Origin of the sequence: Vibrio sp. N418 (genome assembly GCF_000222565.1) — a bacterium.
Taxonomy (GTDB): domain Bacteria; phylum Pseudomonadota; class Gammaproteobacteria; order Enterobacterales; family Vibrionaceae; genus Vibrio; species Vibrio scophthalmi.
The window spans coordinates 1-57671 of record NZ_AFWD01000016.1 but is presented as its reverse complement, the minus strand read 5'-3'; the positions used below and the strand labels follow the sequence as shown (position 1 = coordinate 57671).

Here is a 57671-nt window from a genome sequence, read left to right as displayed (position 1 = left end):
TTGCTGCAAGCTGGCTTTAAATTTGATATGCAAGAACACCTCAACAGCGACAACAACCGTTCATGGTTAGTCGTCAGCGTTGAACATAGAGGCACACAGCCTCAAGCCCTAGAGGAGGATGGCGGAAGCGGCGCAACAACCTACAGCAATACCTTTAAAACCGTTCCTGCAACCGTAACCTGGCAGGCACAACCGACACCAAAACCACAAGTGGATGGCCCCTGTATAGCCGTCGTCGTTGGCCCTCAAGGTGAAGAGATATTTTGTGATGAGCATGGCCGTGTAAAACTGCATTTCCCGTGGGATCGCTATTCAAACGGTGAAGACAAAAGCTCTTGCTGGGTACGCGTATCTCAAGGTTGGGCGGGCAGCCAATATGGCATGATGACCATTCCCCGCATTGGTCATGAGGTTATCGTCTCTTTCTTAAATGGCGATCCTGATCAGCCCATCATTACTGGCCGCACCTATCATGCGAGTAATGTACCGCCCTATTCGTTACCAGATAACAAAACCAAGACCATTCTTCGCAGTGAAACCCATCAGGGTGAGGGCTTTAACGAGCTGAGTTTTGAAGACCAAAGTCAGTCAGAAAAAGTCTACCTACACGCGCAAAAAGACTTTGAGGCCGACGTACTCAATGACCACACCACGCATATCAAACGCGATAAACACCTAACAGTGGATAACGACCGTTTTACCCAAATCAAAAACAATCATCACTTAACCGTTGAAGGTGAAAGCCGAACCAAAATCAGCAAAGACAAGACTGATATCGTCGATGGCAGTACACATCATAAAGTCGCCAACAAACACGCGTTAAGTGCCGGTAGCGAAGTACATATCAAAGCCGGAGCCAAAGTCGTGCTAGATGCTGGTACGGAAATTACGCTTAAAGCTGGCGGAAGTTTTATTAAAGTCGACCCCGCGGGCGTGCACATTGTCGGCGCCGCGATAAACCTCAACTCCGGAGGCAGCGCAAGCAGCGGCAGCGGCTTTGGCGGGCAAATGGCGGTGTTGCCAAATAAAATCAATGCCGCACCTGCAGATCCAAGCCTTCATTCTCTGGATAACATTGACGCCTCACTCTCGGCGTTGGATCCAAAATTACAAAGTTCATCTTCGCCAAGAACGATCGTCAGCGCCCAGCAGAAAAGCGCATTAAAGGCGAGTTCGGCTGGGGTGAAAGGTGTTTGTGAAATATGTAAAAAGGCAAACCAATGATGCACGTTGACTTGCCAAACTTTAAACCCGCGGATGATGAACTTCTCTATCTTATTCTCGACGGGAACTCGATAGACGATATTGGCGTAAACCTCTATTCGCTCGAAAATGGGGTTAGTGCAGTATCTTTATATGCCAATACTGCGCTCACTAACCTCAATGAGATTTCCCCATGGGTACTTGAATTCCAGCCAGACAAGCAACCAAAAATTGTTGAATGGGTGATAGAAAATCAGTATTTCGATAAAGGTTTTGCTTGGTTATTATCATCGCAAGCCACGCTCTACGATGTTGCACAACACTTTCAGCAGTTAGCGGTTGTGAACTCTCCTTATTTGGGAGAACTCATTTTCCGGCTACCAGATGCTAGAATTGCTTACCCGTTACTAAAAGAACACATTGCCAGCGGTCAAACACGCTTAGTCGGCCCTATCAGAACTATGTACTTTCGCCAAGAACAACAATGGGCTTCGCTTACAGCGCCAAAACAATCTGACAATACCAGTCTTTATACATTAACCGATTCTGATGTAACCATTTTAGAGAACATCGCAACAAAAGCGTTTGCCACTAAGCTTGAAGCCCACATCAACACTTATTTCCCCAATAGCTTTGAAAACACTCTTCAGCCCAAGGCTGAAACATTGATCGTAAAAGCAAAGGAACTTGGTTTTACCACCGAGCGCGCTGTGTATTATTACGCCAATGTCATAGGGCACCTTGGCGCTGATTTTCAACAAAATCCACAGCATAAAACCATCACTCAATTGGTCAATAACCCAAGCACACAAACACCAGAACAAAGAATCGAAAAAGCGGCAGCTTTAGCGAAAGCATTCACACTAGGAGTCAACCATGTCTGATGAAAATGCAAGTGCATCACAGCAACCTTCAACAGAGGTCGGCTCCATCGCGGGTCAATGTCCGATGCAAGCAATGGGTATTGATATTATTCCGGTGCGTTATGCCATCGATGAATCGCTAGAAGACGGTTCAGGGCGCTTTGGTTTACCTGAAAAATGGCAAGGCAACGGCATTTACGCTGATGACTTAACTCGTTCAAACTACACACTACGTCAGCTAAGAGACGGCTGGCTCTACGTCATTAGCGATCACGATAAAACCTTTCACGAATATGAAGTTTGTGGAACACAACTCAAAAAGTATAACCTCGATAGTTGGGAAAAAGAGCAAGGTAAAGCAGAGCGAGGTGAAGCTGGTGAAAACAAGCCATTTTTAACCTATAACCAAGAAAATACGTTGTACATTGCTTGGTCAAAACAACGCTGGACGTGGCGTCTGTTTAATTACGTGCTTACCAATAAAAGCAAATGTAAGCAATGGATGCGAAAAGTCGATCTTAGCAAACATTGCCAAACGTTAAATGAACCACATATGGGGTTAGCCACCGACATAGCAGAAGCCGTATCGGACATTAGCCATACCGACAGTTCAGAGGCGTATTTTACAGGCACGAGCGTGCCAACCACCTTAGCTGAAGATGGCGATGCCGCGAATACAGAAATAAAACCCATCGCGCAATATGGCGCGATAACCAACGGTATAAAAAAAGGCGCGGCTATTTTTGTCGCGTTGGACGACCCGCTGGTGGATTTACAAGATCTCAGTTTAATACTGGGTGAAAAGGTACTGGACCATGCAGACTTACAAGAAAAAAATAGCCATAAGTGGGCGCTGCTAGAAACCACCGCGCAAGTCACTGCACTGAGTCAGCCAGAAGGCTTAAATTACCCCGACACAGTAAAAACCGAAGAAGAAAAGCAACAGTACTACCAAGACCTCACGCCATATATGGAATACAAGCGTCAAGCCGAAAACGCGCTAAAGCAAGGGGGGAACTTCGGTGCAGGAAGAGGCTATCTCGTTGACCAACAAGCGGAAATGGCGAAAAATGTGTTATTCGATAAATATGGAAAACACGACATAGACAATGCCGCGCTGCTTGAACGCTGGTCGGCAACCCAAAAATGGCGAGAAGAAGTCGACGCAAAAAAAATCTATCAAGCAATTGACGATTTTAACGCCAATGAGAAACCCGTATTAGAAGCACTTGTCGACACACTCAATATATTCCGCGACCAGTTAGTGGCTGCTACTCAACGGTTTGGCTGGGAGCCAGAAAAAGGCTTTGTCGATATTGAAGAACAGCAAGGGCAAGACTACCTTTCTGAAGTGCACTTCTTCATCAATGAAGTCGTCACTAAAGTACTGGATGAGAAAACCACTGCATGGATAGAAAAAGAGTTCGAAAGCCCTACGACTCTGCTCCCATTATATTTATCGGGATACAGCAAAGCTCTGTATGAAAAGATTGGCGATGAATTAATCCCTGCAGAATCTGATTATGTCAGCTTTAATGACACGGGTAATTTCACTTCCCGCATCAACGAAATGAATGCATTTCTCGGCACAGAAGAAGTACAAGATTCCCGCATTTATGCAGCGCTATCAAAACCATTGCAACAAGTGATGAAAGCCTTTCAAGCATCAATATCTGAAATGGTTGATGGGGGGGTGTCTATTATTGCACGCAAATCGGCTGCATTGGCGGTAATGTTCCCTAAGATGCATTTTATCGATCGTACAACAGTCGTTGAGCGCATAGCGATAGACAAAAAGATCACCTTACAAGAGGACTTTCTTAACCAACGTCGCAACTGGATGGCCGAGCGCCAGCGCGTTGCAAAAGAACTGAACCAAGCGTATCACGAGTTTAATGCCAACAAACTAGCCTCACATATAGATATTGTTGGTTACGATTCACAAAGCGCCAAGCAGAATATCGCCGCGCAATCAGACGCACTCGAACGCGAGATAGATGCTCTCTCTCAAAAACAACAAAGCTTCGATGAGCTTCACCAAGCAGAGGCAGAATACAAAAACAACGCGACACCAGAAACTGCCGCTCGCTACCAAAAAGCCTTAAACCAAATGGGCGAACTCTATTACGGTATGCCATCGATGTATCTTCTGGCCGAGCAAGACATCGCCAAAGAATTCAGAACCAACATCAAACAACAAATGGCGCGCGGGTTAAAAGTGACAGCAAGCACTTATAATAGCCTTGGTGGACTTGGCTTTATGGTTTTCTTGCTCAACGCCAAAGATCTCTACACCGGCTATGGTGACTTACAAAAAAACAGTGTCACCACCTCACGTGAGAAAGCCGAGCTGGCGCAAAAATTCTTTTACTCCTTAAATGCGCTGGGTTCGATTTTCCAAAGTAAAGCGTGGGCCAAGGTAGATAAGGGCACTGCAAGATTTTTAAGACAATCAATACAAGATGCAAGCGCACAACAAGCAGGACGAGTAGCTAAATTTGTCAACTTAACCCGCGTCACAGCAACCTTGGGGGCAATAGCTGTGGGAATAGAGTTGTTTTACGTGCTTGATGATTACTCTAAAGCAGAATCTAAAGAAGAAAAATTCTGCCTCGGAGTCAAAGCGGCTTCCTTATTTGGTATGGGTACCACATTCATACTTCAGCGTGCCGCCATAGCATTAGGTTCAAGGCTCGCTATGAGCGTGCTATTAGCGATTGCTAGCCCCGTTGTGGCGTTAATCATTGGCGGCGTGTATCTGATTTCTAGTCTTGTCTTAAATAGCTTAAAGAAAGATGATTATCAAAAATGGCTCAGCCGTTTACCGTGGAGTGCAGACAATGATTCAACTAAATTCACTGATACGCCAGAGGGGGTTGCCGAAGCGCTATTAGCCTTATATCAATTTACCATGCAGCCCAAGCTTTCAGCCCAACTGATGGTTGAAAGAGTCGAAAACAAAATATCGAGTTACCCAGCGGCTATCGCCACAACAACTGGCTTTAAACTCATTGTCGACTTGCCAGGTACACTTAACCAAGTGGGAAATATCGTCAAGGTAGGGATAAACAGCCCGTGTACCAACTTAAACCCAGCGACTGTAGTGTGGTCGCAAATGGGAGATGCATTACGCTACGAGCACAACCAAACCTTAAACAAAAAAACATCATTGGCGTTTGATATTGAAGTCAGCTTTTACATGCAACCAGAGAAAAGCAGCCACTTACATAAAAAGATAACCTATCACTATACGTTTAGTGGCGGGCAACTGTCAGACATACAATTAACGCCGATTCAGCCTTTAACAGCGGATGAAGTCAACACAAAATCACAAACACAAGTGTATGACCCGTCTTACTATACTGATCGCAAAGCCATCTGGGCAGGTGCTGATACGCCTTGGTCTAATTATGCATTACTGATTTAGGGATAATCATGAACCCCAACTTTCAAAAACAACAGCTCACTGACGAATTGATTAAAGCGATACGGGTGAATTCAAACAGAGTCGAATGGAACGCTTACGAAAAAAAACGTTTTGATGACGTAGAAAAGACGGCGACTAAAAAATGGTATGCGGAATTTTCGATGATTCACAGTATTCCCTACTTTCGTCAGGGTATGGGGATTTCGATGTTTTTACTTACTTATATGCTATTTTCATATCTAGAAGGCTCATTGCTTACTATTACCGATTATACATTCCCCGCAGCGCTCTTCATGTCCATTTTATTGGGGGTTGGATTTTGGTTTGCTGTGCCTGAAATTTGCAATCACTATAAATTTGGCCCTATAGCTTTTGCCGCTCACCAACATCAAAACTTATCGGATCAATACTTTTCAGCCGTGCGAAAAATAGCGTGGATTGGCGTAATATTCTGTATTGCCATTACCATCTGGGTTGGCCCAATGGCATTTGTCGGTGCCGGGGCCTCTGCGCTAATGGCGTTTAAAATGATTGATGCTAAGCGTGTCGACCTGTATTGGATTATTCCCTACGATTCAGTGCTGTTTATTGATGTCATTAGAAAAGATAATTACATCGCGATCTGGTTTAAAGATGTCGATTTTGATCTCGGCACGGAATCTCCACAAATATTTGAAAATGTTACAATCTACGGCTTGTTTTGTAAGCCCGAGCAATTTGGTGACATCCTAACCACCCTAAAATCCAAACTTCATCCAGAAGTGCAATTCTTTGAAAGCCCAAGTGTAGATAAAAAAATTAACTTCTTCGAAGAAGCAAAAAAGCACGACATTTCATTAATAAGCGTCCCTTTACACGAAAAAGAACAACAAAAAAACGAGTTCGATTCGACAGAAGACTCATGGTGATTTAGCAAATTTAGATTACCGGCCTATAATCAAGCGCCGCAGCAATGCTGACTTCATGTCGCTTACATACGGACGTATAATACTGAGATTAAACAGGCAAAGAGCGCATCGCTGCGTATGAACGATTATGGCAAACCCCGAATATAAAGAGACATTAGACAAACTGGATCAGGTGAGCGTCTGTTTGTATCGCGTGGGGATCAGTTGCTTTTCACTATCACTACTCGCTCTATCAGCGGTTCTAAGTGGTCTTTTTACCCACTTGTCAGAGTACTACTCATTAACCTTGCTGACTATCTGCATATCATCGGTATTAACTGCCGCAAACCTTCATGTGTACAGTAAACATGTTCGAGCGGTGATTTGCTGGTCGGCTTGGATTGGCATTTTGCTGATGTTAAGCGACGCTTCCCAAAGCCGAGTATGGCTATCGCTAGGATTTCTGTTTGTCTCGTTCTCGGGTATTGCGCTTAAAGAGTCGTTTTGCTTTAAAGTACTCGGTTTAAAGCTTGTTCCCGTATTATTGGCGAGTACAACGCTCTCTCTATGGCTTGAACAGTCATTGGTTAGTTCTGTTTTATTGGCATTGGCGGGGCTGGTTATGGGCTACTTATCAATCGCAAAATGGCGCATGCCACTTCACTTTGATATTGGTAATAAAGCCAACTACGAAATCTAGTCCATTTCGCTAAATTTCGTTGCCAGCACGACATGCAAGTAACGCAACTTGCTTTAGCCTAAAGGCCAAAGCAACGCTAGTGAAGCGGTTTAACCCTTATATTCAATCACTTGTTCAATAAAATCCGATTCACTGAACCACATAACGCGGCCAATATAAGCGTTATCCCTCAACTCGGTATCGATTTGTGCGGCAATTCTTGCCGTCATTTGAATCCAGCCATCCTGCTCATTGAGACCATCGATAAAATCGCTGACTATCGCTTTCGCATTGTCATCTAACTGCAAGCTTATAAAGTTCATTTTTTCTTCTTAACTCTCGCTATCAAAAAAAAGCTCCCATTACAGGAGCTTTCCAATAGTAATTATTATTACACAGCGGCCTGAATACTAGTATTGCATTCTATGGTAAATCACCGCGATTCCGATAGAAACCGTCAGCACCAGCGTTGCCATAAATGTAACCTTAAATGGGCAATACGATGAGCTATCTCGTAACTAGAGCGATTGAGGAAACATGAGATAGGCAGGGTTTGAGATTCGGCTAACTAAACATCAGAGACATTTCATCTATAAACAGTCATATTCACATTGGGATATGCCACTTTAGCGGCGATTTAAACTGCAAGGAAGAAAATGGAGCGACGCTGAGAATGATACTCAGGTGGGATATTCACTGAACAAGCTTAAAAAATGACTTAACCAAATTTGAGCCGATACAACAAAGCATTAATTAAAAGATTTTAATTAACAAAAGGGGCTAAACAGCCCCTTATATAATGATACGAATAATTAGTTAACGCATTGATAAAGCTGAGTATAACGCGTAGAAATACAGCCAAATAACTTATCACGACGAGCGCACTTATCTAGCGGTGTACCAAAAACCTGTGCGCCTTTGAATCCCCAAGCTTTACAGCCGTTTTCTGCCATTAAAAAAGCTTCTTGTTCGTCAATCACTGCCTGTTGAAGCAAGCCTTCATCATAGGCAAGCGTGATGGTTGCATCACCTTTACTGCCATCAGTCACGAACCAGTTTTTGTTTACAGGAGTAGCACACGCAGTCAAATTAGCCGCAATAACAAGAGCGGCAATCGTTTTGAATCTCATTGGGTTTCTAGTTTTATGATTCTTAAAAGGTGGCGCATTTTACACAAATTTTCGCGCTACGCATTACTAAAATATACGCGCATCATTTGCTATTTTATTCGCCCCCAAATGCACAGCGCTAACCTAGTTAGACATCATCAAAAAATAGACATAAAAAATGCCCCGGCAGAACGCTCAGGGCATTATTGTCTTTCTAAAGCTTAGTGACCTTTAATTAGGCATATTAGCTATAAATGTTTCTAGCTCAGACTTCGTCGGAGCACCGTTTGCTCCTTCGGTTGAGACGACAACAGCTGCAACCGCATTGCCAAGCCGCGCAGAATCAGCCAGTGACCACCCGGAACATAGACCAGCGAGCACACCGCCACAATGGCTATCACCTGCGGCAATCGTATCAACAACCTCAACGTTATGTGCCGGTATATTGATAGCCTCACATAGAGGTTCAATCACCCATGCACCATGCTTATCTAACCGATAAATTAAGCTCACTCCCTGTGCATCGGCAAATTTATGCGCATCAACAATCGAAGCCTCATTATCGCCAACCAGCAGCTTAAACTCATCTCGGTTTATCGTTAGAATCGGTTTCTTTGCCAGTAACTGGGTGATGAATACCGAATCTATCTCCGCAAATCTTGGTCCAAAATCGACAAAGATGCGGATGGACGGATCTAAGTTCAGCAACCATTTTTTCAGTGGTTCACTTTCTGCATCAACCAACTCGTAACCAGATACATACACCAGAGATCCATAGCTGATATCCAGTTGGTTAAGCTGATCTTCACACCAATACTGCTCACACCCTTCCACCGTGATAAAGGTACGTTCTTTATCCGGCTCAACCATCGCTAAGCACCAACCATTGTCTACCTGATGGTTATGCAGAAGTGGCACAAGACCTTCTTGTTGCATAGCCTTTTTCGTCATTTCACCCCAAGGTCCATTCCCCACAGGGATGCCATTAATAACCTCAATGCCTAAGCGAGCAAGGCTGCGCGCTACGTTAAAAGCACACCCACCGATCTGTTTAGATTGCTCACGAGCCACTTCATCACCACCACTGGTTGGCAGTTTTTTCATCGTTAAAATGATATCGCCAAATGCAGCACCAATAATCGCTACAGGTAAAGCTTGATTCAAATTTTTTAGATTCACCATGGGCATTCTCGTTATTTAGACAAGATTCGATGTGCAATCAAGCTAACAAGGAAAGAGACAAAAAGACCCAAGCTAGAATCAGCAAAGATCCCCACAGCAAATGGACCATCAATAAAGCCGGTATTCGTCACGAGTAAGCCAGAAATAGCACCGGCTAACCAGCAACCTAACGTCACTTTATTCACACCCGTTTCACCATAAAGCTCATCAACACGGTAGCCACAATGCGCACGATGCACATAATAGTCGTTAATAAAGATCGCAGCCCATGCCGCTAGGAATACACCACAGAAAACCAAGAAAGAAATAAATGGCCCTAAGAAATCTCCCGACACAAACAACACATAGATCGCAACGCCAAGCACCAATACAGCGTCAATCGCAATAGCAGTGCGTTGTTTCAGTTTTACGCCAATCGTCAATAGATTTAGGCTTGCCGAGTACAGGCTGATCACCGCAATTGTCACAATGCCTGCAACCGCCGCTAACAAGTAAGGTACCGCCATCCAAGAGGGTAATAAGGTGCCAATAGCAGCGATAGGGTTTTCATGAGAGGCAAGATCGGGGATCTGCGCTGTCAGTAATATGCCTGCAATAATAAGTAATAATAACGGCAGAGCTGCACCACCGACTACAGCAGAAAAAATGCTACGATTGCTTGATTTTCTTGATTGATCTCGGCTGTAATCTGCACCAGCGATAGCCCAACTAATCCCAGTTCCTGCTGCAATAATTGAAACCGCTGGTAGGAATCCCGTTAGCCAATCCCCTTGCGGTAGCGCCATGATCGCGCCCCAATCCGCCGTGCTCAACAAATATCCCACCACAATCAAGGTCATCACACCAAAAGAACGAGTGATCCACTCTTGCATTTTTAGAACGGTGTTTTGGCCTAGCATGCTCACAAACACGGTTAATCCGCCAAAGAGCACCAATGAAAACGCTGTCACATAAAGTGATTCTTCAAAACCTAATGCGACAAACAGTGCCGACAAAGTCAATGTTCCCGTGATGATATTGACCGCTTCCCACCCCATTAGGTTCATCCAACAAAATGACGTTGGTGCAATATTACCTTTTTTACCAAAACCAGCACGTGAGAGCGTCAGTGTGGTGGTGCTACCAATTTTACCAGCAATACTGGTGATACCCACCAAAGAGAACGACGCAACGCCGACAATCGCAGCGAGTACAGATTGAAAAAATGACAGACCAAAAGAGACAATAATAGCGCCATAGACAACACCTAGAATACCGATATTGGCTGCACACCAGACAAAAAACAGCTCGGTTGGAGCTTTGGTTTTTTGCTCTTCCGGAACAATATCAATACCCAGCACATTAACAGAAGAAGGCTCGGCATGTGCTTTTACATGTTTACTTGACGCACTGGCGTTATCAAAATTCATTTTGCTCACCTTTTCCATTAGGTCTGTATCCATTCAACTTTTCAGCGTATAGGCTGAACGAGGTGTTATTCGCTTGTTCAATCAGTTCAATGCTTTGCTTAGGGAATGCGTCAATGCCATGTATTGCACCACAAATTGCCGTTGCCATTGCACCGATGGTATCGGTATCGCCACCCAAATTAGCAGCAAGCTCCGCACACACCAGCGGATCAGTATTCGCTGCATCAACAAGAGCGATGGCCGCAGGGATAGACTCGATAATGTCCATTCCCGCCCCCACCTGTTCGTAAACGACTTTGACCACTTCCTGCTTATAAGCGTGTGATGCAATCTCTGCTTGAGAAGTGAGCGCGTGTTGTCTCTTAATTGCTGCAATCAATTCCATCGCATAAATGATTCGATAGCCTAACAGTGGACTGAAAGTGGATTGGTATTTCTTTTGGGCCACATTCACTATTCCACAAAGCTCATCTTTAATGACGCTCCAAGCTGCGCCATCAATCGCGCGGCTAATACACCAAGCCACCGCAGTCGCCCCGGCGATCGCAATATCAGACTTATGGGTCGCAATACAAGACAGGCGGACATCCGCAATAAATTGATCTAAATCCTCACAGCGAAGCAAACAACCTATTGGTGAAACGCGCATCGCAGAACCGTTGGTCACACCATTCGATTCGATCAGTTCGACATCAATACCTTGCGCGATATCATTCAACGTTTTCTTCGACGTTGGACCCAAAATATTTTTGTTAAATGCGTCCACATCGTGAGCCCACTTAATAATGTGTTTTGCTACGATATTCGGGTCAATTTCACCATCAGCTTCGATGATAGCTTCAATCAAAGCAATTGCTTGACTGGTATCATCGGTGTACTGGCCTTTTTCAAACTCATTTGCAGCGATGTTTTCTTCAGGACCAGCAAGAAATTCATCAATCCAACCGAAGTAGCTCTCTACTCGACTTTTTGGCCATAGTTCAGACGGCATGCCAAGAGCATCACCATAGGCTTGGCCAAGTAAACAGCCCTGAATTCGCTTAAGCGTTGTATTGTTATTATTTGTAGGGGTAACGGACATTTTGTATCACCATCGGTATATATTTTCCGCAATAATAATAAGTCCAGTTGCAGTCCAATAAAAGTCCCATTGTAGTCCAGTGTGACAGTTCCCACATTTTTTGTTATTCTGCTCAACAGTCCTAATTATTTGAATTTTTGAAACATGACGAGCCAAAACATAATCACTGCGATTAACGAAAATCTCAGCGATAACTCGCTAGCACCAAAATATATTCAATTAAAAGAAAGCTTTGAGTTAATAATTAAAAAGCGAATTATTGCGAATGGCGCCGTACTACCTTCAGAAAGAAAGCTGGCAGAAGAGCTAAACGTATCAAGAGTGACGATCGTCAAAGTCCTTGAAGAACTAAGACTGTCGGGCTTAATCATTAAGAAGCAAGGTAAAGGGACAACGGTTAACTTCCCACTGGACTACAACTTATCTGGCGGTGGTTTTTCTTCGCAATTACATAATCAAGGTCAATTATCGAACCGTTGGATCAGTCGTGAGCTGATTGAAGGTGAAGAGCACATTCGACAAGAACTCAATGTCATTCAGCCGAGTAAAATAGCAAAAGTAAAACGTGTACGTTTAACTGACGATACTCCTGTCTCTATTGAAACGATGTTTATTCCTCAAGTCTATTTACCAAGACCAGAATTGCTGGAGTGGTCGCTGTACCAGTATTGGAGCGAACAAGGCATTAAACCTTCTACTCAAGAATATCAAATTAATGCCCACCAGCTCACTCAAGAAGAAGCTGACATGCTAGAAACAGAAATGAGTGAACCGGCATTAATGATCATTCTCAAAAGCTTAGACCACCAAGGCAATATTCTTGAATACGGCTCTGCTATTTGTCGTAGTGCTAGCTACAACTTTAAATTTAAAGTGCAGCTATTAGATTAAGAACGTCAGGTTTAAATTCGCGTTAACACGTCCGTAGATATTGCACTGGCGATTCCTTTAATAGAGTGCGCTTAGATGAAACCGTTACTAGGCCAAAACGTTGCTTCTTAAACACCTCACGGAATGAATTAGAATGAATCACACCGCTGTTTACAGCATAACTTCCTGATCTCATTTATCGGGCCTCTCGCGCTTCTGCCAAAGTCAGATCTGGGTAGGTACCAAAAGAGAGGTAAGTAATTTTATCTTGGCCTGGTCGCTTGTAGCGAAATTGCCAAGAGCGGGAGTTACTTGGACGGATACAGAAATAGAGATTGCCACCATCAGATAGTCGATAAAGCTTATCTTTAGGTTTTGCCGTTTGGACTTGCCTAGCCGTGAGATTATTCGCCATTTTGATCCCTCAAGTAATACCTGAGCAAAGCTCAATTTTCGCAAAAATCTAGGTATTACTTTTGTCCGATAACTGCTTAACTTACATTAAGTTAAAAATCGAACTGATAGAGAAATGACAACAAAGCAATACCTGATTTAGTGCTCAAAAGTAATACTCGCATTAGATAGGGAGGCTGGGTATTACTTTAGGTATTACTAAAAACAAACGCTTTTCTGGAATGTTATGGCGCTAGAAAATTGTAACTGATTGACTTTGATAAGCTTTAGATACAAAAAGAGACGTCCTAAGACGTCTCTTTTCTAGAATGTGGCGGTGAGTGAGAGATTCGAACTCTCGATACGTTGCCGTATACACACTTTCCAGGCGTGCTCCTTCAGCCACTCGGACAACTCACCGAATCGTTAACAACTTGGCTAACGAGGCGCTAATTTAATGATTCTATAGAGTTAGGTCAAGCCAAAAGGCAAAAAAATAACGTACTAACGGATCGATTGGTCACTCTCTAGCTAAATTGATGACACTTTGTCCATCAAATTCGAGTACTTACGCTTGTGAACAGTAACCCGGTACCTTAAACCACTTACGGCATAGATCTAAGAAGTAGCCATACAATACACCCATCGCACAAGAAACAACCGCATTGGAAGCGACAGCAGTAATAATTTGGTCAGTTGATGCTCCGACCGTATAGAGAATACCGGCATAAACAGGAGACTGGAACAGTACATACGCGACCAAATCTGACAGGTTCTTCATCCGTTTAGACAATGAAACTCGGGCGCCTTGGCGCAAAACGAAATCTCTAAACACACCGTAAGGCCAAGCAATGGCAATATTAACTGGAATAGAAAGCAATCGAGAAGCCAGCGACTGCTCAAATGTCATACCCGAAATAAAAATTTCGATAAACATGCCTGAAATAAAGCAAAACACCACCATCGCAAACGTATCTGCTACTGCGCTACGAAAACAGAAAGATCCACGAGCTTTCATTGCAAACTCTCAACATATATCACTAGCATAGTGAATAAAGAACAATATAAAACGCCCAACAAAGCGAATTAAACCAGATTTATTCGCCATTAAACCACAAGAAACAAAGAATTAGATTTCAATTTTAAATATCAAGAGTCAATAAACTGCTGGTTTTTAGGCTTAAAATAGCCAAAAAAACTCAAACCGCCAAAAATAGCGGTTTGAGTCGGTTATATTGAATAAAATGTGTCGTTTAGAGTCAGCTATCTTTCAACAGTACGGTAAGAACATCAAGCTCATGACTTGAAGGGAGCGATTTGCTGTGTAGTAGCGGAGCAAGCGTCTCAGCCAATTGAGTGCCATTGCTGGATGAATTGCGATGAACATACTCGCTAATCGTGGTTAAGATTTGATGCGCTTCTTCGGTTTTTTGGTCTTCAACCGCGATGTGCAGCGAGACTAACTGCTGCTCTGCATTAAAAGCGATAAACTGGTTATCGCTTGCGATAGATTTGAATTGATACAGCTTTTCGTAATACCGATGCAGCATATCATCCAGCTCTTTTTCATCGATTGGCTTGGAAATAATGCAATTTACCCCGGCCGCTAACATCCTTTCTCGCGTCTCCTTAAACAGATCTGCGGTACAGCCAAAGATCAAGGTATCGGCCCGTTGCCCTTTTAACGCGCGAATTTCTGCGGTAGCCGTTATGCCATCTTTATTGGGCATGTGGTTATCCATCAATATCAAATCATACTGACCGTTTTGTACCGCCTCCACAGCCTGTTGGCCATCTTCAACATTGGTGCATTCAAACCCTTTGCTGCTGATGAAAGAGTTAATGACTATGGTATTAGTGCGGTTATCTTCAACAATAAGTGCTTTAAGGCCACTATAGTCATGCTTACGCAGCTCAATGACCTCTGCCGTACCCGGTGAGCAAATTTCCATTTCGAGAATAATGTCAAAAGTCGTCCCCACGCCGATAGAGCTCTGAACCGAAACATCACCATTCATTAATTCGCCAATTTGTTTAACGATAGCGAGGCCAAGCCCAGTGCCACCAAAGCGGCGAGTGGTTGACGACTCAGCTTGCTCAAACGGATTAAAGATTTTCTTTTGCGCCGCACGATCAATACCGATACCCGAGTCGGACACTCGAATATTTAAGCAATTGCGACCATCCAGCGTGACCTCCGAAAAGTGCACATCGACAAAACCATGAGAGGTAAATTTAACGGCGTTATTTAATAAGTTAAATAACACTTGGCGCAAGCGAGCTTTATCAGAGAGATACCAACGATCTTTACTCACTTCGTTGTGAATGTTGAAATCCAAGCCTTTTTCAGAACATAAGGTGTAGTAGACGCTATTGATGCTCCCCACGATCGACTCCAGCGGGAACGGGGCTTTATCAAGTTCAAGGTGTCCTTGCTCTATCTTCGAAAAGTCCAAAATCTCATTTAGCAGCAACATCATATGGTCGCCAGAATCATAAAGCGTTTTTAAATGCTTACGCTGTTCGTCGCTCAAATCCGTTTTAAGTAGAATCTGTGCGGTACCAAGCACGCCATTCATTGGCGTTCGGATTTCATGCGATATAGTCGCTAAAAAGGCACTCTTCGCGCGAGTAGAGGCCTGTGCCTTTTTCTTTTCTTGCTCAAGAAACACCGTCTTCTCATTGAAGGTTTCAATAAGATGTTGGATCTCATCATTGCTGCGATAACCAATATCGATGATTCCGCCAGTTTTAGAGTCATCTACCTTTTGTGCAATCAGTGTGATCGGTTCAATGATAAAGCGGCTGATAAGAACATAACCAAACAACACACAAAGTAGCATGATTGGCACAATGCCCTTTTCCACTTTACTGACTAAATCATAGACTTGATCTGCCACTAAACGATTGGCATTAACCACATCAATCGTCCAGTGAAAGCTACCAAACTGCTGACGACTGATGTAAATATCTTCCGCGACATTAAAATTATGCTCAACGATCACATCACCAAAGCCATCGCGCACAATCACACCAAGACCATGCTGTTCAGCGTGCTTACGCACAAAGTCGATTAGCGTGACCAACGAAACATCAATCGTCGCGACACCAGCAAATTCACCTTTAACGAAATACGGCGAAGAAGCGGTTATCATCTGTACGTGTGTAAACGGGTCAATATACACGGGTGACCACGACACCGTGCCAAGTGGTTTATCGACGGACGACAAATACCAAGGTTCTTTGTCGTACCCACCAGATTGGGCGTTGTTCCAAGCGTGGATTCTATCGACCTTGCCATCAATCGCACGATTGAAGAATAGACTTAAATAGGCCTCTTGGGGATTGACTGAATGGGGTGTTGGCCATAGTCCACCACTGGTGGTGACACCATCAATAACTTGAAAGAGTGATTGGAGTAATTCAACTTGCAGCGATTGGTCATAACCGGTGTTCCCAATGCTAACGATGCTTTGTAAAACACTTAACGAACTTTCTAGTGGGGCTTCAATCTGGCTGGAGATGATTTTTGAGCGAGAATCTAGATTGATAACAAGTTGATCGCGAACCGGAGGCTCTACCACCAAATAGCTTACTGTCCCTACCGTCGCAACGACGAACGCAAGGTACAAGCCAAGGGCAAATATGCTTTTCCGTTTTAGTGACGAGCTCTTAACCATAACCAACTGAATTTTTGACGTTTATATAAAATTATAGTCAATACTGAGTAACAGCAACCTATTTTTGTCGCAAAGGTGCTGTTACTATATCCATATCAACATTTACAACCTAAGTAGTGGTATTCATTTTGACTCTACAAGACATTCTCGCCCTTCCTGAACTGCAAGAAAAATTGATTAATCAGGCCAAAACTCAAGGTTTTGTTACAGCAATGGCGGCTGCACCGCATACGCTTGATCCGCATGAGTGGCTCCCTTTTCTATGGGGCGGTGAAGAAGTTGCACCATTTAGCGACGGTGAGCTGTTAGAGAGTTATATTGAACATGTGATCGCGCTATGGAATAACTATCGTCCAGCATTGTTAAACAATCAATGGCAGTGGCCTGAAGGCTGCGTATTAGACGAAGAAGAGATCGTGACAGAAGCAACGCGCGATTTCTGCGAAGGCTTCCTACAAGGCTGGCAATTATCGCGCGATGATTGGGAGTCAATCATGCCTGAAGATAGCCCAGAAAACGCCCTACTCGGTGGTGTATTGCTGTCGCTAAGCATGCTGTACGATCCAGAAACGTCACTCGCAACGATTGCTGAACAAGGCATCGAAGGTCTAGAGCAGTTTGAAGAGATCTTCAACGCGACCCCAACCATGCTTTCTGGCTTAACGATGCGTGGCATGCAATTGGTTGAAGCAGACCAGTAATCCGCACATGTGGCACTGATTCAAGATGAGAAAGGCTTCCGATTGGAAGCCTTTTTTACACCAGAGGTTTCTTTTCAGTAAAAAAACATCATTTCATCACTAAAGTCAGCGGATAGCACAGCCTAAAGGTTCGACCAATTGATCTGCTCAATACGCTCATCGGCGATGTAAAACAGCTTAGTCCCAGGATGAATCTCAACATCCAGATCAGGATTGAGCGCCATGCCTTGCTCGCCCTCCAATGCGATCAGGGTTGCCTTGTACTGCTTTTTCAAAAAGAGAAACACCGCTTCGACCTCGACTGCTGCGGCCTCTTGTGGGTAATAAGTTGAGTACTGAGTCATACCCCGCGTAGAAGCAAGCAACTCTTGATGCAATGCACTTGAGCCGGGATCCACCGCCGCTTTCGCTAGCATCTCAGCACCAACGGCTGGAATGCACTCTGCATTTGGGCAATGCTGGCTCAGTAGCGAGCTGAGGGCCTCATCTTTGAAATAAGCGACAAGATGGGCACTAGAATTAACGTTGGCACAATAGAGCGATGCTGAGAGCGTTATGTCATCTTCAAGATTATCGACGACGATGCAGCTTGCCTGTTCGATATTCGCATTTTTCATTTCTTGGCTATCGGTGTAACTGCTGACTTTGATAAAACCGATCTCACCAGGCAGCGGATTCTCAATCTCAGAGCGAGTACACAACACAATAGGCCTGTTCCCCTCTTCTTCATGTTGCAACATACGAATCAAATGCAAGGTGCGTTGGCCATTCCAGCCCAGTAATAAAATATGATTGTGTGTATTCACTCTTCGCTTCCCTAATACGCCTGCCCGCCAATATTCGACTAAATTTGAGCCAACTCGTCCCAGAATAGAGGCAAATAATGCCAAACCACCGGGGATCACAAACAACACCACGACCCATTTGCCACCATCCGTTACCGGTGAATGGTCGCCATACCCTACCGTTGAAGCTGTCACCATTAAGTAATAGATAAAATTAGATAAATTACCCGTGAGCTGTTCTTCTCCGGCAAGAGTCAGCAGCAACCACGACAGAATGACATAAAGCAGTGTAAGGATGGCTAAGTTTCGCGTACTCAAATCAAACAAGGTGGAGCGCAGTTTGCGCCGTAAGTAGAACCAGATCGCCATACCATTTCCTTGTCTTAGCTTTGTTCGATTGATAACTCTACTTATTGTATGCAGAACTAACGCGACTTTTCGAGTTTGCTTGGCATCAAAAATAGATTGTTGAGAAGTGTAAGACAAAAATGGCGCACTTGGTGAAGTGGCTAAAATCCGTTGTTGCATTTAAGTTAGGTAGCAAACCTCAGGCGTAAAAAAGCCAGCACGAGGCTGGCTAATAGGTGATTTTGGCTTAAACCAATCGTAGCTTATGCGTTGCCTTTTACTTGCAAGTTAAGCTGTTCAGCAAAATCTAACATACGGTTTAATGGGATCAGCGATTTTACGCGCAATGCCTCATCAACAAAGATTTCATGCTGCTCGCCGCCTTCACTCAACGCTTGCTCAATCGCAAACAAACCGTTCATCGCCATCCAAGGGCAATGTGCACAGCTACGACACGTCGCACCTGCACCTGCTGTTGGTGCTTCGATCAGTTCTTTTTCCGGCACTAACTGCTGCATCTTGAAGAAGATGCCTTTATCAGTCGCGACAATCATTTTTTGCTGTGGCAGCTCTTTTGCCGCTTTGATCAATTGGCTAGTTGAGCCAACAGCATCTGCCAATTCAACCACACTTGCTGGTGATTCAGGGTGAACAAGAATCGCAGCATCAGGATAAACGCTCTTCATCTTACGCAGTGCGTCAGCAGAGAACTCATCGTGAACCACACACTCGCCCTGCCACAACAGCATTTCTGCGCCAGTTTTGTTGGCAATGTATGAACCTAAATGGCGGTCTGGGCCCCAAATGATAGGCTTATCTTCGCTATCTAGGTGCTCAACGATTTCAAGGGCAATACTGGAGGTTACCACCCAATCTGCACGAGCTTTTACTGCCGCAGAGGTGTTCGCGTAAACCACAACCGTATGGTCAGGGTGTGCGTCACAAAATTCAGAGAACTTGTCTGCAGGACAACCAAGATCCAATGAACATTCTGCATCAAGTGTTGGCATTAGAATGCGTTTTTCTGGCGTAAGGATTTTGGCGGATTCGCCCATAAAACGCACACCAGCAATAATCAGGGTGCTGGCAGGATGGCGGTTGCCAAACTTAGCCATTTCTAATGAGTCACCAACAAAACCTCCCGTTTCTTCCGCTAATGCCTGAATCTCGGGATCCGTGTAATAGTGGGCAATCAGCACGGCATCTTTATCAATCAGCAGTTGCTTGATATTGGCAATATGGGCTTGCTTTTGCTCAGCCGTCAATGGCTTTGGCTTAGGAGGAAAAGGGTAAACAGTATCGATTTTATCTAGAATGTGACTCATTGCTTTGCTCTACGCAACTTCCGTTAGTTCGAGCATTGTAACTCCGATCGACATCAAGAATCAAAGCTGTTTGGCGTTAAAAGAGGGATAAAAAAAAGGCGCATAAGCGCCTTTTTTCGTCAATTAGCCTTTAGTTGAGCTTTTGCTGCGCAACTTTTGCAGAAGCACTATCTGGGTATTCAGTTACCACTTGTTGATAGTATTTCTTTGCTTGCTCAACGTTATTATTGCGCTCAGCAATATCACCTAACTTCACTAGCGCATCAGCGCGCTTATTCGAATCTTTATAAGCGATCACTGCAGCAAAGCTTTTCACCGCTTCTTTATCTTGCTTCTTAGCAAAATAAAGTTGGCCGAGCCAATAATGTGAATTAGGGGTAAACGTTGAATCTGGGAAATCTTTTTGGAATTGAACAAAAGCGCTTATCGCACCGGAATAGTCGCGCTGCTTAAGAATCAAATCGACTGCATTTTGATAGGCGGTTTGTTCATCAACATTGCTGCTGTATGTGCCTTTCGACTCAACAGGTTCTGTTGTTGTCACATCAGCGACGATCGCGGGCGCAGCTTTTGCTTCTTGGCGAACTTTATCAAGTTCAACAAACAACTCTTTTTGACGCTGCAACATTTGCTGCATGTCATAGTTGTTCTTTTCAATTTGGCCACGAAGTTCACTCACTTCGAGCGACATCGTGTCCAATTGCTGCTGCATTTGCAGTTGCACTCGGTTACGATTTTCTAGCAAACGTTCTAAACGCTGAATATCCGTTTCGTTGCTAGAGAATGTTCTAGAGCTACTGGTGCTGCCGCCAATATCTGCTACTGGGGCTGGTGCAGCGAACGCAAGGTTCGCTGCACTGGCCAGTAACGTAAGCGAAAAGACATGCTTTAAGTTACTGAACATGAGGTTATCCCCGAATTAGTACACTAGAACTGCGCGGCGGTTCTTAGCGTAAGCTTCGTCAGATTGACCTAGTACTAGAGGCTTCTCTTCACCGTAGCTAACGATAGCGATTTGGTCAGCATTTACGCCTAGTGCTTGAAGGTACATAGATACCGCTTGAGCACGACGCTCGCCTAGCGCGATGTTGTACTCAGGAGTACCGCGCTCATCTGCGTGGCCTTCAACGGTTACTTTAAGCGCTGGGTTAGAGCTTAGGTAAGCAGCGTGTAGTGCTAGAACTTTCTCGTAGTCGCTTGCGATAGTTGCGTTATCGAATGCGAAGTAGATAGTTGAAGCTTGCATTACTTGATCTTTTAGCTCTTGCTCAGATAGTTGGCCATTCTGATCGATTGGCGTTACTACTGTTGTAGAAGAACCGTTGTTCGTTTCTGAGCCAGACGCGTTTGCAGCATCATCGCTCGAGCTACATGCTGTCATTGCTAGAACAGGTAGTGCAATGAGTAACCCTTTAAGAACTTTGTTAAGTTGCATTGTTATGTTTTCCTTACTTTTAAATACTTATTTGCTACAAAAACGGTGACCACGCAGGTGCACGGACTCGTCCGTTTGTTGCGGGTAATCGAGCTTTAAAACGCCCATCTATAGAAACCATCGATAAGACGTTGGTTTTGTTATAAATCGAACTATAGATAACCATTCCACCATTTGGGGCAATACTCGGCGACTCGTCTAACAATGTTTTGGTTAAAACCTGCACCGCACCAGTCTCAAGATCTTGTTTGGCAAGATTAAAACCAGTATTGCTGCGATTCACCATTACGAGAAAGCGTCCATCAGGGGTAATTTGACCACCCAAGTTTTGACTGCCCTGCCATGTTATGCGGCTAGTATCACCGCCAGCCAAATTTACTTGATAAATCTGAGGTTTACCACCCCGATCAGAAGTGAATATCAAGGATTTCCCATCTGGGTGCCAAAATGGTTCTGTATTATTTGATCTACCACGCGTTATTTGTGTGAGCTTACGCGTCTTTATATCCATCGTATAAACCTGCAAGCTGCCGGTTTTTGATAATACCAAGGCTAATGTCTTGCCGTCTGGAGAGAACTTAGGTGCCCCATTGTGACGAGGGTATGAAGTAAGTTTCTCACGTTCACCGGTGTAGATATCCATCATGTAGATTTCAGCTTGACCGTTCTGGAAGCTAACGTATGCAAGCTTTTTACCATCTGGTGACCAAGACGGTGACATCAATGGCTGTTTTGAGCGCAACACCAAACGTTCGTTGTAACCGTCATAATCTGCGACGCGTAATTGATACGGGTAGGATTCTTTGTCATTAACGACAACATATGCGATGCGGGTCAAAAATGCACCGCGCTCACCCGTTAATTGTTCGTAAACCAAATCAGAGATTCGGTGTGCGTATTCACGCAAACGGCTCTCTGGCACCGTGGCACGTTTGTTAAACAAAACGTGATCCTTAGACAGTACTAACTCACCATCTTCACCCAACGCTTTGCTTTGACCTTGCGTTAACTGGCCACGTACAACATCGACCAATTGGTAATTAATCACATAATCACCTTTGGCATCTTGTGTGATAGATCCCGTTAGCAATGAGTCAACCCCCAGACGTGTCCAGGCGTCAAAATTGACTTCGCTTTCGTTATAAGGGGTTTGTGGCATTTTACTGGTCGGCACTGGGCTAAATTTACCACTGCGTTGCAAGTCAGAAGCAATCACCGCTGACACATCTTGTGGTAGAGGCTTAGCACCTTCCCATTTGAATGGCACGATAGCTATCGGGCGGGCCGAATCAATACCATCTGTGATGACCAGTTCAAGAGCCGCATTGGCAAATTGAACCGAGCTCGCAATCACGAGCGAGAATCCTATTATCAGTCGCTTTAACACAAGCTAATCCTTTATTTAAAGTTCAACGGTTAAATTGATGTTTTTTAGTTTGTTGACTAGATCCGCATCTGTCGGCAGTGGGAAGCTTGGCACTTGAGCTACCGCACGTTTCGTTGCTGAGCAAACTCGGCTATCACCATCAAGGATACTAAAGTTTCCGACAATAGCCCCCGCTCCGGTAGGAATAAGGCGCAAGTTAACTCGACAAGACTTTCCCCGGAAGTAGTCCTCCACGAGCAAATTTTGCTTAATCAGCTGTGTGTAGATCGCGGCATAGCGCGAAATTTCACTATCAACAAATTGATTGCGCGCCGCGCTATTTTGTTCCGTTTCTGATTCCAAGCCAGCAAAAATATCGTTCATCGCGGCTTCTTGCTCTTTGCGTTCTCGCTCCAAGCGCTCTAAACGTTGCTTTTCTTTACGTGCCTTTTCTGCCGCTTCTTTTGCCGCTTTCTCTTTTGCTATGCGTTCTTTTTCAGCTTTAGCGGCGGCCTCTTGCGCCGCTTTTGCTGCTTTTTCTTTTTCGATGCGTTGCTGCTCTGCTTTCGCTGCAGCCGCTTCTTTTTCAATACGTTGTTGCTCTGCTTTGGCTACCGCAGCCTCTTTCTCCAAGCGCTGCTTTTCCGCTACACGTATTGCCTCTTCTTTCTTTTTACGCTCTTGCTCAAGTTTTACCGCGCGTTCTTTTTCTTTACGAACACGCTCTTCTTCAACTTTGCGTTCTTGCTCTTTTTGCTTACGTAGTTTTTCCGCATCACGCGCCGCTTTCGCTTCTTTGACTTGTTGCTCTTTCAGTTTACGAATGCGTTCTTCTTCCGCTTTGCGGTTCTTCTCAAGCTGCTCACTTTCACGACGTAGTTTATCAAGGCGATCTTGCTCTTTGCGCGACGCCTCTTCTCGCTGCTCGCGAATTTGTTGTGCTTGTTTACGCACTAAGGCTGGGTCAATCACAACCGCTTCCACCATTCGCCCGACAGGTTCAGGTTTCGACATCGTAAAATCCGCGCCCCAAAGCAACGCAGCAAGTAAGACTGCGTGTAAGGCAAACGAAATAACCATTGGTTTGCCGAGTTTATTTTTATTGGGCTTTTTGTCTTTCATGGAGTGATTGAACTTATTCCTTGATGTCCGTTAGCAGGCCCACTTTCGGGATCCCTGCTCGGCCCAACTCATCTAAAACCAATACAATCTCCGCATAAGGCGTAGCTGCATCCCCACCCACCGCAACCGGTGAGTTAGGTTTGATACTAAGCTCAGCTTTCACTCGCACGATCAAATCTTGCAGTGAAATACCCCGCATCACCTCTTCATCATTGACGCTTAATCCGAGGTTACCATCACGGTCCACTTCAACAATAATAAAGCTGATGTTCGGATCTTCCGCCATTTCTTGCATCGATTCTGCCGCCGCCGTTTTTGGCAGCTCAACTTCAACACCTTGTGTTACAAAGGGTGAGGTCACCATGAAAATGATTAGCAACACCAACATGACATCGATATACGGCACCACGTTGATTTCACATGTCATTTTACGCTTTTTAGGTTGATAACCCGCCATGCGTTACTCCCTGCCAGCCATCGCTTGGCGGTGCAAAATGCTGTGAAATTCTTCTGAGAACGTCGCGTAGTTATGTTCAAGTTTTGACACTTTGTTGCTTAAGCGGTTGTATGCCATTACGGCCGGAATTGCGGCAAATAGACCCATTGCCGTTGCCACCAAGGCTTCTGCGATACCCGGTGCAACCATTGCCAGGGTCGCTTGCTTCACTTCACCCAACGCGATAAACGCATGCATGATGCCCCATACCGTACCAAACAAACCAATATATGGGCTGATAGAGCCGACTGTTGCTAGGAAAGGCAGATTGGTTTCCAGATCATCCACTTCACGGGCGACCGCCACGCGCATTGCTCGGCCTGTGCCTTCCATGATGTAATCTGGAGAATTTGCATTGGATTTACGTAGACGGGCAAATTCAGTAAAGCCAGCATAGAAAATTTCTTCGGTACCTGCGAGTTCATCTTTTCTCTTGTTTACCGCTTGATAAATAATTGAAAGATCGGTGCCAGACCAAAACTTATCTTCAAAGGCTTCTGTCTCTTTGGTTGCTTGAGAAAGCACTTTGCTGCGCTTAATGATCATCGCCCATGAGGCAATCGACATACCAAGTAGGATCAGCATGACCATTTTTACCAGCAAGCTGGCTTGCAAAAACAGGTCAAGAATTGAAATATCAGCGGTCACTTCGAGAAAACTCCATATAAATTGCTTGAGGAATCGCAGTCGGTCGCATCCTCTGATTATCGATACATGCTACCTTAACCATTGCTCTACACAATGTTTTACTATCAGGATTGACGATCTCCTGACAGAAGGTCAAAGAGGCCTTCTTGAGTTCAGCGATTGTCGTTCTCACTACGAGCTGATCATCAAGGCGCGCCCCTTGTAAAAAGTCTATGTCCATATGTCGGACTACAAAACCAATGTTTTGTTCCAACAATGCGTGTTGTGATACGCCAACACTGCGAAGCATCTCCGTTCGTGCGCGCTCAAAATATTTTAGATAGTTTGAATGATAAACCACACCACCGGCGTCGGTATCTTCGTAATAAACGGTCACTGGCCATTCAAAGCCATGAGGGGCTGCTTCCACGGTAACACTCTAAAATTTGTACACTTAACGACTACTATACCCCATCTGTGCTGCGGATGTGCACTGGCGAATCGACGATTTCAGAACTTAGACAAAAAAATAGCGCCAACTTATCAAAAGTGGCGCTATTTAAATGATTTTCTGATGGTTTTTCAGGCTAATCTATTACGAAACGTAAATAATCGTTAGGTAAATCAGGATCGACAAACTGAAGTATGGGCTAAACAGAATTTGCCAATACCAGTTGTGTGGTTTGAATGACAAACCAAACACCATGCTTGAGCAAATCGCCCATATCATCAGCGGTGAAATGACTGCATTAAAGCCGCCAATCGCCTCTGAATACGCATGAGGATCCCACATCACCATCGCAACATGGAAAAAACCTAAAACCAGAGATAAGACCCTTAATAGGGTCTTATCCAAAGGGGCATGTATTTTTGCCACCTTTTCAGTGAGATCACTCACTGTCTTTATCCATCATTTCTGAATGCTCTAACCAAAGAGCGTTGATGATACCGAATGCGCAAGCAAGTAGTACACCTAGAATCCATGCGAAATACCACATAGTGATTGCTCCTTAGTAAAGTGAGTTTTTGTTTTCTTCAATGAACTTGCTATCCAAGCGGCCGAACATTTTGTAGTACGTCCACGTGGTGTAGCCAAGAATGATTGGTACCATTACAAATGCAACACCAGTCATTAGGTTCAAAGTCAGTTCAGATGAAGTCGCATCCCACATTGTCAAGCTATGGCTTGGTACGCGGCTTGATGGCATCACGAATGGGAACATTGATAGACCCGCAGTGAAGATGATGCCAGCGTTACCTAGACTTGAGAATAGGAACGCAAAACCACCTTTTTCAAAGCGAGAAGCAACCACAGCTAGCAATGGCATAGCAACACCTAGGATAGGAGCCGCCCACATTGCTGGGTAAGCCTCAAAGTTATTCATCCATGCACCCGCTTCACGAACCACTTCTTTCGTTAGTGGATTCGATGCAGCACCAGTGTCAATCACAGATTTAATAACGTAGCCTTCCATATCTTGGATGAAGAAGCCTGCAGTCACAAACGTCGCAACCGTTAGAAGACCCATGATTTGCGCTACATTACGTGCACGAACATGAACATCATCGGTTGTTTTAATTTGAAGCCAAGCTGCGCCTTGCATCAAAATCATGAACAAGCTAACAAAACCACACAGTAGTGCAAATCCGTTCAATAGACCGAAGAAGTTGCCATGATACGTCGGCATCATGAAATCACTCAGTTCAAACGGTACACCTTGCAGTAAGTTACCAAACGCAACACCGAAGATGATTGGTGGAACGAAGCCACTGATTGAGATACAGATATCCCAAGTGCTACGCCATTTTTTGTCTTCAATTTTTGAACGGTAATCCAGGCCAATTGGACGTAGCCAAAGCGCTGCAAGTGTTAGGATCATCGCTAGGTAGAAACCAGAGAACGACGTTGCGTACACTAGTGGCCATGCCGCGAACAATGCACCACCGGCAGTGATAAGCCAAACTTGGTTACCATCCCAGTGTGGTGCGATCGAGTTGATCATCACACGACGTTCACTGTCGTTCTTACCGATAATAGGTACAAGCGCGCCCACACCCATATCGAAGCCATCCGTAATCGCGAAACCAACCAGAAGCACACCGATCAGTACCCACCAGATGAATCGCAAGATTTCGTAATCAAACATATTCTTTCTCCTTACGCTTCTACTTGGCGACTAACTTTGTCTTCAACAGAGTCAGCGTTTTGCTCGAAGTGATAACGGCCTGTTTTCAGGCTGCTCGGTCCTTTACGTGCGAACTTAACCATTAGGTAAACTTCAGCAATCAAGAACACTGTGTAAAGCGCTAGAATTGCGAATAGCGAAGTCCATATCTCAGCGGCAGTCAAAGCAGATGCGGCAACGTGAACTGGTAGAATCTCACCTACTGCCCATGGTTGACGACCGTATTCAGCGACAAACCAGCCCGCTTCAATTGCGATCCATGGTAGTGGAATACTGAATAGTGCAGCTTTAAGAACCCACGGTTTTTGCTCAATCTTCTGACGGCAAGTTTGTAGGAATGCAGCACCAAAGACGAACAGCATGATGAAACCACATGCCACCATGATACGGAATGACCAGAATAGTGGCCAAACAGTAGGGATTGAATCGTCCGCTGCCGCTTGAATTTGCTCTTCGCTTGCGTCTGTCACTTTGTCAGTGTAACGCTTAAGCAGTAAGCCGTAACCAAGGTCACCTTTCACTTCATCGAAAGCGGCCATGTTTGCTTCAGATTTATCACCTGCGCGCAGTTTTTCTAGCAATTCGTAAGCGTACATACCTGTACGGATACGGTCGACGTGATCATCACGAAGATCGTGCAGACCCGTCACTTGCTCATCGAAAGAACGCGTAGCGATAATACCCATTACGTATGGGATCTTAATCGCGTAGTCGGTTTCCATCGTTTCTTGATTTGGCAGACCAAATAGCGTGAACGCTGCTGGTGCTGGCTCTGTATGCCATTCTGCTTCAACCGCCGCGAGTTTCACTTTTTGAACTTCGCCTAGCTCGTAACCAGATTCATCACCCAGTACGATTGTTGAAAGAATTGCAGCCATACCGAACGAAGCCGCAATCGCAAATGAGCGACGTGCAAAGGCGATATCACGACCTTTAATTAGGTAGTAAGAGCTGATACCAAGAACAAACATTGCACCACATGTGTAGCCAGAAGCTACCGTGTGAACGAATTTAACTTGAGCAACTGGGTTTAATACCACATCAGCAAAGCTCACCATTTCCATACGCATGGTTTCGAAGTTAAATTCTGCGCCAACTGGGTTTTGCATCCAGCCGTTCGCAATTAAAATCCAAAGTGCTGAGAAGTTTGAACCAAGTGCAACTAACCACGTCACCACTAAGTGCTGGCGTTTTGTCAGTCGATCCCAACCAAAGAAGAATAAACCTACAAAAGTGGATTCTAAGAAGAAAGCAACGAGGGCTTCAATGGCCAGTGGTGCACCGAAGATGTCACCTACATAGTGGGAATAGTAAGACCAGTTCGTACCAAACTGGAATTCCATGGTTAGGCCTGTAGCCACACCAAGGGCGAAGTTAATACCAAAAAGCTTACCCCAGAACTTAGTCATGTCCTTATAGATTTGCTTATCGGTCATTACGTACAGTGATTCCATGATGGCAAGCAGAAATGCCATACCTAGGGTCAGTGGTACGAATAGGAAGTGATACATCGCAGTTAAAGCAAACTGCAACCGCGATAGATCAACTATGTCAATCATGGTAACTCCTATGTGTCGGCTGAAAGACACGCTCTACATTAATTGCTTTGGCACCTCAATAGTTGAACAAACTCGAGAGTTGTTTATAAAACATCACTGTTGTTACAAACATGTACCGCAATGGTTAGTTAATTGTTAAGCATCAGCTAATATAGCTATCACTAATATTACTGTGAAAAGACCAATGTTTCAAAAGGTTTATAGCAAAGGTTCGCTTTGATCTGCATCAAGATTAAATTTGCATTTTCGAACAGAAATGCATCAATTTGATCTAAGTCAAGAGTTTAGCAACTATACAAGTGGAAGATGGCAAAAACGCGAAGTTAAACCAAAGACGATCAACATCAATCGTTAACAACCCATCATTTTCAGCTACTTAGAGAGTATTAGGTAAGATTTACTAAATGTGACCTATGCCACAAAGCGCAATTTTGGAAAAGAAAACCAAAACAAACTCACTCAAGTATTCACAATTTATTGTATTTTTTTACGAACACTTGAGTGGATGCGATCAAATCGGTAATCAAAGTTTACTTATCGATTCCGAAGTGTAAGTAAGCGCGATCGGTGGCAATTCGTCCACGCGGGGTACGTTGGAGGTAGCCTTGCTGAATAAGATAAGGCTCTAGTACATCTTCGATGGTGTCTTTTTCCTCACCAATCGCAGCTGCCATATTGTCCAAACCTACCGGGCCACCACCAAATTTTTCCATAATCGCCAACAATAGCTTTCTATCCATGTAGTCAAAGCCTTGTGCGTCGACGTCGAGCATATTGAGTGCTTTGTCTGCGATGTCAGGGCTAATATGACCGTCCCCTTTCACTTCAGCATAGTCTCGTACACGACGTAGTAAGCGGTTGGCAATCCGCGGTGTGCCGCGAGCACGGCGCGCAACTTCAAGTGCGCCTTCCGATTCCATCGACAAGCCTAAGCAATCGGCGCTGCGTTGAACGATGTGCTGTAGATCCGGTACTTGGTAATACTCTAGTCGCTGCGTAATACCAAAACGGTCACGTAATGGGGAGGTCAGTGAGCCAGCACGCGTAGTGGCGCCAATTAAGGTAAAAGGCGGTAAATCAATTTTGATTGAGCGCGCGGCCGGGCCTTCACCAATCATGATGTCTAACTGGTAGTCTTCCATCGCCGGATAAAGGACCTCTTCAACCATTGGGCTGAGGCGGTGGATTTCGTCGATGAACAGCACGTCATTTTCTTCAAGGTTAGTCAACAATGCCGCCAAATCACCCGCTTTTTCTAACACAGGGCCAGAAGTGGTACGAATATTTACGCCCATTTCATTCGCAACAATGTTAGCCAAGGTGGTTTTGCCCAAACCCGGAGGACCAAAAATCAGCAAATGGTCCAGTGGCTCATTGCGTAATCTTGCAGCTTGAATGAAGATCTCCATCTGGTCACGGACATGATCTTGACCACGATAGTCTTCCAACTTTTTCGGACGGATCGCACGGTCAATAACGTCTTCATCACGAAAAATCGGGCTATCGGGTGCAATTAAACGGTCTGCTTCAATCATGAATTATCCCCGTTACACCATCGATTTTAGAGCATCTTTGATCAGCTCTTCACTGGTCATGCCTGGCTTCATCACTTGAGAAACCACTTTAGATGCTTGTACTGGTTTATAGCCTAATGAAAGTAGTGCACTCACTGCTTCTTCTTCTGCGTTGCTTTGAGACGAACCGGTACTGTTATCCAACGGTGCTGCGTCGGTAAATGGGGTAAACAAGTCACCCGCGCTCCAACCTTTAAGGCGGTCTTTCATTTCAACCACTAGGCGCTCTGCCGTCTTCTTGCCGACACCCGGCAATTTAACCAAGGTTGAAATATCTTCACGCTCGACACTGGCAACAAACTGAGTGGCCGTCATACCTGAAAGAATGCCTAAACCAAGCTTTGGCCCTACGCCGTTGGCTTTAATAACTTCGCGGAACAACGCTCGCTCCTTCACGGTATTAAAACCATAAAGTAACTGCGCATCCTCACGCACCACAAAATGCGTATAGATAATCGCTTCTTCACCGATGTTGGGTAACTCGTAAAAACAACTCATTGGCATTTGTACTTCATAGCCAATGCCATTGACTTCAATCAGGAGTTCAGGAGGTTGCTTTTCCAGCAGAATGCCGCGGAGACGTCCAATCACGGTAGGTACCTAGTGTAATAAAGTTTGGTTTGATAATAATAAATAACTGGATGGATAGCCAGTAAAAACTGGCTATCGAGCAAGGTTCAAAAATGCACTTAACGGTAACGACCCCGTCGGGCACTGGTTGCTTTGCCCGCTAAGGCGACTAAGGTTTTATTGGTATTGGCATGACAAATTGCGACACCCAAAGCATCCGCCGCATCCGCTTGTGGGCATGCAGGCAATTTGAGCATCTGCTTCACCATGTGTTGCACTTGTTGTTTATCTGCGCCACCGGTGCCCGTCACGGCTTGTTTAATTAGCCTTGCTGCGTATTCATACACCGGTAAATCCGCGTTAACGGCAGCCACAATCGCGCTACCGCGGGCTTGTCCTAACTTTAACGCTGAATCGGCATTTTTCGCCATAAACACTTGTTCAATCGCGAATACATCCGGCTGAAACTGAGTAATGATTTCCGTCACGCCAGCGTAAATTTGTTTAAGTCGGCCGGGCAACTCTTTTTCCGAAGTGCGGATACAGCCACTGCCCAAATATTGCAGATGACGCCCCTGCTGCCGAATCACACCGTAGCCGGTAATGCGTGAACCTGGGTCAATCCCCAAGATAATAGACATACTAAAACCTAATCAATGCCTTACTTTGGCGCCTAGTGTATAGCAGGCATCACAGATTGGCGAGTTTAACCCACGGTAAGTATGGCGCGTGCTGACAATCCTGACTCGAGGGTAATTTCGAATGCCTGGATGGGCTGTTGATTGAGCTTTTCTCCGGTCCAAAAGTCATGCCAATCAACAGGATGGTCAGCCGCTAAGGTAACCTCTCGTGCCGGTTGTTGGTAATTGAACAAACAATGAAGATCGTTGTTCGCGGTTAAGGCTAATGAACCATGTTGAAGGTTTAGCGTAGAAAACCGGACCGCCTCTTGGTTGTGTTGCAGGCGAATAATTAATTTGTCGATGCTTTGCTTAGCAAATGCGGTCATCTCATCCAGCGGGTCGCCCAAGATCAATACGCCCGCACACGCGAGATGAACTGTGCGATGAAAATCGTAATATTTACGCTCAGTACCTTGGTTCGGTAGTGAAATAAGCACCAGGCTATCAGGATCAACTTTCCACAAACGGCGATGCTGCCAACTGCGCAGCAATACCTCTTTGGCATGTTGTTCAAAGCGCCGTTCATCACGGACTACCTCAGCGCCAATCCCCATCACATCAACCATACCTAATGACGGCCAAAGCGGCGCATGATTAGCCATTACAATGGCACTATCAGCAGCATCAGTGATGGCTTGCATCCCCATTCTATAAGCTTCAACCCCAGTCAAACCAGTTTGCGAACGCTGAGCTTTGATTGCGCCCCAGTAACAAGCATCGAGTTTGAAAAGTTCAATTCCCCACTCTACCCGCATATAACGCACGACTTTCCCAATGTGTTCTTGCACATCAGGATTGGTCATATCAAGTATGTACCATGGCGTTGAATGCCATCCAGCATGAGTGATCTCTTCCGCTTTGAGTGGGCGATCTGCTTCGTTCTTCACAAACCAATCAGGGTAATGTTTAAACAACTCGGATTGCTGCTGAGCAATAAAAGGCGCGAGCCAAATTGCTGGCTTTTTACCAGCAGCGCGGATCTGCTTAATCTGCTGTTTGACATCAATGCCACCGAGCTCTGACGGCGTGAGCCAATCACCGATCGCCGCTTGATAACCCTCATCAATCAAGACGTACTCAACCGCATTCGACAGGGTGGGCAAAGCATTTAAATTCGCTTGAAGTTGGCGATCGTTAACCGCCATATCATAAGCGTGGTGACCGCTCCATCCAATTGGAGCTGCACTGCTGTTCTGTCGGCGTGGCGGATGTTGTACCGCGAGGCGGTCGGCATATTGAGCATAGAGATCCTGCAAGTTGGCCGATTGTAATACCAACACTGATTCCAATTGACTGCTGCTCCAATCTTGCGGATACGTGTTTTCGCCATCAAGATAGGCACTTAGCTTATGGATACCGTTCATCTCACTAAACTGAAAATAACCCGAAAAACGATGACAAGAAGTGAAACCAAACAAGGTGTAGCCAAGTGAGTCAGAGACGATCACATGATTATAGAATCGCTTCGCTTCTGAACGAGGGTAGAGACGGTAGGTCGAACTATTATCTTGGCCCAGTCCAATATCACGTAAGTCCTCTAACCGACCACAAACTTGGCTGTGCATTTGAAAACCGTCACCATAGAGAATGGCTTGCGGTTCGATGTGGTAATCAAGAGAAAACAGCAAATACCGCTCACTGACACGATCATTGGAAAGACCAATGTAAGTAAAGTGGACCTCATGATTGTCGTAAGTCGCCAGAACATCCTTATTGGCGATATGCAGATCCAGCATTCCATCAATGGTAATTCGCTTCTGCATCTTTCTTCCCTATTACAATCACTGCAACGAAAAACTCAGTATTTGCCAAGCTTGTTTATAAACAGCATTACAACACCGCCAAACCATGAAATCTATGTTGGTTTAGATCAAGACTGTTAGTCCAATCACGTTTTGCTGTTTATGGTCATTTGGTACTAGATACTTCACCTAATAGAGCGAATGCATTTTAGACAGACATAAAAAAACCAGCCCGAAGGCTGGTTTTTGTGTTTCGCTATCGCGGGTTAACTAATGATTAGTTAACTTCGATTGGGCCACCGAATGAAGTTACTGGTGGTACTTTGCCTTTGAACTTCTCAAAATCAACGATACAAGTGTTTGCAGACGTTGCTTGAGCTAGCTCAGAAGAACCGATATCTAGCGTTAGTGTGTTTGGATCGCCGTAGGTGTCGATAGCACCGATCTTCTCACTTAGAGGACCGTACCATGCACCTTCTTCGATACGAATTACACCACGTGGGTAGCTGTCTGTTAGTACAGCACCAGCCATTAGCTGACCACGGTCGTTAAATACGCGTACCAAGTCACCGTCTTTGATGCCTTTAGCTTTAGCATCTAGCGGGTTGATGTAAACCGGCTCACGACCTTGAACGGTGTAAGTAGCACGGAATTCATCAGACTCACACATTTGTGAGTGCAAACGCTTGTCTGGGTGACAAGATTGCAGCCAGTACGGGTGTTTATCTGAACCAGGGCCACCGTGTGAACGTTCTGTCTTTTCAAACCACATTGGGTGCTCTTGACAGTGTTCGTAACCGTAACGACCGATCTTACGAGAAGTGATCTCGATAAAGCCTGAAGGCGTACCTAGTGGGTTGATCTCAGGATCTTGGCGGAAATCCGCGTGACGAACCCAAGGTTTACCAACACCAAAATCTAGAACGCTCTGTTCCCAGAACTCAGCAAATTCTGGCATTTCAAACTTACCAGCGTTCGCTGCTTTACAATCGTTGTATAGGCTTTGAATCCATTCCATCTCACTCATGCCACGAGTGTACTCGTCGCGACGACCAAAGCGTTGAGTTAGCTCACTCATGATTTGGAAGTCTGTCTTAGATTGGAATAGTGGATCCACTAGACGGTGCATCGCAACCAAACCTTTGTTTGAGTACGAACCGTATACGTCGATATCGTTACGTTCCCACTGAGTACATGCTGGAAGCACGATATCAGAGAAACGACACGTCGCCGTCCACGCAAATTCAATCGTTACTACCGTTTGAAGCTTCATAAATGCTTTCTTCATACGGTTGCGGTCTTGGTGGTGGTGCCATGGGTTACAACCCGAGATTACCATCATCTTGAAGTCTGGAAGCTTCACTTTACCGCCGTTGTAACGGATCTCTTTACCTGGTTCAAGTAGACAGTCGATCCAACGCGCAACAGGGATTGTGCGGCTGTAACCGTTAAAGTCGTTGTTGTCCCATTTTGGCTTCATACCTGTATCTAGGTTACGAGGGAAACCTCCAGGGCCAGCAAAACCAGTTGATGGAACACCGATACTTGAGTAGTGGTGACCGTAAGAGATACCGCCGCCAGGTAGACCGATTTGACCAACCATTGCTGCAACAACTGCTGCAGCCCAGTATGGCTGCTCACCGTGCTCTTGACGTTGAATACACCAACCCATCAGGATCTGTGTACGACCGTTCACTAGCATGCGAGCAAATTCGCGGATCTTGTCAGCTTTAACGCCACAGATCTCTTCCGCCCACTCAGGAGTCTTAACAACTTTATCTTTGGTTTCGCCTTGAACGTAACCGATGAAGTCTTCAAAACCTAGACAGTAAGTTGCGATGAACTCTTTGTCGTATAGGTTTTCATTATAAAGCACATGAGCTACTGCTAGCATGAACGCTACGTCTGTCATTGGGTTGATGTACAGGTGATCGTTCTCTAGGTAACGCTGAGTTTTGTTCTTCACTGGGTCAACTGAAAGAACGTTGATTTCACCTTTGGCTACTTTCTCTTTCAGTTGTGCAAGGTATGCAAATGACTCGTGCGTTTCACAGTTCCAACCTACTTGTAGGTTTTTCACTGGATCGTTTGCCCAAAGTACGATGTTGTCTGAGTTCTCAAGAATTTCAGACCAAGAAGTACCTTGTGCATAAACTTCAGTCGAGCCTAGTACATAAGGCATGATGGTTTGACCAGCACCCGTTGAGTAGTCGCCTACTTTGGTGATGAAGTTACCATGCATACCTACCGCACGTTGCATGTGCGCAGTACAGTTGTTGAATGAACCTGTTTGGTTCCAACCTGTTTGACCTGCGTGCAGAGCCCACGGACCGTAATCTTTTTGAACGCGCTCTAGTTCACGGTAGAACAAGTCTAAAGCTTCATCCCAAGTTACACGGATAAAACGGTTGTTACCGCGAGTTTCAGCGCTGTATTTGTGCTTCTTCAACCAATCTAGACGCACCATTGGGTAACGTACACGTGATGGGCTGTAGATAATGCCTTTAATACCGTTCAACATCTCAGTTGGGTTTTTATCTAGTTCAATTGGTTTGATCTCTTGAACTTTACCCGCGTAGATGTGGGCGCGGAACGCGCCCCAGTGAGAACCGGTTACTTTCCAAGTACCCGTGGTCTCAGCAGCACTAGCTGAAGCTGATGCTAACAGGCTAGGACCGATTACTGACGCAGCACTTGTTGTTGCTACGCCCTTAAGAAAACTTCTTCGTGTAATTGCCATTTAAATTACTCCATCCGACGCGTATTAGTGGTGACCTTCAGCAAAATCTGAAGAGTGCATCTGTAGGTACTTCAAGATCAATGCTTCACTATCGGTATCTAGGTTAACGAACGCAAGCATACCGTCGAACATACCAGGCCAAGTGTTCGCATCGAAGTGCGCTTCAGCTGGTTGGGTGTGACATACTGAACAGTTTGTTTTGTACGCTTCAGCCGATTTTTCCCATACAGGAGTGATGTCGTTCAGCATAGATTCTTTCTTAATCCATACTTTTGCCGCCACTTTTTCCCATGGAAGACCGGTTAGTTCATCCACTTTTTTCTCGCCAGTGGTTACTACGTTGCTGTCAGTTGATGCTTCTTTAAGTAGAGACGCAACTGCAATGTTTTTACCGAAATCAGCTTGGATTACGCGACCAAAGCCTTTCGCTTTGCGCCAGCCGTCGATTTCAACTTCAGCGTAGTCGCCTTTGTCAGCAATCACTTTTACAATCGATGCTGGATTCAGAAGACCTGCTTCTTTCTCACCTTTATCATCGAAGTAAATTGGAAGGTGACGAACGCTTACCAATTCTTGACCTACATCGTAGTTAGTGTTTGAAGTCAAGCCTTCAAGATCACCAACGATACCACCGATGCTATCCATACCCGCAGGTAGGTTGTGTGCGATACCTTTATGGCAATCAACACAGCTTTGATCTTTTTCTGCCGCTTGTTTCATTTGGATACGAGCAGTCGGAGACATTTGCTCAAAATCCATTGAATCGTAGTTGTGACAGTTTTTACACTCTAGAGATTTGTTTGCAGAGAAACGATCCCATTCGTGTTTAGCAAGTTCGATACGACGCTCTTCGAAAACACCCGGTTCGTCGTAGTTGCCAAATACTTGTGCAAATACTTCTTTAGAAGCTTGCATCTTACGTGCGATCTTATCTGTCCAGTTATGTGGAACGTGACAGTCTGGACACGTAGCACGAACACCTGAGTGGTTTTTCCAGTGCACTGTGTCTTGAAGCTCTACATACACGTTGTCACGCATTGTGTGACAGCTAATACAGAATTTTTCTGTATTGGTATGTTCTAGTGCCGTGTTAAAGCCACCCCAGAAGATAACACCAGCGATAAAGCCGCCCATTGTCAGCACACCTAGGCTGATATGAACCGCAGGACGCGACATGGTGCGCCACAGTTTAATAATCATACTCTTCATGATTTGCTCTCTTAAAATTCTTATATAGAAGTGTCGTTGTGAGCCAAGGCTTACATGCCATGCACGCCAGGAGGACCAAAGAAGAACACTTGCAGTGCCCAAACGATAAATCCGTAACCGCCTACGAATGCGACACTAAGAATTGGAAAGAGAATCACTGTGATGAAGAGGAAAGATTTCCACTCCAACGAAAGCTTCTCGCCTTTTTCAATTTTGTTAACATCACTCATACATTTGCCTATTGTGTATTTAGTGTTTTTGGTTAGCCCTAAAAATGGGACTATTTGTTTTACTGTTTCTAAGGAAAATTCTAGACCATATTCTTTGTAGGGTTCAATCAATTACTCCTTTAGAAACGGCGTTATTGCATACTTTTTTGAGCTGATACAGATATGTGTTTAATTAAGGATTCATGTGAAAATATGCATGAACTTATGTAAAAATATTAATGGGTTTAATGTCGGAAATTTATAACATTTTTAGCCAATATCAAGCGCTCCGCATTCTCAATTTTAGCTCAAATTTGGCTATTATTTACCCATAATGTTGCATTTGCGTTAACGAAAGGATAATTAAAAAACCTGAAGATATCATTACTTTAATCGTATTTAAGTACGCCTTACATCACCAAATAAGGTAGACTAACCTCGTCATTTGGAGAGGTATTATGGCATCAGTCGTCGACATCCCTTGGGTAACGCTTACCCTCTTTTTATCTACTCTTTTAATCCCGATAATGATCAGTCGGCAGCTACAGTTATGCATCGAAAAAGAACTGTTTGTCAGTATAGGTCGAATGTTTGTTCAACTGTTCTTAGTTGGCCTATACCTTGAATATCTATTTCAAATTAACAGTCTCACCATCAATTTAGCTTGGCTATTAGTGATGCTTTTGATTGGTGCGAGTGCCATTGTTAGTAAAACAAACCTACCGAAAAAAATGTTGCTTTTACCTACCGCATTGGGCCTATTGATCGGTTTATTGCCTATATTGGCCTTGATCTGCTTGACTGTGATCCGCCCTACACCTGTTTACAATGCTCAATACCTAATCCCCCTCGCAGGCATGTTACTAGGCAACTCACTCAGCGGTAACATTGTCGCGCTCCAAAATCTATTCTCCAGCTTTGAACAACGTAAAGCGGAATACGAAGGCGCGATTGCGCTTGGTGCGTCACCAAAATTTGCCAGTTTACCTTTTGTTCGTGAAGCGATTCAAAAGTCTCTCGCGCCCTCTCTCGCAAGTATGAGCACCATGGGCATTGTTACTTTACCCGGCATGATGACAGGACAAATTTTGGGCGGGGCAAGCCCAATGATCGCCATCAAATACCAGCTAATGATCATGGTGGCTATTTTTGTTGTGTTATCGATTTCAACTACGGCAACCTTATCGCTAGCGGTACGCATATGCATCAATAACAACGGTCGCATACTGGCCAAGCCGCACAACAATTAACCTACAAATCACTTTACCCACCAGCAATTTAAGATCTTATCCACAGAATCTGTGGATAACACTGTAGGCAGTTATTTAACATCGCGAATTTTCATTACAATCCATGTCATCGTTGCGTAAAAAACCACCACTACACTTTCACTCTGTCGGCAAGAATTGCCATTAGAGAGATCTGAGGTGAGGGAAAATTAATGCAACTTGAAATACCAGTGCAGTCACGTTGTTATACCACCCATGGTAACCGTATGTACGATTGCCAGAGCCAACGACAAGACCAACGTAATTGGCTGATTGATAAACCTAAGGAAGTGCCTCTTTTCCAATGGGAGGATATTAATACCAATCAACATCACTCTCTGATCATCTAAGCGGTTTAACCTCTATTCATTCCAATCTCTAAAGGATTTGTCTTGCCCAAATTTCTAACGCTTTGCGAATCCTGATGGGAATGAGCCATGGATGTAACTGATAGATGTTGTCGCGATAAATAAAAAGGCCCGCAATGCGAGCCTTCAAATAAAAGATGGTGAAACAATATCAATGTTGATCATCACGCAGATAAATCAACCAGTACCACATGCCAACAAATACGCCGCCACCAATGATGTTACCCAAGGTCACGGGGATCAGGTTGTTGATGATAAAATCAACCATATTCAGATCGGCATAGTCGGCGATATTCGCACCAGTCATCTGCCAAAATTCCGCTGGCGCAAAATTCTTGATACCAATTGCCATCGGTACTTGGAACATATTCGCAATACAGTGCTCAAAACCCGCAGAAACAAACATCGCGACAGGCAGAATCATCACCATGATCTTATCGGTCAATGTACGCCCACTGAAGGTCATCCAGACAGCAATACACACCAGCACATTACACATTATGCCCAGTGCAACTGCAGGCAAAAAGCCGTGATGTAATTTATGTTGGGAGATCGCCATGGCGTTTAACCCAACTTGGCCGTGATCGAACATGTACTGCTTGGTCATCAGCATACAGCCAACCAGAAGTACCGCTCCAATCATGTTACCTACGTAGACGACGCACCAGTTCTTAAACAACATTCCCCAAGAAATCTTGCCGCTAGCACGGGCAACGAGAGTCAATACCGAACTGGTAAATAATTCACCACCCGTTACAACAACGAGAATCAGACCAAGGCTAAACGCAATACCTCCTATGAGGCGCGTCATACCCCAAGCCATCTCCGATGTTCCGGTAGTGACCGTTGTATAAAAAATAAAGGCGATGCCAATATGAATACCGGCAGAGATTGCGAGTAAAAAAGACTTTACGGGATCTTTGGTTGCTTTGCCTAGGCCAATTTCAGCAGCGCGCTCAGCCATTTGTGGCGGCAATAAAGAGTCAAATTGATTAAGATTCATAGTCGTAGCGTAACAATTTGATGCAGGGATTGGAGGCCGCGGATAATCCCCCTAATTAAAAACAAATTCAAGTACTAATTTTTGAGTTAACTTAAAATGTTTTAAATGTGATTTAAAGCAAGATTTTAATCTGTCACCAATACTATAAAAATTGGTAAATTTATCTAATAGAATTCGCAATAAGCCGAACAAAATCATACTATTACCTTATTGTTCGATTTATTTTCTGGCATTTTTTCCTGTATAGGCTAATTTTTCATATTAATAGTATTTGTTATGCAAAAATCTTCTTTTTTGGGCTGCCTAACAATTCTTATCGTAGAGCATTGTTTCTAAGCCGTATTAGCAGTACTTTTAGAGTACCCCGTAACACAAGATCGCGAATTGGAAATAAACCTCCTCGTGACGGTATATGGGTGTTGGTACTAATTATAAGGAACAAACCATGAAATACTTGCCAGAATATTTATCAGAACTTAATTTGCTACTGCAATTCGACATTAGTAGCTCAGCTACTGGCATTAAAGTTCATAGCGATGCATCAGAAGATATGCAGTCAGCTGTGAAACGTTTATTTGACAAGGGACTTTGCACCCTACCAGACGGTGGTTACTTGACCGATGAAGGTATCGAAGTAGCCGAAAACGCAGACAGAATTTTGCGCGTATTAAGCACTCAAAAGTAATCCGCAAAAAAAGAGCACCAAGGTGCTCTTTTTTAATCACTGTACTTTATTGCCACATCTTGACTTACGGCTTCTACCGTATTACAGCGCAGCTTTGTGACCAAATATTGCACGATATGGCTGCAGGCGATCATAGCACCAGTTAAAACCCGTCGCGTAGAAAAAGAAGAAGACTAAGAATCCAGCTTCTAGTAATAACGCCGCCCCTAGACCAATTTGTAAAAACCATGCAATGGTCGGTACCGATAAGAAAATTAACCCTCCTTCAAAACCAAAGGTATGGCCAATTCGTAGTGCCAATGAGCGATTTGCTCGCTCACTGCCAAACCAGCGGTCAAACAAGATATTGTAGAAGTAGTTCCACACCACAGTGAACAGACTTAAACCAACACCAACAATGGCCAAATCGCCTGTTGTCTTGCCCGTAATCAAAGCGGTGGTTGGAATGATAATCGCCAGTGCAATCATTTCAAAACTCACAGCATGGAAGATTCTTTCTTTAGTTTGCATGAGATAACTCTTTGTTCATTTTCCGATGGCGCTCATTTTCATCTACAATTAAGATATTAAAAAGTTAGTTACCATCAGTAAAAGTGATATGTTTAGTATTGAGCAACTCGAAGCGTTTGTGACCACAGTGGAACAAGGATCTTTTTCTGCCGCGGCTCGAAAGCTCCATAAGGTACAATCCGCCATCAGCCAGCATGTGATGAATATTGAGATAGATTGCGGCTTTGAACTTTTCGATCGCAGCTCACGTTATCCCAAACTCACCTTACATGGGCAACGTCTGCTGCCCTACGCCAAAGCCTCTCTGATTCAACATCAGCGCTTGCTGAACTGCGCCCAACAACTAGAGCATACTGATTTTCAAGACATTACCTTAGCACTTGATGAAGGTATTCCAATGACACAGCTGTCAGCTGCGCTCACTGCCGTATGCGAACGCTACCCTACATTAAGGTTTGAGTGTTTGACCGCTTCAAGCATCGATATTATTGCCCTTGTCAAACAACAGCGTGCCACGATGGGGATTATGTTTAATGAGGTGTCACTGGACGATAATATCGACTTTGAGGGGCTTGGCAGTGTCGAGTTTGATGTGTATGTGGCAAGCCATCACGCTTTGGCTCAGGAGACTGTGCCACACCTTGATATGCTTAGATTGCACCGACAAATCGTGATACGGTCTAAATCGAGCGAAATGAGCAGCTTTCAACATGCACACAGCCCAGAAGTCTGGTTCGCTGATAGCCACTATATTTTACTTGAACTGATCAGTAGTGGTTTTGGCTGGGGGATGTTGCCAAAGCACATCGCACTGCCTGCATTGGAAAGCGGTAAATTGATTCAATTACGTTCTCAATTCGAAAATTTATCATGGCATGCCAATATCGATGTGATCCAACATCAAGCGGTTAGCCATTGCCCCGCGCACAGCTTTATGCGCCATCAATTGCGAATGTTGCTCAACGCAGAAAAACAAAGCTAAACGGAGGTGAATGATGAAACAGATAGGGATCATTGGTGGAGGATGGCTTGGTCAGCCTCTTGCGCAGTTTTTAGCAAATTTAGGCCATGTCGTTACCGTCAGCAAGACAACGTCACAAGGCTGTAAGGCATTAACTGAACTAGGCTTTGATAGCATAAAACTCAATTTGGAAGATGATCTGCAAAATAATCTTCAGATCTTGAAACCGCTGCAACTTGATATATTGATTGGCTGTTTCCCTCCTGGATTTCGTCGAGGAAAAGGCCGTGAATATGCAGAATATTGGCATAAACTGGTTAGCATCGCGCTACAACTAAAGGTGCAGAAAGTAGTCATGGTAAGCTCAACAACGGTCTACCCTGATTGCGCTGGCATCATGCATGAAGAACAAGCCACGATCGAATTAGCTGCACACAACGAAGCATTTTCCGACAATGCCAAAATCATGCTGGAAGCGGAACAAACACTCATCGATAGTGGCTTAGAGTACGCGATTGTCCGTTGTAGTGGCTTACTGGGTCCCAACCGAAATCCGGCCAACTTTGCAAGTAAGCTGCGCCAAGTTAGCGATCGCGCGCCCGCCAACATGCTGCATCAAATTGACGCGGTTGGCGCGGTAAGTTTTGCTGCCTTAAATCTTTCCGCCGATGTGGTCAATGCCACCACCCCTAACACCACCAACAAGGCTGAGTTTTATCAAACGGCGCTGCAACGTGCCGGTCGTGATGAAGCGCTTCCTCCCATCGTGCATAATGAAGACAAGCTGGTGAGCGCAGACAAGATCTGTCAGCTTGGTTATCGTTTTCACTTCCAACATACTCTAGAGCTATTGTAAGGAAAGGTATAGTGAGCACTAACATCCCGCTGTTCCGCCACATTGATACTCTGTGGCAATATATGCAACTCGACCACGATCTCACGCCTGCCGATTGTATCTTTGTCTTAGGCAGCAATGACCCAAGGGTTGCCGAGCTCGCCGCGCAGATTTATCGACAAGGCTTGGCCGGAAAAATTCTCTTTTCCGGTGGTTTTGGTCGCTTAACCGAGGGCGTTTTTACCCAAAGTGAAGCCGAAACCTTTGCCGCCATCGCCCAAGATCTTGGCGTGCCTGCAGAAGACATTATCATTGAAAAGCACTCAACCAATAGCGGTGAAAATGTGTTGTTCAGCGCTCAGCGTCTACAAGAATTAAAGCTGAATTTTACCCGTTTCATCTTGGTACAAAAGCCTTATATGGAACGACGAGCCTATGCAACGTTCCTCAAACAATGGCCCTTGCCAGTTGAGCATGTCACGGTAACCTCGACCAAGCATAGTTTTAGCGACTACTTTACTGAAGAGATTGATTTATTTACCGTGCTCGAAGCCATGATGGGCGACTTTGAGCGAATTAAGAGCTATCCAGCTAAAGGTTTTCAAATAGAGCAACCCGTCCCCGCAGAGGTCGATGACGCTTATCAGGCTATTCGTCAGTCGTTGGCGTTATAATCTCTACTCGATACGCACGCATCATACGCACACAGTAAAAAGCCAGAGCATTTGCTCTGGCTTTGGTTTTTATACTGGTGTGAATTTAGTGAGCAACAGCCTCTTTCTCTTGATCAAAGAAGAACTCAAGTTCGTCATCTTTCAAGGTCACTTTCACTGAGCCACCATCCACTAATGCACCGAACAACAGCTCGTTCGCCAGTGGTTTTTTCAGTTTATCTTGGATCACACGTCCCATTGGACGAGCACCCATCGCTTTATCGTAGCCTTTCGCCGCCAACCACTTACGCGCCTCATCAGACACTTCCATTGATACACCACGAGCATCCAACTGTGCTTGCAGCTCAACAATGAATTTATCCACCACTTGATGAATAACCTCTTCATCTAAGCTGTTGAACCACATAATGTTGTCTAAGCGGTTACGGAATTCTGGCGTGAATACCTTCTTAATTTCCGCCATCGCATCTGGGCTGTGATCTTGTTGCACCAGGCCGATAGAACGTTTTTCCGTTTCCTGTACACCAGCGTTGGTTGTCAGTACCAAAATCACGTTGCGGAAGTCAGCTTTACGACCATTGTTATCTGTCAGCGTACCGTTATCCATCACTTGCAGCAGCAAGTTAAAGATGTCTGGGTGGGCTTTTTCAATTTCATCGAGCAAGACAACTGAATGAGGGTGTTTTAGTACCGCATCCGTCAACAAACCACCTTGATCATAACCAACATAGCCCGGAGGCGCACCGATCAAGCGACTCACAGAGTGGCGCTCGCCATACTCCGACATGTCGAAACGTAGCAGTTCAATACCCAATAGTTTCGATAGCTGTACCGTGACTTCCGTTTTACCCACACCGGTTGGACCGGCGAAAAGGAATGAACCCACAGGCTTGTTGTCAGCGCCCAAACCAGCACGCGTTAACTTGATCGCTTCAGTCAGCACTTCGATGGCATTGTCTTGGCCGAATACCATCATCTTCATTTTCTGCTCTAGTGTTTGTAGCACTTCTTTGTCAGACGATGAAACTGATTTTTCAGGAATACGTGCCATCTTAGCGACCATCGCTTCGATATCCGCTACGCCTACCGTTTTCTTACGACGACTTGCTGGTGCTAAACGGCTGCGCGCGCCGGCTTCATCAATGACATCAATCGCCTTATCGGGCAAATGACGCTCATTAATGTATTTCGCTGATAACTCAACTGCAGCACGAAGCGCTTTGTTGGTGTAACGAACTTCATGGTGCGCTTCGTATTTTGGTTTCAAACCCATCAAGATCTTAGTCGTATCATCCAGCGATGGTTCAACTACATCAATTTTTTGGAAGCGACGCGCTAAGGCACGCTCTTTCTCAAAAATGTTGCTGTACTCTTGGTAAGTGGTTGAGCCAATACAACGTAACTTACCGCTGCTCAGTAGAGGTTTGATCAAGTTCGCCGCATCCACTTGGCCACCTGACGCAGCACCAGCACCGATAATAGTGTGGATTTCATCGATAAATAGAATCGCGTCTTCTTCTTTTTCCAGCTGTTTCAAAATCGTTTTAAAACGTTTTTCGAAATCACCACGATACTTAGTTCCGGCGAGTAGCGAACCAATATCCAGCGAGTAAATTACGCTGTCTTTAATGATTTCTGGTACTTGGCCTTCCACAATACGCCAAGCTAAACCTTCCGCAATGGCGGTTTTACCAACGCCAGCCTCACCCACCAGCAGCGGGTTGTTTTTACGACGTCGACATAAAACTTGAACCGTACGCTCGAGCTCTTTATCACGACCAATCAAGGGATCGATTAGACCCTGTTTCGCCGCTTGGTTAAGATTTTGTGCAAAGCTCTCTAAACGCTCTTCACCATTCGCTTCCTCAACCGGAGCATCACTGCCAAAGGAATCAGATGACGGCTCATCGTTTGAGCCACTGCCCTTAGTAATGCCGTGAGAAATAAAGTTAACAATATCCAAACGACTTACGTCGTTTTTCTTTAAAAGGTAAGCGGCATGCGACTCTTGCTCACTGAAGATCGCGACCAGCACATTCGCCCCCGTCACTTCGCTGCGTCCTGACGATTGAACATGGAAAACGGCACGTTGCAGTACGCGCTGGAAACTCAAGGTTGGTTGCGTCTCTCGTGTTTCATCGTTTTCAGGAATAAGAGGCGTAGTTTGATCGATAAATACATCAAGCTCGTTGCGAAGTGCATCAATGTCAGCTTGACAAGCCGTGAGGGCATCTCGCGCTGCATCGTTTTCTAACAATGCCAACAGGAGGTGCTCGACCGTCATAAACTCATGTCGTTTGTCTCGGGCACGAGCGAATGCGCCATTGAGACTCGATTCTAATTCTTTATTCAGCATAGGGACCTCCTCAAAGAACAATTCAAATTGTTCGATCAAGCGTTAAGCTTGTTCCATAGTGCAAAGCAGCGGGTGTTCATTTTCCCTTGAATACATTGTAACTTGCGCTACTTTGGTTTCTGCTACTTCAGCAGTAAAGGTGCCGCAAATTGCTTTCCCTTCATAGTGAATCTGGAGCATGATCTGCGTTGCTTTGTCGATATCCATTGAAAAGAAACGCTCAAGAATTTCAATTACAAAGTCCATCGGTGTGTAGTCATCATTATTTAAAACAACGTGATACATAGATGGTGGTTTAACTTCTGTTTTTTCTAACTCCAGAAGATCTGAGTCTGGAGTTACCCATTCAAAATGCTTGCTCATGATTTGTATTGTCTAGACAGTTTCATTAGTTACTTTAACATTCCGTTATACGGAATAAATGGATGGATCTCTTAGTAAGAGCAAAAAACGTTTGCAGTTAAAAACCCCATACTTAGAGACTAATGCAGCAATGGGATCGCTGCAAATAAAAGATTTCCTTGTAGAGATAAATACTTAACAACTGACTAAAAACGCATCTAAAGTCACTAAATTCATTCAAACTTTCATGTCACCGTCGTGAAAACGGTTATTAAAATGTAAAAGATGAAGCGCGAATGTGTGTAAATATTTAGCAAGTAATACCTTTTTACTATTGACTGTACTCTATCATTGACTACTCTGGAAAAATAGTGGCTTAAAATTTCGGCAGCGCCTGAATGGATATTCACTATCATATTGACGTACTGGAGTGCGTCAGTTTCACAACGTTAAGTAAAAAATGCATGAGGGATGTATAGCATGGCTACAGGTACAGTAAAATGGTTTAACAACGCCAAAGGATTTGGGTTCATCTGTGCGGAAGGGGATGATAGCGACGTATTCGCACACTATTCCACGATCCAAATGGATGGCTATCGTACTCTGAAAGCTGGCCAACAAGTTTTTTTCGAAGTAGAAGAAGGTCCTAAAGGCTACCACGCAAGTATCGTTACTCCGCTGGAAGCTCAACTAGCAAAATAGTCGCTGCCGATGTAATGATTTAATAGAAGAAAAAAACCCGCCTTTGGCGGGTTTCTTATTCATTATCATCACTAGCGTAACGAACTAGCCATTGATAATCGCATTAAGTGTCGCACTTGGACGCATTAATGCCGATGCTTGTGCATCAACCAATGCATAGTAGCCACCTAAATCACCCGCAACACCTTGCGCGCCATTCAACTCCGCAACAATTTGCCCTTCGCCTTGAACCAACGCTTGAGCGATTGGAGCAAATTCAGCCGCTAATTCAGCGTCACTGGTTTGTGCTGCAAGAGCTTGTGCCCAATAAGCGGCTAGGTAGTAGTGACTGCCACGGTTATCCAACTCACCCACTTTACGTGATGGCGACTTGTTGTTATCGAGGAATTCACCAGTTGCTTTATCCAGTGCATCAGCCAGAACTTGTGCTTTCGCGTTACCTGACACTGTGCTCAAATGCTCTAAAGAAGCCGCTAGTGCCAAGAATTCACCTAATGAATCCCAACGTAAGTGGTTTTCTTTTTCGACCTGCTGTACGTGTTTAGGCGCTGAACCGCCCGCTCCCGTTTCAAACAGACCACCACCATTCATAAGCGGGACAATTGACAACATTTTCGCTGAGGTGCCGAGCTCTAAGATTGGGAATAGATCCGTGAGGTAATCACGCAATACGTTACCGGTTACAGAAATGGTATCTAAACCTTCTTTGATACGCTCAAGCGAGAACTGACAAGCTTCAACTGGCGAAAGGATCTTGATCTCAAGGCCAGCCGTGTCGTAATCCGGTAAGTAGGCATTTACTTTCTTGATCAGTTCAGCATCGTGAGCACGTGCTTCGTCTAACCAGAAGACGGCTGGTACGTTGGTTGCGCGAGCGCGCGTTACCGCCAACTTCACCCAATCTTGAATCGGTGCATCTTTTACCTGACACATACGGAAGATGTCGCCTTCCTCAACACTTTGCTCTAGTAGCACCGTGCCAGAAGCATCAACGATACGTACCGTACCGGCCGCATCTAAGATAAACGTCTTATCGTGTGAGCCATATTCTTCCGCCTTTTGAGCCATCAAACCCACGTTTGGTACGCTGCCCATTGTGGTTGGGTCAAACGCACCATATTGCTTACAGAAGTCGATAACTGCTTGATAGATACCAGCGTAGCTGCGATCAGGGATTAGCGCTTTGGTGTCTTTCTGCTTGCCATCTGGCCCCCACATTTGACCAGATGAGCGAAGCATTGCTGGCATAGAGGCATCAACAATAATATCACTTGGTACATGTAGGTTGGTAATACCACGATCTGAATCAACCATCGCCAATGGTGGTTGTGTTTCGTAGACGGCTTGCAATGCCGCTTCAATTTCAGCTTGCTGTGCGTCTGGCAATGTTGCGATTTTCGCGTACACATCACCAAGGCCGTTATTCACATCAACGCCTAGCTCTTCAAATAGCTGGCCATATTTAGCAAATACATCTTTGTAGTACACTTTTACGGCATGACCAAAGATCACTGGGTCAGAGACTTTCATCATGGTCGCTTTAAGGTGTAAAGACAGTAGAACGTCTTGCTGTTTAGCTTCGGCAATCTGCTCTTCAAAGAAGGTAACCAATGCCTTTTTGTTCAACACTGAACAGTCAATGATCTCTTTATCTTCAATTGCAAACGGCGCTTTCAGTTCTTTGCTTGTGCCATCCGCAGCAACAAATTCAATCTTAACCTTGGTTGCACCATTTACTGTGGTTGATTTTTCGCTACCAAAGAAGTCTTTGTCATCCATACTCGCCACATGAGAAAGCGACTCTTTTGACCACGCACCCATTGAGTGTGGGTTTTTCTTCGCGTAATTCTTCACTGAAAGAGGCGCTCGACGATCAGAGTTACCTTCGCGCAATACTGGGTTTACCGCACTGCCTTTGATCTTATCGTAAGTGGCTTGAATCGCTTTTTCTTCGTCGTTGCGACACTCTTCTGGGTAATTTGGTAGCTGGTAGCCTTTTGCTTGTAGCTCTTTGATCGCTGCTTTCAATTGCGGAACTGACGCTGAAATGTTTGGCAATTTAATGATGTTGGCTTGTGGTGTTTTTGCCAATTCGCCCAATTCAGCGAGTGCGTCGCCAATGCGTTGCTCTTCAGTTAAGTAGTCTGGGAAGTTAGCAATAATACGCCCAGCAAGAGAGATATCACGGGTATCAACGGCAATACCTGATGAAGCAGTAAATGATTGGATGATTGGCAATAGCGAGTAAGTCGCTAATGCGGGTGCTTCATCAGTAATGGTATAAATGATTGTAGGTTTATCTGTAGGCATGAAATTTCCCTATTGTTCTAACAAAGCCTGTGGGATGAGTGACTTTGAGTATGTGTTCGCTGGCAAGTTAATGCTTCATCCCCTCACTTGCTTACGATTTGTTCGTCTCTTTAATTCTCTGCCAATTTTGGCAAAATCCATGAGAGCTAATCGTTATAATTAAACAAAACTACGATAATAGTCTATTATCTTGTGCGCCAATCCAGATTTCGGCGCGCAAATAATAGCTTAAACCGTATAGCCTTTAAACCAATCGACACACTTTATTTACATTTTTGCAGGGTAGTTAACATGCAGGCACGCTCTAGTCGTTCGTCTTCAAATAAATCATCTCAACGCACGACAAATCGTTTCAAACGCGATGAGCGACCTTCGCGTAATAAAACGCATTCCTCTACGCATCGTAAAAAAACACCCTCAAGCAAACCTCGTATTTCTCCGGACCAACGTAAGGTGCTGGTGTTCAACAAACCTTTTGACACCTTAACCCAATTTACTGATGGTGAAGGTCGCAAAACCTTAGCCGATTTTATTGATGTGAAAGATGTTTACCCAGCAGGTCGTCTGGACCGCGACAGTGAAGGCCTATTGGTTCTAACCAACGATGGTATTTTGCAGGCTAAACTGACCCAGCCCAGCTCTAAATCGCCAAAAACCTACTGGGTACAAGTTGATGGTGCGCCAAGTGAAGCAGATTTGGATAAGCTGCGCGCGGGCGTAGAGTTGAAAGATGGTATGACTCTACCAGCAAAAGTCGAAGTGATGAGCGAACCAGCCGTATGGGAGCGAACTCCAGCAGTACGTTTTCGCGCCAACATTCCAACCACTTGGATTGCGCTAACGATTATTGAAGGTCGCAATCGCCAAGTACGCCGCATGACGGCGCATATCGGCTTCCCAACCTTGCGTTTAATTCGCTACTCAGTTGGTGAGATTGAACTGGGTGACTTACAGCCAGGAGAATGGAAAGAGATCACTCTTTAAGTTCCCCCCTTAGATTAAACGGCAGATTAAACGACTGACTCATCTGTGCTTCATTAATATGAACTCAATCAGTCATGCCGTTTTACAATTCGGCGCTTGAATCTATTCGTTATCTTCTCTAGGCTGACGCTTAGGCTATTCCAATCTGTTTGTCATTAATTATTTCTATTTTCACCGTTAGACGACACCGCTTTAACCATTGGGTGCTACTTCTCGTTAGCCTCGTCGCTTTGTCATGCCTGAATAAAACCTTAATCCAAGCAAACCAATGGTTTCAAAGCGAGAGCTCTCGTTTGTTTAGCACCACTGATCAGCCACAAACACAGTGGCAATCACTCTATCAAAGTGTGTTTACTGAAAGCCAAGACGAATCCGTCCTGAACAAAGCACTCGCAGGCCGCGGAGATCCTTGCCATTCAAGCAGCCAAACCTTGCCGACTATTCCGTCTAAAACTGATTGGCTCGCACCATTCATAGTACTTTTTTTACTGCTATATTGTTGTGGTCGATTAATCGAGCCCATTCGTCCTCGCGCAGCAAATCAAACTCGTCAGCCCAAACGACGACTGCACCTGACACAGTGCGTATTCCAAGAATAAAAATTCTCTACATAAGCTCGTATATTTTTATTACTTATTGGAGATTTTTTTGTGTTAGAAAAACCAACAATGTCTTGCCCTACCCTTGGTTCTGCGGGTACAACGATGACAACATTCCGTGCTTTTTTATCCAAGGCGAGTCTATTTATCGCCTTATGTATGAGCATTTTCTTTACCCACATGGCGGCCGCGCAAACTACTGGCTGGATCAGCGATCCTGCCCATCCCCCGGTGAAATTACGTCTAATGATGACGGGGCAGTCCGATGTCCGTAACAACACGGTTCAGGCCGTGCTGGATGTTGAGCTTGCTGACGAACGGAAAACCTATTGGCGCAGTCCCGGTGAAGCTGGTATTGCGCCTGAACTGAATTGGTCGAGTTCTAGTAATATCGAATCTATCGATTGGCACTGGCCTGTCCCTCGCTATTTTGAGCAGTTGGGTATTCAAACCTTAGGCTATAAATCTCATGTTGCCTTTCCGCTAACAATTACCTTAGCGCACGCCGATCAACCAGCACATTTAAGTGCTCGTTTACGTTTGCCTTCTTGTACTGATATTTGCGTTATCACCGATTATCCAATCGAGCTTGCGATTAATCCCCAAACATTACATCTCGACCAAGAGGCGATGTTTTTATTCAATCAAGGCCTCAGCCAGAGTCCTCGAGCCAATACTGACATCGATGTTATGGCGAGCTATTGGGATGGTGAGCAGCAACAGTTAGTCGTGCAATTAAGTAATAAAAATCTCTGGCAATCTCCGCTGGTTCTCGCCGATGGACGAGAGGTAGAGAATGAATTTTTCGCGCCACCGAAATTGATCATTGCCAACCACACTGGCGAACACTCCGATGAGAAAAACAACCTGCTCACCGCGATTTTCGCCGTCAGTAACTGGAAAGGCCATGCTGACCTCAGCCATAAACCGATTGCAATTACCGTGTCTGATACCACCTTTGCGACTGAGCTAACAAGCACCGTTGGTACTACGCCCATTCAGTACCAAACCACCAGCATGATAACCATGCTCGCGTTCGCGCTATTAGGTGGGCTGATTCTCAATATTATGCCGTGTGTTTTGCCGGTGTTAGGACTCAAACTCAACAGTATCGCACTGCAACACAGCGCTTCGCCACAACAAGTCAGAGCATCATTTCTCGCTTCAGCGTTGGGGATTATCACCTCATTTGGCCTTCTTGCCGGTATGCTTACCATACTCAAAATGGCAGGTGGCATAGTGGGCTGGGGAATTCAGTTTCAAAGTCTGCCGTTTATCGTATTGATGCTATCGGTCACTTTGCTCTTTGCGCTCAATTTACTGGGCTTATTTGAATTTCGTCTACCATCCAGCCTCAATACATGGGTGGCAAAGCAAGGAAAGCAGAATTACTTAGGCCATTTTGTGCAAGGTATGTTTGCCACATTGCTCGCAACGCCATGTAGCGCGCCTTTTCTCGGTACAGCGGTCGCCTACGCGTTAGGCGCTAGTCTCTACGAATTGTGGGTTATCTTTATTGCGCTGGGTATTGGTATGAGCACGCCGTGGTTGGTCTTTGCTATCGTGCCCAAATTGGTTCAATTTATGCCAAAACCAGGCGCATGGATGAACCGCATCAAGATCGTGTTCGGCATCATGATGTTAGCGACTAGCTACTGGCTAACCAGTTTGCTATCGCCATTTTGGGGCGCAATGGTCACCTGGCTGATTGGCCTTAGCATTACTCTGTTCACCTTGATATGGCTAGTAAAAAAATATGGTCGCAAGGTGCTTATTCCACTCATCGCGATGTTCACTCTCGGGGCTGGAACGATGTTAGTGATTGGTAGTTTAACCGCCGATCATTGGGCCACCCCAACCGTTGATGATCTAAACTGGCAAAAGCTGCGTAGCGAGAAGATTGCTCAACTCACCGCCCAAGGCAAAACGGTATTCGTCGATGTTACCGCCGATTGGTGTATCACCTGTAAAGCCAATAAGATCGGCGTGATCTTGCAAGATCCCGTCTATACAGCTCTCAACCAGCCCAACATGATTTTGATGAAAGGTGACTGGACAAGACCAAATGACAGCGTGACGCAGTACTTACACAGCAATGGTCGCTATGGCGTGCCGTTTAATATTGTTTATGGCCCTAATGCACCACAAGGTATTGCGCTACCGGTCATATTATCTGAAAAAGATGTCATTAAAGCCATTGTTCAAGCGAGTCACTAACATGAGCGAAAAGAATAAAAAGCCACGTTGGCGATACTGGTTAAGAGAGCTGTTTTTCGCCGTCATTATTATTGCAGTTGCGTCGTATGCGATGGATTTCTACCACAGCAATGCTGCGCCCAAGGGAAAAGCCCCTGAAATCCAAGCGTTCGATATCAATGGTCAACTCATTGATGTCAATGCAATGAGTCAAAATGATCAGCCGGTGATCGTCTATTTTTGGGCGACATGGTGCGGAGCGTGTAAATGGGTTAGCCCGACGATAAATTGGTTTACTGACGATTATCCCGTGGTCACCGTGGCACTTTCATCTGGAAAGGATGAGCGTATACACAGCTATCTCGATGCTAAGCAGTACCACTTTAGCGTCATTAACGATCAACAAGGCGCCATTAGCCGTGAGTGGGGTATTCGCGTAACGCCAACCATTGCCATCATCAAAAATGGTGAGATTAAATACCTCACAGCAGGAATAACCACACCATGGGGATTGTGGCTACGAACGCTCTTTGCTTAAAGTACTTGCGGAATGTTGAGACTTTAACTTGTTTGGAACGCTGAAAACAAAAAAGCCACTTCATTTGAAGTGGCTTTTAGAATCAAGGCAGATATTATTCCGCTGATTTTTCTTTAGCAGCTGTCACTGCAATCGCAAGCTCATCTAGAGATGCTGGGTTTGCCAAGCTTGGTGCGTTAGTCAGTAGACACGCAGCCGCTGTTGTTTTAGGGAACGCGATAACATCACGGATGTTATCAGTACCACATAGCAGCATCACTAGACGGTCTAAACCGAATGCAAGACCTGCGTGTGGTGGCGTACCGAATTTTAGAGCATCAAGTAGGAAACCAAACTTCGCTTTTTGCTCGTCCGCTTCAATACCTAGAATGCTAAATACTGCTGATTGCATTTCTGCATTGTGGATACGTACTGAACCACCACCAACTTCGTAACCGTTAATAACCATGTCGTAAGCATTTGAGTTTGCTGACGCTGGGTTTGCGATTAGCTCTTCAGCTGTTAAGCCTAGAGGAGAAGTGAATGGGTGGTGCATTGCATGTAGGTTGCCTTCGTCATCTTCTTCAAACATTGGGAAGTCGATAACCCATAGCGGTTTCCATGCTGCTTTATCAGTAAGCTCAAGGTCAGTACCCAGCTTCAGACGTAGTGCGCCCATTGCTTCAGTCACAACACGTTTGCTGTCTGCGCCGAATAGGATGATGTCGCCTGTTTCTGCTTGAGTACGCTCTAGGATTTGAGCAACCACTTCTTCGTTTAGGAATTTAGCCACTGGAGACTGCACGCCTTCGAAGCCAGCAGCGCGATCGTTCACTTTCATCCACGCTAGGCCTTTCGCACCGTAGATACCCACGAAGTTGGTGTATTCGTCGATTTGCTTACGAGACAGTGCAGCACCGCCAGGAACACGAATTACCGCTACGCGGCCTTTTTCGTCGTTAGCTGGGCCTGAAAACACTTTGAAATCAACATCTTTCAGGATGTCAGCCACGTCTACAAGCTCAAGTGGGTTACGTAGGTCTGGTTTATCTGAACCAAAACGACGTGCTGCTTCTTCAAATGACATGATTGGGAACTCACCCAGATCAACATTGAGCAGCTCTTGCCACATTTGACGAATCATTGCTTCTGTTTTTTCACGTACTTGCTCAGCTGACATGAAAGAAGTTTCGATATCGATCTGAGTAAATTCAGGCTGACGGTCAGCACGTAGATCTTCATCGCGGAAACATTTAACGATTTGGTAGTAACGGTCAAAACCAGACATCATCAGCAGCTGTTTAAATAGCTGAGGTGATTGAGGTAATGCGTAGAAGCTGCCTTTGTGTACACGACTTGGTACTAGGTAGTCACGCGCACCTTCTGGTGTTGCTTTGGTTAGTACTGGTGTTTCGATATCTAGGAAGCCATTCTCATCTAGGAAACGACGTACGAAGCTTGATGCTTTTGCACGTAGTTTGATGCGGTCGCTCATCTCTGGACGACGTAGGTCTAGGTAACGGTATTTTAGACGTTGCTCTTCAGAGTTCTTTTGGTTGAAGTCTAGAGGAAGCACATCACTACGGTTGATGATTTCAAGACCTGAAGCAAGGATTTCCACTTCGCCTGTTGCCATACCAGCATTGATTTGGCTGTCAGGACGTGCACGTACTTCACCCGTCAGTTTGATACAGAATTCATTACGTAGTTGCTCTGCGACTTTATAAGCATCAGCCATGTCTGGATCAACTACTACCTGAACGATACCTTCGCGATCGCGCATATCGATAAAAATAAGACCGCCTAAATCACGGCGACGGTTAACCCAGCCGCAAAGTTCTACAGTTTGTCCTGCAAGGGACTTGTTCAGGTGACCACAGTAATGGGTACGCATAATGAAATTCCCAATCTCTCTAATTTTGTTAATACCGTCTGTCGAGCGTAAAAATATCGACAGAGCAAAGTTCCATTTATACGCTGAAAGCGACGGAAAATCGACTATTCAACATACAATTTATTGCGATTTACTGTCTATTGGTGCTTTTTAAACCAGCTAAGGGGTAAAACGGCATCAATGACGAAAATTGGCGCTGATTATAGCCCGAGATTAGTGATTTCGGCAAAAGTCTCGTAAAGTATCTGCAGTGGAAAATTTGTAAGCGAGATTATGACGTCATTACCGATTCGACTTGGGCTCACTATGTGGTCACACAATCAGTGGCAACAGAGCTTTTATGGCTCCGGCACCAAGCCCGCTGAGCGGCTAGAAAAGTACACTCAGGTATTTCATACCGTTGAGGGGAACACCACTTTCTACGCGACCCCCAATAACCACACGGTACGTAACTGGCACGCCGCCAGCCATGACAATTTTAAATTTACTTTCAAGCTACCTCAAGCCATTACGCACCAGCAGATGCTCAAAGGGTGCCAAGCGCAGCTAAAAGACTTTATGCACGTTATGGCGCCTCTACACGAGCGTATAGGTCAATGGACAATTCAACTGCCCGCGGCATTTTCCCCGGCAGACTTGCCTACTTTGCAAAAATTTTGTGCCCTGTTCCCGCCCAACTTCCCGCTTGGTGTTGAAGTGCGCCACCTTGGCTTTTTTGCCAAAAATGATGATGAGAAACGCTTTAATCAATGGCTGATGGAAAGCGGAATTGACCGCATTATTATTGATAGCCGCCCACTCTTTTCCGCCGAGCCGAATAACGCGGAGATCATCGACGCGCAAAAGAAAAAGCCCCGTGTCCCGGTGCATGCCATCTCAACAAGCCATAACCCAATGATCCGTTTTATTGGCCACCCAGAGGTAGACGCCAACCTCGAATTCTTTGCCCCTTGGCTGAGTAAACTGCCTCAGTGGATCGAGCAAGGAAAGCAACCTTATTTGATGGTGCACACCCCAGACAATGTTTTGGCGCCGGAGCTTGCACTTGCATTATATCAACAACTGCAGCAGCAATGCGCTTTACCCAACCTCTCCACCTTTCCAGTCAATGATGGTGACAACCAGCTGGCGATGTTTTAACTAGAGCGGTTTGCAGGCAATTTTTGCTCGCCATAACGCAATACATGACACAGGCGTGAAATTTTCATAAAATACGCGCCCTTTTCCATGCTAGTCGTAATAGCGCGAGATAACTTATGAACCCTAAGAGCAATTCGGATACCATTTTTTCGGCCCCAATCGATAAAATTGGTGATTTCACGTTTGATGAACGTGTCGCGGAAGTCTTCCCTGATATGATTCAGCGCTCCGTCCCGGGCTACAGCAATATTATCTCAGCGATTGGCATGCTGGCAGAACGTTTTGCCAAACCACACAGTAATATCTACGACCTCGGCTGTTCGTTAGGTGCCGCAACGCTTTCAATGCGTCGTCACATCCAGCAAGAAGGCTGCAAGATCATTGGCGTTGATAACTCCTCGGCAATGGTTGAACGCTGCAAGTTGCACGTCAATGCTTACCGCAGTGATACCCCGGTTGAAATTGTCGAAGCGGATATTCGCCATATCGAAATTGAAGATGCGTCGGTAGTGGTATTAAACTTCACGCTGCAATTTCTTTCTCCAGCGGATCGCTATACGCTACTTGAAAAAATTTATGCCGGTTTGCGCCCTGGCGGCATTTTGATCTTATCTGAAAAGTTTGTCTTTGAAGACGGAGTAGCTAATGATCTGCTGATCGACCTGCACCATGATTTCAAACGTGCTAACGGCTACAGCGAACTAGAGATCAGCCAAAAGCGCAGTGCGATTGAAAATGTCATGCGCCCTGATTCGAAGAAAGAGCACAAAGAACGTTTCGCGAAAATTGGTTTCACCAGCTTTGATGTGTGGTTCCAATGTTTCAACTTCGGTTCAATGTTCGCGATTAAATAGCGAGAAGCGAGAA

At 45.0% G+C, this 57671-nt stretch carries 53 protein-coding genes, 1 tRNA gene and 1 pseudogene (1 of these 55 running past the window's edge); 20 read left to right on the top strand and 35 right to left on the bottom strand.

All coding sequences use genetic code 11. The annotated features are described in order from the left end of the window. From RH86_RS02600 to RH86_RS02580, 5 genes are all read left to right on the top strand, one after another. Window positions 1–1224, top strand: the 3' portion of a protein-coding gene (locus RH86_RS02600; RefSeq protein ID WP_009384810.1) for a type VI secretion system Vgr family protein. 909 nt of this gene lie to the left of the window's left edge; the window shows 1224 of its 2133 coding nt (coding positions 910–2133); its start codon lies beyond the left edge, outside the window; the stop codon is at window positions 1222–1224. Continuing rightward, window positions 1221–2087 (top strand): DUF4123 domain-containing protein, encoded by an 867-nt coding sequence (locus RH86_RS02595; RefSeq protein WP_223296317.1) that lies wholly within the window; start codon window positions 1221–1223, stop codon window positions 2085–2087. Before RH86_RS02600 ends, RH86_RS02595 begins: the two co-directional genes overlap by 4 nt. Further along, a complete protein-coding gene (locus tag RH86_RS02590) occupies window positions 2080–5493 on the top strand; it encodes a T6SS effector BTH_I2691 family protein (RefSeq protein ID WP_009384808.1) in 3414 nt (1137 codons plus the stop codon). The genes RH86_RS02595 and RH86_RS02590 overlap by 8 nt, the downstream gene beginning before the upstream one ends. 8 nt (window positions 5494–5501) lie before the next feature. Beyond that, the gene (locus RH86_RS02585) at window positions 5502–6401 is read left to right on the top strand and encodes a hypothetical protein (RefSeq protein ID WP_009384807.1); all 900 of its coding nucleotides are present in this window, start codon (window positions 5502–5504) and stop codon (window positions 6399–6401) included. Window positions 6402–6528: 127 nt separating this feature from the next. Further along, window positions 6529–7080 (top strand): DUF2301 domain-containing membrane protein, encoded by a 552-nt coding sequence (locus tag RH86_RS02580; RefSeq protein ID WP_009384806.1) that lies wholly within the window; start codon window positions 6529–6531, stop codon window positions 7078–7080. Window positions 7081–7169: 89 nt separating this feature from the next. Here RH86_RS02580 and RH86_RS02575 read toward each other — a convergent pair whose 3' ends face one another. The 5 genes from RH86_RS02575 to RH86_RS02555 form a co-directional block, all read right to left on the bottom strand. Continuing rightward, window positions 7170–7382 carry a hypothetical protein gene (locus RH86_RS02575; RefSeq protein WP_005598549.1) on the bottom strand — a complete coding sequence of 71 codons (213 nt, stop codon included), beginning with the start codon at window positions 7380–7382 and terminating at the stop codon, window positions 7170–7172. A gap of 489 nt (window positions 7383–7871) precedes the next feature. Continuing rightward, complete coding sequence (yecR, locus tag RH86_RS02570) at window positions 7872–8189, bottom strand: YecR family lipoprotein (protein ID WP_009384805.1); 318 nt, start codon at window positions 8187–8189, stop codon at window positions 7872–7874. A 210-nt stretch (window positions 8190–8399) separates the two neighbouring features. Then, complete coding sequence (locus RH86_RS02565) at window positions 8400–9350, bottom strand: PfkB family carbohydrate kinase (RefSeq protein WP_009384804.1); 951 nt, start codon at window positions 9348–9350, stop codon at window positions 8400–8402. Between the two features lie 11 nt (window positions 9351–9361). After that, entirely contained in the window at window positions 9362–10759 is a 1398-nt protein-coding gene (locus RH86_RS02560) for a purine-cytosine permease family protein (RefSeq protein ID WP_009384803.1), read from the bottom strand. Further along, the gene (locus tag RH86_RS02555) at window positions 10749–11840 is read right to left on the bottom strand and encodes an ADP-ribosylglycohydrolase family protein (RefSeq protein ID WP_009384802.1); all 1092 of its coding nucleotides are present in this window, start codon (window positions 11838–11840) and stop codon (window positions 10749–10751) included. The genes RH86_RS02560 and RH86_RS02555 overlap by 11 nt, the downstream gene beginning before the upstream one ends. Window positions 11841–11984: 144 nt before the next feature. Here RH86_RS02555 and RH86_RS02550 point away from each other — a divergent pair, with 144 nt between their 5' ends. Further along, on the top strand, window positions 11985–12731 hold the full coding sequence (locus RH86_RS02550) for a GntR family transcriptional regulator (protein ID WP_009384801.1): 747 nt from the start codon (window positions 11985–11987) through the stop codon (window positions 12729–12731). Window positions 12732–12915: 184 nt separating this feature from the next. Here the strand turns inward: RH86_RS02550 and RH86_RS02545 are convergent. From RH86_RS02545 to RH86_RS02530, 4 genes and pseudogenes are all read right to left on the bottom strand, one after another. After that, a pseudogene (locus RH86_RS02545) lies at window positions 12916–13125 on the bottom strand (Arm DNA-binding domain-containing protein); the annotation flags it as partial. Between the two features lie 310 nt (window positions 13126–13435). Further along, a tRNA-Ser gene (locus RH86_RS02540) sits at window positions 13436–13523 on the bottom strand. Window positions 13524–13671: 148 nt separating this feature from the next. Further along, complete coding sequence (locus RH86_RS02535; RefSeq protein ID WP_009384799.1) at window positions 13672–14121, bottom strand: L-alanine exporter AlaE; 450 nt, start codon at window positions 14119–14121, stop codon at window positions 13672–13674. Window positions 14122–14362: 241 nt separating this feature from the next. Then, window positions 14363–16783, bottom strand: a complete 2421-nt coding sequence (locus RH86_RS02530) for a hybrid sensor histidine kinase/response regulator (RefSeq protein ID WP_038219143.1) — start codon at window positions 16781–16783, stop codon at window positions 14363–14365. 128 nt (window positions 16784–16911) lie between these two features. Here RH86_RS02530 and RH86_RS02525 point away from each other — a divergent pair, with 128 nt between their 5' ends. After that, window positions 16912–17484, top strand: a complete 573-nt coding sequence (locus RH86_RS02525) for a UPF0149 family protein (RefSeq protein ID WP_009384797.1) — start codon at window positions 16912–16914, stop codon at window positions 17482–17484. 122 nt (window positions 17485–17606) lie between these two features. On the opposite strand, the gene RH86_RS02520 is transcribed toward RH86_RS02525, so the two are convergent. The 20 genes from RH86_RS02520 to torE all read right to left on the bottom strand — a co-directional run bounded on the left by RH86_RS02520 (window position 17607) and on the right by torE (window position 37481). Beyond that, entirely contained in the window at window positions 17607–18638 is a 1032-nt protein-coding gene (locus tag RH86_RS02520) for a potassium channel family protein (RefSeq protein ID WP_009384796.1), read from the bottom strand. Window positions 18639–18880: 242 nt separating this feature from the next. Then, complete coding sequence (gene nadA, locus RH86_RS02515; protein WP_009384795.1) at window positions 18881–19942, bottom strand: quinolinate synthase NadA; 1062 nt, start codon at window positions 19940–19942, stop codon at window positions 18881–18883. A 130-nt stretch (window positions 19943–20072) separates the two neighbouring features. After that, window positions 20073–20846, bottom strand: coding sequence for a tol-pal system protein YbgF (ybgF, locus tag RH86_RS02510; RefSeq protein ID WP_005598563.1), 774 nt, complete (start codon window positions 20844–20846; stop codon window positions 20073–20075). A 15-nt stretch (window positions 20847–20861) separates the two neighbouring features. Further along, a complete protein-coding gene (pal, locus tag RH86_RS02505; RefSeq protein ID WP_005598565.1) occupies window positions 20862–21377 on the bottom strand; it encodes a peptidoglycan-associated lipoprotein Pal in 516 nt (171 codons plus the stop codon). A 34-nt stretch (window positions 21378–21411) separates the two neighbouring features. Next, a complete protein-coding gene (tolB, locus tag RH86_RS02500; RefSeq protein WP_038219138.1) occupies window positions 21412–22764 on the bottom strand; it encodes a Tol-Pal system beta propeller repeat protein TolB in 1353 nt (450 codons plus the stop codon). Between the two features lie 15 nt (window positions 22765–22779). Continuing rightward, on the bottom strand, window positions 22780–23865 hold the full coding sequence (gene tolA, locus RH86_RS02495; protein WP_005598568.1) for a cell envelope integrity protein TolA: 1086 nt from the start codon (window positions 23863–23865) through the stop codon (window positions 22780–22782). A gap of 13 nt (window positions 23866–23878) precedes the next feature. Then, on the bottom strand, window positions 23879–24322 hold the full coding sequence (locus tag RH86_RS02490) for an ExbD/TolR family protein (RefSeq protein ID WP_005598570.1): 444 nt from the start codon (window positions 24320–24322) through the stop codon (window positions 23879–23881). 3 nt (window positions 24323–24325) lie between these two features. Then, complete coding sequence (gene tolQ / locus RH86_RS02485; protein WP_009384793.1) at window positions 24326–25009, bottom strand: protein TolQ; 684 nt, start codon at window positions 25007–25009, stop codon at window positions 24326–24328. Continuing rightward, on the bottom strand, window positions 24999–25418 hold the full coding sequence (gene ybgC, locus RH86_RS02480) for a tol-pal system-associated acyl-CoA thioesterase (RefSeq protein ID WP_009384792.1): 420 nt from the start codon (window positions 25416–25418) through the stop codon (window positions 24999–25001). Before ybgC ends, tolQ begins: the two co-directional genes overlap by 11 nt. A 165-nt stretch (window positions 25419–25583) precedes the next feature. Then, window positions 25584–25886, bottom strand: coding sequence for a cyd operon protein YbgE (gene ybgE / locus RH86_RS02475; RefSeq protein WP_009384791.1), 303 nt, complete (start codon window positions 25884–25886; stop codon window positions 25584–25586). Then, window positions 25879–25986 carry a cytochrome bd-I oxidase subunit CydX gene (cydX, locus tag RH86_RS20065; protein ID WP_000270284.1) on the bottom strand — a complete coding sequence of 36 codons (108 nt, stop codon included), beginning with the start codon at window positions 25984–25986 and terminating at the stop codon, window positions 25879–25881. Before cydX ends, ybgE begins: the two co-directional genes overlap by 8 nt. 12 nt (window positions 25987–25998) lie before the next feature. After that, window positions 25999–27135 (bottom strand): cytochrome d ubiquinol oxidase subunit II, encoded by a 1137-nt coding sequence (gene cydB, locus RH86_RS02465; RefSeq protein ID WP_009384790.1) that lies wholly within the window; start codon window positions 27133–27135, stop codon window positions 25999–26001. Between the two features lie 11 nt (window positions 27136–27146). Continuing rightward, window positions 27147–28733 (bottom strand): cytochrome ubiquinol oxidase subunit I, encoded by a 1587-nt coding sequence (cydA, locus tag RH86_RS02460; RefSeq protein ID WP_005598580.1) that lies wholly within the window; start codon window positions 28731–28733, stop codon window positions 27147–27149. A 530-nt stretch (window positions 28734–29263) separates the two neighbouring features. Next, on the bottom strand, window positions 29264–30268 hold the full coding sequence (gene ruvB, locus RH86_RS02455; RefSeq protein WP_009384789.1) for a Holliday junction branch migration DNA helicase RuvB: 1005 nt from the start codon (window positions 30266–30268) through the stop codon (window positions 29264–29266). A gap of 12 nt (window positions 30269–30280) precedes the next feature. Then, window positions 30281–30898, bottom strand: a complete 618-nt coding sequence (ruvA, locus tag RH86_RS02450) for a Holliday junction branch migration protein RuvA (RefSeq protein ID WP_009384788.1) — start codon at window positions 30896–30898, stop codon at window positions 30281–30283. Between the two features lie 98 nt (window positions 30899–30996). Then, a complete protein-coding gene (gene ruvC, locus RH86_RS02445) occupies window positions 30997–31518 on the bottom strand; it encodes a crossover junction endodeoxyribonuclease RuvC (protein WP_005598584.1) in 522 nt (173 codons plus the stop codon). A 65-nt stretch (window positions 31519–31583) separates the two neighbouring features. Further along, window positions 31584–33323: a glycoside hydrolase family 36 protein gene (locus RH86_RS02440; protein WP_009384787.1), complete on the bottom strand. Its 1740-nt coding sequence runs from the start codon at window positions 33321–33323 to the stop codon at window positions 31584–31586. A 256-nt stretch (window positions 33324–33579) separates the two neighbouring features. Then, window positions 33580–36042 carry a trimethylamine-N-oxide reductase TorA gene (gene torA, locus RH86_RS02435; RefSeq protein WP_005600071.1) on the bottom strand — a complete coding sequence of 821 codons (2463 nt, stop codon included), beginning with the start codon at window positions 36040–36042 and terminating at the stop codon, window positions 33580–33582. 24 nt (window positions 36043–36066) lie between these two features. Next, a complete protein-coding gene (torC, locus tag RH86_RS02430) occupies window positions 36067–37251 on the bottom strand; it encodes a pentaheme c-type cytochrome TorC (RefSeq protein WP_009384786.1) in 1185 nt (394 codons plus the stop codon). A 50-nt stretch (window positions 37252–37301) separates the two neighbouring features. Further along, window positions 37302–37481: a trimethylamine N-oxide reductase system protein TorE gene (torE, locus tag RH86_RS02425; protein WP_005600075.1), complete on the bottom strand. Its 180-nt coding sequence runs from the start codon at window positions 37479–37481 to the stop codon at window positions 37302–37304. A 437-nt stretch (window positions 37482–37918) separates the two neighbouring features. Here torE and RH86_RS02420 point away from each other — a divergent pair, with 437 nt between their 5' ends. Continuing rightward, a complete protein-coding gene (locus tag RH86_RS02420) occupies window positions 37919–38710 on the top strand; it encodes an ABC transporter permease (RefSeq protein WP_009384785.1) in 792 nt (263 codons plus the stop codon). Window positions 38711–38901: 191 nt separating this feature from the next. Further along, the gene (locus tag RH86_RS20515; RefSeq protein WP_009384783.1) at window positions 38902–39078 is read left to right on the top strand and encodes a hypothetical protein; all 177 of its coding nucleotides are present in this window, start codon (window positions 38902–38904) and stop codon (window positions 39076–39078) included. A 169-nt stretch (window positions 39079–39247) separates the two neighbouring features. Here the strand turns inward: RH86_RS20515 and focA are convergent, their stop codons facing one another. Continuing rightward, entirely contained in the window at window positions 39248–40099 is an 852-nt protein-coding gene (focA, locus tag RH86_RS02415) for a formate transporter FocA (RefSeq protein WP_009384781.1), read from the bottom strand. 445 nt (window positions 40100–40544) lie between these two features. Here focA and RH86_RS02410 point away from each other — a divergent pair, with 445 nt between their 5' ends. After that, complete coding sequence (locus RH86_RS02410) at window positions 40545–40784, top strand: TIGR02647 family protein (protein WP_009384778.1); 240 nt, start codon at window positions 40545–40547, stop codon at window positions 40782–40784. A gap of 81 nt (window positions 40785–40865) precedes the next feature. Here the strand turns inward: RH86_RS02410 and RH86_RS02405 are convergent, their stop codons facing one another. Next, the gene (locus RH86_RS02405; RefSeq protein ID WP_009384776.1) at window positions 40866–41294 is read right to left on the bottom strand and encodes a PACE efflux transporter; all 429 of its coding nucleotides are present in this window, start codon (window positions 41292–41294) and stop codon (window positions 40866–40868) included. Between the two features lie 88 nt (window positions 41295–41382). Between RH86_RS02405 and RH86_RS02400 the strand changes: the two genes are divergently transcribed. From RH86_RS02400 to RH86_RS02390, 3 genes are read left to right on the top strand one after another with little or no spacing between them, the layout of a single operon-like run. Next, on the top strand, window positions 41383–42276 hold the full coding sequence (locus RH86_RS02400) for a LysR family transcriptional regulator (protein ID WP_009384774.1): 894 nt from the start codon (window positions 41383–41385) through the stop codon (window positions 42274–42276). 13 nt (window positions 42277–42289) lie between these two features. Further along, on the top strand, window positions 42290–43111 hold the full coding sequence (locus RH86_RS02395; RefSeq protein ID WP_009384772.1) for an NAD-dependent epimerase/dehydratase family protein: 822 nt from the start codon (window positions 42290–42292) through the stop codon (window positions 43109–43111). 11 nt (window positions 43112–43122) lie between these two features. Next, window positions 43123–43764: a YdcF family protein gene (locus tag RH86_RS02390; protein ID WP_009384771.1), complete on the top strand. Its 642-nt coding sequence runs from the start codon at window positions 43123–43125 to the stop codon at window positions 43762–43764. 85 nt (window positions 43765–43849) lie between these two features. Here RH86_RS02390 and clpA read toward each other — a convergent pair whose 3' ends face one another. Continuing rightward, entirely contained in the window at window positions 43850–46120 is a 2271-nt protein-coding gene (gene clpA / locus RH86_RS02385; RefSeq protein WP_005600094.1) for an ATP-dependent Clp protease ATP-binding subunit ClpA, read from the bottom strand. 42 nt (window positions 46121–46162) lie between these two features. Next, complete coding sequence (gene clpS, locus RH86_RS02380) at window positions 46163–46483, bottom strand: ATP-dependent Clp protease adapter ClpS (RefSeq protein ID WP_005600095.1); 321 nt, start codon at window positions 46481–46483, stop codon at window positions 46163–46165. 459 nt (window positions 46484–46942) lie between these two features. Here clpS and cspD point away from each other — a divergent pair, with 459 nt between their 5' ends. Then, window positions 46943–47164 (top strand): cold shock domain-containing protein CspD, encoded by a 222-nt coding sequence (cspD, locus tag RH86_RS02375; RefSeq protein WP_005600096.1) that lies wholly within the window; start codon window positions 46943–46945, stop codon window positions 47162–47164. A gap of 84 nt (window positions 47165–47248) precedes the next feature. On the opposite strand, the gene RH86_RS02370 is transcribed toward cspD, so the two are convergent. Continuing rightward, window positions 47249–49474 (bottom strand): NADP-dependent isocitrate dehydrogenase, encoded by a 2226-nt coding sequence (locus RH86_RS02370; RefSeq protein ID WP_009384770.1) that lies wholly within the window; start codon window positions 49472–49474, stop codon window positions 47249–47251. A 291-nt stretch (window positions 49475–49765) separates the two neighbouring features. Between RH86_RS02370 and RH86_RS02365 the strand changes: the two genes are divergently transcribed. From RH86_RS02365 to RH86_RS02355, 4 genes are all read left to right on the top strand, one after another. Further along, window positions 49766–50458, top strand: coding sequence for a pseudouridine synthase (locus RH86_RS02365; RefSeq protein WP_009384769.1), 693 nt, complete (start codon window positions 49766–49768; stop codon window positions 50456–50458). Window positions 50459–50751: 293 nt separating this feature from the next. Then, window positions 50752–51057, top strand: a complete 306-nt coding sequence (locus RH86_RS20060; protein WP_223296316.1) for a hypothetical protein — start codon at window positions 50752–50754, stop codon at window positions 51055–51057. Between the two features lie 159 nt (window positions 51058–51216). Further along, complete coding sequence (locus RH86_RS02360; protein WP_086026424.1) at window positions 51217–53274, top strand: protein-disulfide reductase DsbD family protein; 2058 nt, start codon at window positions 51217–51219, stop codon at window positions 53272–53274. Window position 53275: 1 nt separating this feature from the next. After that, on the top strand, window positions 53276–53791 hold the full coding sequence (locus RH86_RS02355) for a protein disulfide oxidoreductase (RefSeq protein WP_009384764.1): 516 nt from the start codon (window positions 53276–53278) through the stop codon (window positions 53789–53791). Window positions 53792–53885: 94 nt separating this feature from the next. Here the strand turns inward: RH86_RS02355 and aspS are convergent, their stop codons facing one another. After that, window positions 53886–55664 (bottom strand): aspartate--tRNA ligase, encoded by a 1779-nt coding sequence (aspS, locus tag RH86_RS02350; protein WP_009384762.1) that lies wholly within the window; start codon window positions 55662–55664, stop codon window positions 53886–53888. Window positions 55665–55937: 273 nt separating this feature from the next. Between aspS and RH86_RS02345 the strand changes: the two genes are divergently transcribed. Together RH86_RS02345 and cmoA are read left to right on the top strand one after the other, a co-directional pair. Further along, a complete protein-coding gene (locus RH86_RS02345) occupies window positions 55938–56804 on the top strand; it encodes a DUF72 domain-containing protein (protein WP_009384760.1) in 867 nt (288 codons plus the stop codon). 116 nt (window positions 56805–56920) lie between these two features. Continuing rightward, the gene (cmoA, locus tag RH86_RS02340) at window positions 56921–57658 is read left to right on the top strand and encodes a carboxy-S-adenosyl-L-methionine synthase CmoA (protein ID WP_005600107.1); all 738 of its coding nucleotides are present in this window, start codon (window positions 56921–56923) and stop codon (window positions 57656–57658) included. Window positions 57659–57671: the final 13 nt, after the last annotated feature.

What these genes read in the sequence shown, in the direction of transcription:
- RH86_RS02565 (WP_009384804.1), bottom strand. Translation starts at nt 9,350, where the DNA reads ATGGTGAATCTAAAAAATTTGAATCAAGCTTTACCTGTAGCGATTATT.
- pal (WP_005598565.1), bottom strand. Translation starts at nt 21,377, where the DNA reads ATGCAACTTAACAAAGTTCTTAAAGGGTTACTCATTGCACTACCTGTT.
- RH86_RS02560 (WP_009384803.1), bottom strand. Translation starts at nt 10,759, where the DNA reads ATGAATTTTGATAACGCCAGTGCGTCAAGTAAACATGTAAAAGCACAT.
- RH86_RS02405 (WP_009384776.1), bottom strand. Translation starts at nt 41,294, where the DNA reads ATGCAAACTAAAGAAAGAATCTTCCATGCTGTGAGTTTTGAAATGATT.
- ruvC (WP_005598584.1), bottom strand. Translation starts at nt 31,518, where the DNA reads ATGTCTATTATCTTGGGGATTGACCCAGGTTCACGCATTACCGGCTAC.
- cspD (WP_005600096.1), top strand. Translation starts at nt 46,943, where the DNA reads ATGGCTACAGGTACAGTAAAATGGTTTAACAACGCCAAAGGATTTGGG.
- clpA (WP_005600094.1), bottom strand. Translation starts at nt 46,120, where the DNA reads ATGCTGAATAAAGAATTAGAATCGAGTCTCAATGGCGCATTCGCTCGT.
- RH86_RS02575 (WP_005598549.1), bottom strand. Translation starts at nt 7,382, where the DNA reads ATGAACTTTATAAGCTTGCAGTTAGATGACAATGCGAAAGCGATAGTC.
- RH86_RS02360 (WP_086026424.1), top strand. Translation starts at nt 51,217, where the DNA reads ATGAGCATTTTCTTTACCCACATGGCGGCCGCGCAAACTACTGGCTGG.
- nadA (WP_009384795.1), bottom strand. Translation starts at nt 19,942, where the DNA reads ATGAGTCACATTCTAGATAAAATCGATACTGTTTACCCTTTTCCTCCT.
- RH86_RS02440 (WP_009384787.1), bottom strand. Translation starts at nt 33,323, where the DNA reads ATGCAGAAGCGAATTACCATTGATGGAATGCTGGATCTGCATATCGCC.
- torE (WP_005600075.1), bottom strand. Translation starts at nt 37,481, where the DNA reads ATGAGTGATGTTAACAAAATTGAAAAAGGCGAGAAGCTTTCGTTGGAG.
- RH86_RS02395 (WP_009384772.1), top strand. Translation starts at nt 42,290, where the DNA reads ATGAAACAGATAGGGATCATTGGTGGAGGATGGCTTGGTCAGCCTCTT.
- clpS (WP_005600095.1), bottom strand. Translation starts at nt 46,483, where the DNA reads ATGAGCAAGCATTTTGAATGGGTAACTCCAGACTCAGATCTTCTGGAG.
- RH86_RS02520 (WP_009384796.1), bottom strand. Translation starts at nt 18,638, where the DNA reads ATGGCGATCTGGTTCTACTTACGGCGCAAACTGCGCTCCACCTTGTTT.
- cydA (WP_005598580.1), bottom strand. Translation starts at nt 28,733, where the DNA reads ATGATTGACATAGTTGATCTATCGCGGTTGCAGTTTGCTTTAACTGCG.
- RH86_RS02345 (WP_009384760.1), top strand. Translation starts at nt 55,938, where the DNA reads ATGACGTCATTACCGATTCGACTTGGGCTCACTATGTGGTCACACAAT.
- RH86_RS02420 (WP_009384785.1), top strand. Translation starts at nt 37,919, where the DNA reads ATGGCATCAGTCGTCGACATCCCTTGGGTAACGCTTACCCTCTTTTTA.
- RH86_RS02365 (WP_009384769.1), top strand. Translation starts at nt 49,766, where the DNA reads ATGCAGGCACGCTCTAGTCGTTCGTCTTCAAATAAATCATCTCAACGC.
- torA (WP_005600071.1), bottom strand. Translation starts at nt 36,042, where the DNA reads ATGGCAATTACACGAAGAAGTTTTCTTAAGGGCGTAGCAACAACAAGT.
- RH86_RS02400 (WP_009384774.1), top strand. Translation starts at nt 41,383, where the DNA reads ATGTTTAGTATTGAGCAACTCGAAGCGTTTGTGACCACAGTGGAACAA.
- cydX (WP_000270284.1), bottom strand. Translation starts at nt 25,986, where the DNA reads ATGTGGTATTTCGCATGGATTCTAGGTGTACTACTTGCTTGCGCATTC.
- RH86_RS02535 (WP_009384799.1), bottom strand. Translation starts at nt 14,121, where the DNA reads ATGAAAGCTCGTGGATCTTTCTGTTTTCGTAGCGCAGTAGCAGATACG.
- RH86_RS02590 (WP_009384808.1), top strand. Translation starts at nt 2,080, where the DNA reads ATGTCTGATGAAAATGCAAGTGCATCACAGCAACCTTCAACAGAGGTC.
- RH86_RS02585 (WP_009384807.1), top strand. Translation starts at nt 5,502, where the DNA reads ATGAACCCCAACTTTCAAAAACAACAGCTCACTGACGAATTGATTAAA.
- RH86_RS02490 (WP_005598570.1), bottom strand. Translation starts at nt 24,322, where the DNA reads ATGGCGGGTTATCAACCTAAAAAGCGTAAAATGACATGTGAAATCAAC.
- ybgF (WP_005598563.1), bottom strand. Translation starts at nt 20,846, where the DNA reads ATGTTCAGTAACTTAAAGCATGTCTTTTCGCTTACGTTACTGGCCAGT.
- RH86_RS02550 (WP_009384801.1), top strand. Translation starts at nt 11,985, where the DNA reads ATGACGAGCCAAAACATAATCACTGCGATTAACGAAAATCTCAGCGAT.
- RH86_RS02355 (WP_009384764.1), top strand. Translation starts at nt 53,276, where the DNA reads ATGAGCGAAAAGAATAAAAAGCCACGTTGGCGATACTGGTTAAGAGAG.
- ruvB (WP_009384789.1), bottom strand. Translation starts at nt 30,268, where the DNA reads ATGATTGAAGCAGACCGTTTAATTGCACCCGATAGCCCGATTTTTCGT.
- aspS (WP_009384762.1), bottom strand. Translation starts at nt 55,664, where the DNA reads ATGCGTACCCATTACTGTGGTCACCTGAACAAGTCCCTTGCAGGACAA.
- RH86_RS02555 (WP_009384802.1), bottom strand. Translation starts at nt 11,840, where the DNA reads ATGTCCGTTACCCCTACAAATAATAACAATACAACGCTTAAGCGAATT.
- RH86_RS02530 (WP_038219143.1), bottom strand. Translation starts at nt 16,783, where the DNA reads ATGGTTAAGAGCTCGTCACTAAAACGGAAAAGCATATTTGCCCTTGGC.
- RH86_RS02595 (WP_223296317.1), top strand. Translation starts at nt 1,221, where the DNA reads ATGATGCACGTTGACTTGCCAAACTTTAAACCCGCGGATGATGAACTT.
- cydB (WP_009384790.1), bottom strand. Translation starts at nt 27,135, where the DNA reads ATGTTTGATTACGAAATCTTGCGATTCATCTGGTGGGTACTGATCGGT.
- RH86_RS20515 (WP_009384783.1), top strand. Translation starts at nt 38,902, where the DNA reads ATGCAACTTGAAATACCAGTGCAGTCACGTTGTTATACCACCCATGGT.
- yecR (WP_009384805.1), bottom strand. Translation starts at nt 8,189, where the DNA reads ATGAGATTCAAAACGATTGCCGCTCTTGTTATTGCGGCTAATTTGACT.
- focA (WP_009384781.1), bottom strand. Translation starts at nt 40,099, where the DNA reads ATGAATCTTAATCAATTTGACTCTTTATTGCCGCCACAAATGGCTGAG.
- RH86_RS02580 (WP_009384806.1), top strand. Translation starts at nt 6,529, where the DNA reads ATGGCAAACCCCGAATATAAAGAGACATTAGACAAACTGGATCAGGTG.
- RH86_RS02370 (WP_009384770.1), bottom strand. Translation starts at nt 49,474, where the DNA reads ATGCCTACAGATAAACCTACAATCATTTATACCATTACTGATGAAGCA.
- cmoA (WP_005600107.1), top strand. Translation starts at nt 56,921, where the DNA reads ATGAACCCTAAGAGCAATTCGGATACCATTTTTTCGGCCCCAATCGAT.
- RH86_RS02410 (WP_009384778.1), top strand. Translation starts at nt 40,545, where the DNA reads ATGAAATACTTGCCAGAATATTTATCAGAACTTAATTTGCTACTGCAA.
- tolA (WP_005598568.1), bottom strand. Translation starts at nt 23,865, where the DNA reads ATGAAAGACAAAAAGCCCAATAAAAATAAACTCGGCAAACCAATGGTT.
- torC (WP_009384786.1), bottom strand. Translation starts at nt 37,251, where the DNA reads ATGAAGAGTATGATTATTAAACTGTGGCGCACCATGTCGCGTCCTGCG.